Origin of the sequence: Bartonella tribocorum CIP 105476, from assembly GCF_000196435.1 — a bacterium.
In the GTDB taxonomy this organism is placed as follows: domain Bacteria; phylum Pseudomonadota; class Alphaproteobacteria; order Rhizobiales; family Rhizobiaceae; genus Bartonella; species Bartonella tribocorum.
Map to the genome: position 1 here is coordinate 2,468,701 of NC_010161.1, position 57,671 is coordinate 2,526,371.

42 protein-coding genes and 2 pseudogenes (1 of these 44 running past the window's edge) are annotated in these 57,671 nt (G+C 38.8%); 14 read left to right on the forward strand and 30 right to left on the reverse strand.

From position 1 onward, the window contains the following. The 6 genes from sdhA to rimM all read right to left on the reverse strand — a co-directional run. A protein-coding gene (gene sdhA, locus BTR_RS11205; protein ID WP_012232541.1) for a succinate dehydrogenase flavoprotein subunit crosses the window boundary here: on the reverse strand, window positions 1–1,693 show its 5' portion. Its footprint begins 152 nt before the window's first position; the window shows 1,693 of its 1,845 coding nt (coding positions 1–1,693); its start codon is at window positions 1,691–1,693; its stop codon lies beyond the left edge, outside the window. A 6-nt stretch (window positions 1,694–1,699) separates the two neighbouring features. Further along, the gene (gene sdhD, locus BTR_RS11210) at window positions 1,700–2,086 is read right to left on the reverse strand and encodes a succinate dehydrogenase, hydrophobic membrane anchor protein (RefSeq protein WP_012232542.1); all 387 of its coding nucleotides are present in this window, start codon (window positions 2,084–2,086) and stop codon (window positions 1,700–1,702) included. An 18-nt stretch (window positions 2,087–2,104) separates the two neighbouring features. Then, complete coding sequence (sdhC, locus tag BTR_RS11215; protein WP_012232543.1) at window positions 2,105–2,506, reverse strand: succinate dehydrogenase, cytochrome b556 subunit; 402 nt, start codon at window positions 2,504–2,506, stop codon at window positions 2,105–2,107. 477 nt (window positions 2,507–2,983) lie between these two features. Next, window positions 2,984–3,424: a 50S ribosomal protein L19 gene (rplS, locus tag BTR_RS11220; RefSeq protein WP_012232544.1), complete on the reverse strand. Its 441-nt coding sequence runs from the start codon at window positions 3,422–3,424 to the stop codon at window positions 2,984–2,986. Between the two features lie 211 nt (window positions 3,425–3,635). Continuing rightward, complete coding sequence (gene trmD, locus BTR_RS11225; RefSeq protein ID WP_012232545.1) at window positions 3,636–4,334, reverse strand: tRNA (guanosine(37)-N1)-methyltransferase TrmD; 699 nt, start codon at window positions 4,332–4,334, stop codon at window positions 3,636–3,638. Window positions 4,335–4,635: 301 nt separating this feature from the next. Next, window positions 4,636–5,181 carry a ribosome maturation factor RimM gene (gene rimM / locus BTR_RS11230; protein ID WP_012232546.1) on the reverse strand — a complete coding sequence of 182 codons (546 nt, stop codon included), beginning with the start codon at window positions 5,179–5,181 and terminating at the stop codon, window positions 4,636–4,638. A 131-nt stretch (window positions 5,182–5,312) separates the two neighbouring features. Here rimM and BTR_RS11235 point away from each other — a divergent pair, with 131 nt between their 5' ends. Then, complete coding sequence (locus tag BTR_RS11235; protein WP_012232547.1) at window positions 5,313–6,134, forward strand: SapC family protein; 822 nt, start codon at window positions 5,313–5,315, stop codon at window positions 6,132–6,134. Window positions 6,135–6,137: 3 nt separating this feature from the next. Then, window positions 6,138–7,106 (forward strand): tyrosine recombinase XerC, encoded by a 969-nt coding sequence (locus BTR_RS11240; protein ID WP_012232548.1) that lies wholly within the window; start codon window positions 6,138–6,140, stop codon window positions 7,104–7,106. A gap of 561 nt (window positions 7,107–7,667) precedes the next feature. On the opposite strand, the gene BTR_RS11245 is transcribed toward BTR_RS11240, so the two are convergent. After that, entirely contained in the window at window positions 7,668–7,940 is a 273-nt protein-coding gene (locus BTR_RS11245) for a BolA family protein (protein WP_012232549.1), read from the reverse strand. 124 nt (window positions 7,941–8,064) lie between these two features. Here BTR_RS11245 and BTR_RS11250 point away from each other — a divergent pair, with 124 nt between their 5' ends. The 3 genes from BTR_RS11250 (at window position 8,065) to cobT (ending at window position 11,797) form a co-directional block, all read left to right on the forward strand. Next, window positions 8,065–8,685, forward strand: coding sequence for a J domain-containing protein (locus BTR_RS11250; protein ID WP_012232550.1), 621 nt, complete (start codon window positions 8,065–8,067; stop codon window positions 8,683–8,685). A gap of 205 nt (window positions 8,686–8,890) precedes the next feature. Then, window positions 8,891–9,871, forward strand: a complete 981-nt coding sequence (gene cobS / locus BTR_RS11255) for a cobaltochelatase subunit CobS (RefSeq protein ID WP_012232551.1) — start codon at window positions 8,891–8,893, stop codon at window positions 9,869–9,871. Window positions 9,872–9,886: 15 nt separating this feature from the next. Further along, window positions 9,887–11,797 (forward strand): cobaltochelatase subunit CobT, encoded by a 1,911-nt coding sequence (gene cobT / locus BTR_RS11260; protein ID WP_012232552.1) that lies wholly within the window; start codon window positions 9,887–9,889, stop codon window positions 11,795–11,797. Between the two features lie 1,114 nt (window positions 11,798–12,911). Here the strand turns inward: cobT and BTR_RS11265 are convergent. Together BTR_RS11265 and rpmB are read right to left on the reverse strand one after the other, a co-directional pair. Continuing rightward, window positions 12,912–13,595 (reverse strand): VUT family protein, encoded by a 684-nt coding sequence (locus tag BTR_RS11265; RefSeq protein WP_012232553.1) that lies wholly within the window; start codon window positions 13,593–13,595, stop codon window positions 12,912–12,914. Between the two features lie 147 nt (window positions 13,596–13,742). Beyond that, window positions 13,743–14,060 (reverse strand): 50S ribosomal protein L28, encoded by a 318-nt coding sequence (gene rpmB, locus BTR_RS11270; RefSeq protein WP_012232554.1) that lies wholly within the window; start codon window positions 14,058–14,060, stop codon window positions 13,743–13,745. A 279-nt stretch (window positions 14,061–14,339) separates the two neighbouring features. On the opposite strand from rpmB, the gene BTR_RS11275 reads away from it, so the two are divergent. The 3 genes from BTR_RS11275 to BTR_RS12485 all read left to right on the forward strand — a co-directional run bounded on the left by BTR_RS11275 (window position 14,340) and on the right by BTR_RS12485 (window position 18,405). Next, entirely contained in the window at window positions 14,340–15,137 is a 798-nt protein-coding gene (locus tag BTR_RS11275) for an SURF1 family protein (RefSeq protein ID WP_012232555.1), read from the forward strand. A gap of 1,146 nt (window positions 15,138–16,283) precedes the next feature. Continuing rightward, window positions 16,284–17,903, forward strand: coding sequence for a bifunctional phosphoribosylaminoimidazolecarboxamide formyltransferase/IMP cyclohydrolase (gene purH, locus BTR_RS11280; protein WP_012232556.1), 1,620 nt, complete (start codon window positions 16,284–16,286; stop codon window positions 17,901–17,903). A gap of 349 nt (window positions 17,904–18,252) precedes the next feature. Next, on the forward strand, window positions 18,253–18,405 hold the full coding sequence (locus BTR_RS12485) for a DUF1127 domain-containing protein (protein WP_012232557.1): 153 nt from the start codon (window positions 18,253–18,255) through the stop codon (window positions 18,403–18,405). A gap of 1,505 nt (window positions 18,406–19,910) precedes the next feature. Here the strand turns inward: BTR_RS12485 and BTR_RS11285 are convergent. The 4 genes and pseudogenes from BTR_RS11285 to htpX form a co-directional block, all read right to left on the reverse strand. Further along, a pseudogene (locus tag BTR_RS11285) lies at window positions 19,911–20,112 on the reverse strand (Arm DNA-binding domain-containing protein); the annotation flags it as partial. A gap of 355 nt (window positions 20,113–20,467) precedes the next feature. Beyond that, window positions 20,468–22,213, reverse strand: a complete 1,746-nt coding sequence (locus BTR_RS11290; protein ID WP_012232559.1) for a heparinase II/III family protein — start codon at window positions 22,211–22,213, stop codon at window positions 20,468–20,470. A gap of 64 nt (window positions 22,214–22,277) precedes the next feature. After that, window positions 22,278–23,642, reverse strand: coding sequence for an RsmB/NOP family class I SAM-dependent RNA methyltransferase (locus BTR_RS11295; protein WP_012232560.1), 1,365 nt, complete (start codon window positions 23,640–23,642; stop codon window positions 22,278–22,280). A gap of 59 nt (window positions 23,643–23,701) precedes the next feature. Further along, window positions 23,702–24,751, reverse strand: a complete 1,050-nt coding sequence (gene htpX, locus BTR_RS11300) for a zinc metalloprotease HtpX (protein ID WP_012232561.1) — start codon at window positions 24,749–24,751, stop codon at window positions 23,702–23,704. Window positions 24,752–24,834: 83 nt separating this feature from the next. Here htpX and BTR_RS11305 point away from each other — a divergent pair, with 83 nt between their 5' ends. Beyond that, entirely contained in the window at window positions 24,835–25,050 is a 216-nt protein-coding gene (locus BTR_RS11305) for a DUF1674 domain-containing protein (RefSeq protein WP_012232562.1), read from the forward strand. A 148-nt stretch (window positions 25,051–25,198) separates the two neighbouring features. Here the strand turns inward: BTR_RS11305 and rpsP are convergent, their stop codons facing one another. From rpsP to BTR_RS11325, 4 genes are all read right to left on the reverse strand, one after another. Then, window positions 25,199–25,573, reverse strand: coding sequence for a 30S ribosomal protein S16 (gene rpsP / locus BTR_RS11310; protein ID WP_012232563.1), 375 nt, complete (start codon window positions 25,571–25,573; stop codon window positions 25,199–25,201). A gap of 16 nt (window positions 25,574–25,589) precedes the next feature. After that, window positions 25,590–25,919 (reverse strand): chorismate mutase, encoded by a 330-nt coding sequence (locus BTR_RS11315; protein ID WP_038474769.1) that lies wholly within the window; start codon window positions 25,917–25,919, stop codon window positions 25,590–25,592. A gap of 24 nt (window positions 25,920–25,943) precedes the next feature. Next, on the reverse strand, window positions 25,944–27,506 hold the full coding sequence (gene ffh, locus BTR_RS11320; protein WP_012232565.1) for a signal recognition particle protein: 1,563 nt from the start codon (window positions 27,504–27,506) through the stop codon (window positions 25,944–25,946). 251 nt (window positions 27,507–27,757) lie between these two features. After that, window positions 27,758–28,414, reverse strand: coding sequence for a carbonic anhydrase (locus BTR_RS11325; protein WP_012232566.1), 657 nt, complete (start codon window positions 28,412–28,414; stop codon window positions 27,758–27,760). A 283-nt stretch (window positions 28,415–28,697) separates the two neighbouring features. Here BTR_RS11325 and BTR_RS11330 point away from each other — a divergent pair, with 283 nt between their 5' ends. After that, the gene (locus tag BTR_RS11330) at window positions 28,698–33,413 is read left to right on the forward strand and encodes an NAD-glutamate dehydrogenase (RefSeq protein WP_012232567.1); all 4,716 of its coding nucleotides are present in this window, start codon (window positions 28,698–28,700) and stop codon (window positions 33,411–33,413) included. A gap of 1,444 nt (window positions 33,414–34,857) precedes the next feature. Here the strand turns inward: BTR_RS11330 and BTR_RS13880 are convergent. The 5 genes and pseudogenes from BTR_RS13880 to BTR_RS11350 all read right to left on the reverse strand — a co-directional run. Next, window positions 34,858–35,479 (reverse strand): annotated as a pseudogene (locus BTR_RS13880) (integrase); the annotation flags it as partial. Window positions 35,480–35,684: 205 nt separating this feature from the next. After that, the gene (locus BTR_RS11335) at window positions 35,685–36,671 is read right to left on the reverse strand and encodes a DUF2125 domain-containing protein (RefSeq protein WP_012232568.1); all 987 of its coding nucleotides are present in this window, start codon (window positions 36,669–36,671) and stop codon (window positions 35,685–35,687) included. Window positions 36,672–37,607: 936 nt separating this feature from the next. Further along, complete coding sequence (locus tag BTR_RS11340; protein WP_012232569.1) at window positions 37,608–38,354, reverse strand: glutamine amidotransferase; 747 nt, start codon at window positions 38,352–38,354, stop codon at window positions 37,608–37,610. Window positions 38,355–38,513: 159 nt separating this feature from the next. After that, the gene (locus tag BTR_RS11345) at window positions 38,514–40,076 is read right to left on the reverse strand and encodes a heme biosynthesis protein HemY (protein ID WP_012232570.1); all 1,563 of its coding nucleotides are present in this window, start codon (window positions 40,074–40,076) and stop codon (window positions 38,514–38,516) included. A gap of 11 nt (window positions 40,077–40,087) precedes the next feature. After that, window positions 40,088–41,272 (reverse strand): COG4223 family protein, encoded by a 1,185-nt coding sequence (locus tag BTR_RS11350; protein ID WP_012232571.1) that lies wholly within the window; start codon window positions 41,270–41,272, stop codon window positions 40,088–40,090. Between the two features lie 376 nt (window positions 41,273–41,648). On the opposite strand from BTR_RS11350, the gene tsaD reads away from it, so the two are divergent. From tsaD to BTR_RS11370, 3 genes are all read left to right on the forward strand, one after another. After that, complete coding sequence (gene tsaD, locus BTR_RS11355; protein WP_012232572.1) at window positions 41,649–42,743, forward strand: tRNA (adenosine(37)-N6)-threonylcarbamoyltransferase complex transferase subunit TsaD; 1,095 nt, start codon at window positions 41,649–41,651, stop codon at window positions 42,741–42,743. A 678-nt stretch (window positions 42,744–43,421) separates the two neighbouring features. Then, window positions 43,422–43,850 carry an EVE domain-containing protein gene (locus BTR_RS11360; RefSeq protein ID WP_012232573.1) on the forward strand — a complete coding sequence of 143 codons (429 nt, stop codon included), beginning with the start codon at window positions 43,422–43,424 and terminating at the stop codon, window positions 43,848–43,850. Window positions 43,851–44,746: 896 nt separating this feature from the next. Continuing rightward, a complete protein-coding gene (locus BTR_RS11370) occupies window positions 44,747–45,427 on the forward strand; it encodes a response regulator transcription factor (RefSeq protein ID WP_012232574.1) in 681 nt (226 codons plus the stop codon). A 1,277-nt stretch (window positions 45,428–46,704) separates the two neighbouring features. On the opposite strand, the gene BTR_RS11375 is transcribed toward BTR_RS11370, so the two are convergent. The 5 genes from BTR_RS11375 to argH form a co-directional block, all read right to left on the reverse strand. Then, window positions 46,705–47,475 (reverse strand): class I SAM-dependent methyltransferase, encoded by a 771-nt coding sequence (locus BTR_RS11375; RefSeq protein ID WP_012232575.1) that lies wholly within the window; start codon window positions 47,473–47,475, stop codon window positions 46,705–46,707. Between the two features lie 225 nt (window positions 47,476–47,700). Beyond that, window positions 47,701–50,112: a TIGR02302 family protein gene (locus BTR_RS11380; RefSeq protein WP_038474775.1), complete on the reverse strand. Its 2,412-nt coding sequence runs from the start codon at window positions 50,110–50,112 to the stop codon at window positions 47,701–47,703. Window positions 50,113–50,228: 116 nt separating this feature from the next. Continuing rightward, the gene (gene lysA, locus BTR_RS11385) at window positions 50,229–51,503 is read right to left on the reverse strand and encodes a diaminopimelate decarboxylase (RefSeq protein ID WP_012232577.1); all 1,275 of its coding nucleotides are present in this window, start codon (window positions 51,501–51,503) and stop codon (window positions 50,229–50,231) included. A 9-nt stretch (window positions 51,504–51,512) separates the two neighbouring features. After that, a complete protein-coding gene (gene lptM, locus BTR_RS11390) occupies window positions 51,513–51,695 on the reverse strand; it encodes an LPS translocon maturation chaperone LptM (protein ID WP_012232578.1) in 183 nt (60 codons plus the stop codon). Between the two features lie 51 nt (window positions 51,696–51,746). Then, window positions 51,747–53,147 carry an argininosuccinate lyase gene (gene argH / locus BTR_RS11395; protein ID WP_012232579.1) on the reverse strand — a complete coding sequence of 467 codons (1,401 nt, stop codon included), beginning with the start codon at window positions 53,145–53,147 and terminating at the stop codon, window positions 51,747–51,749. Window positions 53,148–53,180: 33 nt separating this feature from the next. On the opposite strand from argH, the gene BTR_RS11400 reads away from it, so the two are divergent. Then, window positions 53,181–53,879 (forward strand): TlpA family protein disulfide reductase, encoded by a 699-nt coding sequence (locus tag BTR_RS11400; RefSeq protein WP_012232580.1) that lies wholly within the window; start codon window positions 53,181–53,183, stop codon window positions 53,877–53,879. A gap of 1 nt (window position 53,880) precedes the next feature. Here the strand turns inward: BTR_RS11400 and BTR_RS11405 are convergent, their stop codons facing one another. The 3 genes from BTR_RS11405 to BTR_RS11415 all read right to left on the reverse strand — a co-directional run bounded on the left by BTR_RS11405 (window position 53,881) and on the right by BTR_RS11415 (window position 57,342). Continuing rightward, complete coding sequence (locus BTR_RS11405) at window positions 53,881–54,357, reverse strand: YaiI/YqxD family protein (protein WP_038474778.1); 477 nt, start codon at window positions 54,355–54,357, stop codon at window positions 53,881–53,883. A gap of 35 nt (window positions 54,358–54,392) precedes the next feature. Continuing rightward, on the reverse strand, window positions 54,393–55,244 hold the full coding sequence (locus tag BTR_RS11410) for a YihY/virulence factor BrkB family protein (protein ID WP_012232582.1): 852 nt from the start codon (window positions 55,242–55,244) through the stop codon (window positions 54,393–54,395). Between the two features lie 1,159 nt (window positions 55,245–56,403). Continuing rightward, the gene (locus BTR_RS11415; RefSeq protein ID WP_012232583.1) at window positions 56,404–57,342 is read right to left on the reverse strand and encodes a prephenate/arogenate dehydrogenase family protein; all 939 of its coding nucleotides are present in this window, start codon (window positions 57,340–57,342) and stop codon (window positions 56,404–56,406) included. Between the last annotated feature and the right edge of the window lie 329 nt (window positions 57,343–57,671).

Sequence of the window (57,671 nt, forward strand, 5' to 3'; positions counted from 1 at the left end):
CATCACGCTCTGGATAATCTTCACGAGCGTGAGCACCACGACTTTCTAAACGTGCTTCAGCAGAATGAACCGTCATGATTGCATTCGCCATGAGATTTTCGAGCTCTAATGTTTCGACCAAATCAGAATTCCATATCAGGGAACGGTCTGTGACTTTAAGATCAGACAATTCCCCCCAGATTTTATTCATCCGTTGACATCCTTGTTTCAAAGAATCTTCTGTCCGGAAGACAGCAGCATCTTCTTGCATCGTGCGTTGCATTTTTTCGCGCAACACGGCTGTTGGCGTTGTTCCTTGAGCAAAGCGTAAACGATCAAAACGCGCCATAATTTCGTCAACAGCTTCTTCATTCAAAGGTGGGATTTCTGCATTCCGATCAATCACTTCACCTGCACGAATGGCAGCAGCACGCCCAAAAACCACAAGATCAATCAATGAATTTGATCCCAAGCGGTTAGCACCATGAACAGAAGCGCATCCCGCTTCACCCACAGCCATCAGTCCTGGTTGAATACGATCAGGCGAATCAGCTGTTGGATTGAGAACTTCTCCGTAGTAGTTGGTAGGAATCCCGCCCATATTATAATGAACCGTTGGCAAGATAGGGATAGGTTCTTTTGTTACATCTACTCCTGCAAAGATCCGTGCTGATTCGGAAATCCCCGGTAAACGCTCGTGCAAGATTGCAGGATCAATATGATTGAGAACCAAATGAATATGATCCTTCTTAGGTCCAACGCCACGCCCTTCACGAATTTCAAGTGTGATACAACGCGAAACCAAATCGCGTGAAGCCAAATCCTTAAAGGAAGGTGCATAGCGCTCCATAAAGCGTTCACCTTCAGAATTGATTAAATACCCCCCCTCACCCCGAGCTCCCTCTGTAATGAGACAACCAGAACCATAAATTCCTGTAGGATGAAATTGCACAAATTCCATATCCTGAAGTGGCAATCCAGCCCGTGCAATCATTCCACCACCATCACCCGTACAGGTATGCGCCGATGTCGCAGAAAAATAAGCACGTCCATAACCACCGGTCGCAAGAACAACCATTTTGGCAGAAAAACGGTGTATTGTACCATCATCAAGATTCCACGCGACAACCCCCGTACAAACCCCATCTGTCATGATGAGATCAAGAGCAAAATATTCAATAAAAAATTGCGCATTATGCTTTAAGCTTTGTCCATAAAGCGTATGCAAAATGGCATGACCTGTACGATCAGCGGCTGCACAAGTCCGTTGAACAGGTGGACCTTCACCAAATTGTGTCGTATGTCCACCAAAAGGACGTTGATAAATTTTGCCTTCTTGCGTTCGTGAAAAAGGAACGCCATAATGTTCTAATTCATACACAGCAGCAGGGGCATTACGCACCAAATATTCCATTGCATCAGTATCCCCCAACCAATCAGAACCTTTCACGGTATCATATAAATGCCACTGCCAATTGTCAGGTCCCATATTTGAAAGCGATGCAGCAATCCCCCCTTGTGCTGCAACCGTATGTGAGCGCGTTGGAAAAACCTTTGTGATACAAGCTGTCTTTAATCCTTGTTCTGCCATACCCAATGTTGCACGTAATCCTGCACCACCTGCGCCAACAACAACAACATCAAATTTATGATCTACAGTATGATAAGGGGCGTTACCTGCTTTAGCGCCCAAAGATGATCTTGTACCCGCCATATTTGTTTAACCCCCTAATGCAATCTTCAAAAGAGAAAAAATAATGACACCGCCTATGAAAAAACAAAATAAAATATTTAATATCAAAAAGAATAACCGGAAACCTTCGCGTGGAATATAATCTTCAATCACCACCTGCATAACAAGTTTCATATGATAAATGACTGAAAGAGTCATCAATCCCATCAAAATAGCAACAATAGGATGTGCAAGTCTTGCACGCACAATAGCATAGTCCTTACCCACAAGAGAAAGAATAAGAACAATCAAAAATATCAAAAGCGGTAGATTGATAAACCCTGTCAAACGCTCTAGCCAAAAATGCTCTGTTCCTTCATGAGCACTCCCACGCCCCCGTACTTTTCCAAGTTCCGTTCGAAAATCTTTTTTCATGTCTCTTTTCACCCCCAGCTAAACAACGGTATATCCAATAATCCAAATCGCAAAAGTAACAATAAGTGAAATAAACACTGTTGCCCAAGCAGTGGCTGTTGCCTTTTCTTTTGCCAAAAGGCAAGGCTTCAGATCCCAAACAATGTGGCGAACACCCCCAACCATGTGATGAACCCCTGCCAAAGTATAAAGAAACAAAATACACAATCCAAACCAAGAACTATAAATTTCGTGAACTGTTCTAAATGTCTCCTCGCCACACGCAATAGCAATTAACCAAACAGCAAAAAAAACCGTGCCAACATAAAGGGCCATACCCGTAATGCGGTGTGCAATAGACATGGCCATAGTAATTGTCCAACGATAAATACTTATATGAGGGGAACGAGGGCGCTCTTTTATCCTAGTTGTCTCTGTCATAAAATATCCTGACCTGGTTTTTGCAACCACAATGAACGAGAAAGTTCGCACAAAACGATTAAATATATTATCTCGTTTTTACTTGTTTGGCATCTCAAGATACCGATATTACAGGTCGGTTGTCTCAAATAACGGATTAAAGGTCACGCATAAAAAAACCGATTACTCCACGGATATAATCCGCAAAACTTGCCTTAATCTAATACACTTTTATCTTCACGTCAAAGGCCTAACATCTTTTCTCAAATATAAACAGACATTTTTTCAAACGATACTTATCCCGTTTGAGTATCTACGATATGTGCAATGATACCCTACACTTCATCCATTATTTAAGAATAAAAAAGAGCCAAAATTTGGATAAATTAAACATTTTTATGTCCCCTCCAAGCCTTTTAGATGACAAAACGAATCGCAAAAAAACACAAGTAAGCGGCATAAAAGCCGCTTTTGCATAAAATTTAACCGATATAATTTTTACTCAGCAACTTGCGTTTCAATATCTGCGCTTACAGGGGTTGTTTCTACTTTCTCAACACCCTTTTCACCCTTTTTTCGATAATCTCTCTTTTCAGCAATACGAGCAGCTTTACCTCTCAAACCACGAAGATAATAGAGTTTTGCCCGACGCACTTTACCACGGCGCACCAGCTCAACAGCTTCAATCAAAGGTGAATAAACAGGAAATACACGCTCCACCCCTTCACCATAAGAAATCTTGCGGACTGTAAAAGTCTCATTCAATCCACCGCCTGAACGGGCAATACAAACCCCTTCATAAGCCTGAACACGTGTCCGCGTACCTTCCGTCACACGCACCATAACACGGACTGTATCTCCTGGTTTAAAGGCTGGAAATTGACGCTTTTCTTCAATTTTTGCACATTGTTCAGCTTCAAGCTGTGCGATAATGTTCATTATTTTTTATCCTTCATGTTCTTTATCGAACAGTCAGAGCGCTCAACTCTTACCCAAAAAGCCTTGTACTACGAATAAGATACTCTTTAGGCTATGCTTACACAGGAGCGAATACACCATTCCTTCATTTTAATTTTGGAACTACAGAAAACCTTTTATTAAAAACTCTCTAAAAAAGAGAGTTATGCCATACACTACCTTATCCTATGAATCAAGTTTTCTGACGATTTTTATCATAACGCGCATAAAGATCAGGGCGGCGTTGACGTGTTAACAATTCGGCTTGGCTTTGACGCCAATCTGCAATCGCCTTGTGATGACCTGAGGTTAACACGGGCGGAATCTCTCGTCCTTCGAAAAGAGAAGGGCGGGTATATTGGGGATGTTCGAGTAAACCATTTTCAAAACTTTCACACTTTGCAGAAGCTTTATTCCCCATCACACCGGGGAGAAGACGTATAATAGCATCTAAGATAACCAGTGCGGCGGTTTCACCCCCTGAAAGAATATAATCACCAATAGAGACTTCTTCTAATTCCCGTGCTTCTATGACTCGCTCATCAACCCCTTCAAAACGTCCACAAACCAATGTTATGCCTGAATCATCAGCCAAACGACGCGCATAAGCTTGATCAAAAGGGCGCCCACGTGGACTCATCAATAATCTTGGCGAATCCTGTGGACAATGATCAAGCGCAGCAGCCAAGACATCTGCCCGCATCACCATACCAGCCCCCCCACCAGCGGGTGTATCATCAACGCTATGGTGTTTATCCAAAGCAAAATCTCTAATCTGCACTGTCTCCAGAGACCAAATTCCGCGTTCTAAAGCGTGCCCTGCTAAAGAATACCCTAAAAAACCAGGAAACATTTCAGGATAAAGAGTTAAAACGCGCGCCTGAAACTTCATTTTTATTTTTCATCCTCATTCTATTCAACAAACTCTTTTAAAGTAAAAATGGTATAAACCAAATCAAATTAACGCTATAGCGTTAATTTGAGTCTTCTTTATCTGTGTCCTATTCAATAGGACCCTTCTCATATTTTCACTTAAAAAAAACTCTAAAAACTCAGGAATGTCTCAATATAAAGTACTATAACATCTGCTCAAAAGTGTATTCTTAATATTTTCATACTTTCCACTTTTTATTGACGAAATTCCTCGGTTCTTTTTTATCTTCACCTTTATTTTTTAGATTCAAGCCATTTCCTTATTGATCATTTTCTTCACCATCTCTAAGGCCAGCAGCCATGGGATCAACAATAAGAAAACCAGAATCCATACAAATTTCTGGTACTGCCACCTTACTAAAAGGAATAAGCATTCTTTTGCCTGTATTCAAACGTATTTCAAGCAAATCACCAGCCCCGAAATTACAAAAACCACACACTTCACCTAAGATTTTTCCCCCATATTCTTGAACACGCAAGCCTATTAAATCAACTTGATAAAACTCATCCTCTCTCAAATCATCAATCAACTGATCACGCATCACATAAAGATGAATCCCTTTTAAAGACTCAGCAGCATTACGATTTTCTACCCCTTTAAAACGGACAATCGCGTTATTTTTTTGTGTGCGAAGAGTTACAATTTCATAAGAACGCCCCATATCATCATAAAGAGTCCCGTAAGACTTGAAACGCTGTGGATCGGCACTTAAAATTTTAACAAAAACATCTCCTCTTATACCATGAGGCATACCAATAATGGCAAGATAGACTTTATTTTTAAGCTTTTCTTTATTATACTTCATGCAAAAACATTATCTCTCAAAAATGGACCCTCAATCTTAATCATTTCTATTCAATCTTGTTGCCATATGAGACAATCTTCTCAAAAGACCTTTCTTGGTAACAAAAACAAATTAATAAAGGAGAAAGTTTTATGGCAAATATTATGCTATTTTACAAAGATATCACGCCAATCAACAAAGTTTCCCATAAAAATCTAAAATTTGCGCCGCCAAGTGATATGTCTTTTGCTAAAGATACGCACTGGGTTCCTTTAGCAAGTACTGAATATTTTCAAGCAGCACTAGACTATCCTATTTTGTTTATGTGCGCCGAAGATGAACAAAAAAAACGGCACTATACATCCGCCGCTCTTGTTGGTCTTTCTAACGACGAAAATGACTATATCGCCTCTGATAAAAGTTGGAAAAACAATACTTATCTTCCGGCTTTTGTCCGTCGCTATCCTTTTGTTTTGGCGCAACTGAGCAATGAAAAAGAACTTTCTGTTTGCTTTGATCAACAGTCAGGGATGTTTAATGAAGTCGCAGGAACAGAACTTTTTAATTCCGATGGCTCTATTTCTCCTTTTATGGAAGAACGTATTCGTTTTCTTGAAAGTTTTAAAATCGCTATGGAGAAAACCTCTGAATTTATTGATGCTCTTGTGGAAATGGATCTTCTCAGTCAAAAATCAATCAATGTGAAAAACGATCAGGGACTCTCAGCGCAATTAGAAAATTTTTGGGTTGTTGACGAAGAGAAATTGAATAAATTATCGGCAAGTCAACTTGCCAAACTTCATAAAAATGGCTTTTTAGGGTTAATTTTTGCCCATTTAATGTCGACGCATAATCTTTTAAAAATCCTCTCTCTTAAAGGTGAAAAGCAACTTATCAATCGTGAAGAGCAACCCGAAAAAAAGAATGATCATTCTAACGATGAACAACCTAAAAAGAAAGAAACCCTCAACTAGATAATGCCTATAAAAAACGACAAGAGAAAAGATGAAAATAGTCCTCTCATTCCAGTAGACCATGCAGTTTTAACGGCAAGGAAAAATTGGTTAGAGTGTCTCGTGAAAACACGTCGTATGTCCGCACAAACAGCGCAAGCCTATGAACGTGATACGCGACAATTTTTATTTTTTCTCTGTCAACACTTAGGCCAAGCCCCAACCCTTAACGATCTTGCTCATTTACGTGTTAGTGATTTACGTGCTTATCTTGCTTATCGACGTACAAACAATGTCAGCGCTCGCTCTTTAAGCCGTGGAGTAGCAGGCATTCGTTCTTTTTTCAAATACCTATCCCGCGAAGGAATTGTCAATGTTCCCGCTGCTCAACTGATCAAAAGCCCCAAACATCCAAAATCACTCCCAAAGCCTTTAGCGATACAATCAGCCCTCCACATCGTTAAACAAGAAAATCAGCTGGAAAACGAACCTTGGATTAACGCGCGTAATGCTGCTGTCCTCATGCTTCTCTATGGCTGTGGAATGCGAATATCAGAAGCCTTAAGCCTCACACCAGAACAATTTTCTGACCCTGAAAAAACAAGTTTATTCATAACAGGAAAAGGAAGAAAAACACGCCTCGTTCCTCTCATCAAAATTGTTTACGAAGCTGTACAAAATTATCTCAAATGCTGCCCATATCCTTTAAGAGATAACCAACCCCTATTTCGCGGTGCGCGAGGGGGGCCCCTACAGCCCGCTATTATTCAGAAAACTGTCCGCAATTTACGTGCAAGCCTTGGTTTACCAGAAACAGCCACCCCCCATACACTACGTCATTCTTTTGCCACCCATCTTTTATCCCGGGGGGGAGATTTGCGAACAATTCAAGAACTTCTTGGGCACGCTAGTCTTTCCACCACACAAACCTATACCCATGTCGATACAGACCATTTGTTAGAAATTTATCAAAAGGCTCATCCTCGTTCTTAAAAACACCTCATCAAAACAATTAAAGTGTTGCAACCTCAAGTTCTAAAGCTCGGACACAAATTGCTCACTCTTCTTGTAAAACAAGGATAAAATCGCTCAATAGATTTCTATGCGCATCATATTGGAAAAACGACAATACTTTGATTTATAATGATGATAGAGCGTTTTTCAATTTAAGTGCGAATCTTGAATATCGCAGGATTCTCTCATTTTAAATCTGTTCCCTGTCGAATTAACCAAAGTCAAAGCAATCAAAACCTTTTGCTTGCACGCATCATAAGCAGGTTTGTCGTAGGAAAAACTGGACAAGAAAGGCATGCCTCTTAAATCATTTTAAGTGCTAAAAGCCGCACAACATCCACGAGCTGGAAAAGTGTTGTGACCGTGCTCGCTTGCTCTTTTATGAAGCGTAAAGAGGAAGTGCTCTATAGAATTTATACACTTTATGGGGGGCTTATCCTTATACCATTCACACACACCGTCGCGAAATAGATGTAACAAGCGTCGAGAAATGTTTTTTTAACAAAAAAAATCGCTCTAAAAAAATTTTTAAGAGAAAAATTAAAACTTCTCAACCTCAAGTGCCAAGGCATGGACACAAGTCGCGAGCTCTTCTTTTAAAACTTGATAAATCGCTCGATGAATTTCTACGCGCGTCATATTGGAAAAAGAAGAAGATAAAATTTTCACGCGAAAATGTGTTTCTCCTTTACCATCAAAAGCATGCTCATTATGAGGATGCCCTTCATGAAGATGACTCTCGTTAATCACTTCAAGTTTTTGGGGATGAAAAGCATCTTGAAGCTTTTTCTTGATTATTGTTTCTACAGACATTTTTCATTCCTTCACAAAATACAAATACAAGAATACACCTTTTTCATAATCAAATAAGTGTGAAAACAAATTTTTCAAAAGTCAATTCTTGTAAAATTAATCAATTTTGCATAAAACCAAGAATATGACAATAACATCTAAATTATTCGATTCAATTCGCATAAGCTCAAATAAAAAACAAAAAGCTGAGCCAGAAGCGCAACAGTGTCAGTGGGAAGGTTGTGAAAAGACAGGGACCCATAAAGCACCAGCAGGTCGAAATCACGAAGGACAATATCTACATTTTTGTATTGAGCACGTGCGTGCCTATAATAAGAATTTTAATTACTTCTCAGGTCTTAGCAATCAAGATATTGCGAAATTCCAAAAGGATGCTCTCACAGGGCATCGCCCAACATGGCCGACAGATCTTAGCAATGGTACATCGAAAAAAACAGCAGCCAATTATGCAAAGATTCGCTCTGGGACAGCAGCCTATCAAAATCGTATGCGCGATCCTTTCACGCTTTTTACTGAGCGGCGTTCAAGCAATAATTTCTCGCGAAAATTAAAGCCCTTAGAAGCAAAAGCTTTTGATACACTAGGACTACAAGCAAACGCTTCAGCAGAAGATATCAAAATGAAATATAAAGAGTTGGTAAAAAAGCACCATCCTGATTCGAATGGTGGTAATCGTGCTTCAGAAGAGCGCTTTCGCGATGTTTTGCATGCTTATAATTTGCTCAAAAAATCTGGTTTGTGCTAAAAAACACGTGTTTATATGAACCCATTCTCATTGAGACCATCACTCTTTACATAAAACATTCTTATCTTCACAAAACATTATAGAATACGTGAAAACGATCTTCCTTCATCTCTAAGGCTCTCGTTATAGAGCATTGCATAAATACTCTAACTCTTGTATCGTTTTCTCATGAAATAAATAGCGTCCTTTCCCTGCCAGAAACATCATGACAAATTTTACCGTTGAAAATACACCCGATCTTACAGTTTGTGCTCGTGATCTATTTCATATTGAAACAGCTATGAAAATCCCTGCTTTTAGCACAAAAAGCCCCCATGTTCCTGATATCGATCCCGATTATCTTTTTGACCCGCAAACAACTTTAGCGATTCTCGCAGGTTTTACTTTTAACCGTCGTGTCATGGTTTCCGGCTATCACGGAACAGGGAAATCAACGCATATTGAACAAGTTGCTGCCCGTCTCAACTGGCCTTGTCTTCGCATTAATCTCGACAGCCATGTAAGTCGTATCGATCTTGTAGGAAAAGACGCTATTGTTTTAAAAGATGGCTTACAAATTACTGAATTTAAAGAGGGCATTTTGCCATGGGCTTATCAAAATAATATTGCTCTTGTTTTCGACGAATATGATGCGGGGCGTCCTGATGTTATGTTTGTCATCCAACGGGTTCTTGAAACCTCTGGAAAACTAAGCTTACTTGATCAAAGCCGTGTTATCTCTCCTCATCCAGCATTTCGTCTTTTTGCAACAGCCAATACCATTGGTCTTGGCGATACAACAGGGCTTTATCATGGTACCCAACAAATCAATCAAGCTCAAATGGACCGCTGGTCTATTATTACGATACTTAATTATTTACCCCATGATAAAGAAGTTGATATTGTGTGTTCAAAGGTCAAATCTTTTCAAACGGCTGAGGGGAAAAAGACAATTTCACAAATGGTTCACGTTGCTGATATGGTCCGTCAAGCTTTTATCAATGGAGATCTTTCAACAGTCATGAGCCCGCGGACTGTCATTACTTGGGCAGAAAATACCACAATTTTTCAAGATGTCGGCTTTGCCTTCCGGTTAACCTTTCTCAATAAATGTGATGAACTTGAACGTGCCGCTGTCGCAGAATTTTATCAACGCGCCTTTGGACAAGAGCTTCCCGAATCACTCATGCAGGGTGTCTCGTCTTAAAGGAATATGTCAATTATGGCGATCAACCCTGACGACAACAGCAAAAATCAAATAAACAATCCTCCCCTCAATACACTTGATAGTGGAGCGTTTAAAAAAGCTCTTTCCACCTGTATGCGTGCCATTGCTGGTACGTCCCACTTAGAAGTTTCCTTTAGTCCTAACAGACCATCTTTGAGCGAAAATTGTGCACGTTTACCAGAATTACCACAACGCGCAACAGATAAAGATATCACGATTACCCGCGGATTAGGTGATTCCATGGCTCTGCGCAAAGCATGGCATGATAACCACATTCACATGCAATTTTCTCCGCCAGAATCAGAATCACGAGCGATCTTTGATGCCCTTGAACAAACACGTGTTGAAGCAATCGGGACTTTAGCCATGGAAGGGATTGCGAAAAACCTTGATGTCATGCTCGCTGATAAATACAAAAGAGCCCATTATGAAAAAATTAGCAACCAAAGCGAAGCCCCTATCCAAGAAGCGATAGCACTTTTATTACGCGAAAAAATAACAAAGAGCGCTGCCCCAAAAGAAGCAGGTCTTGTTTTAGAATTTTGGCGCCAAGAACTCGAACAAAAAGCCGCAGCAGAGCTTAATGAACTCACACATCATATTTACAACCAACAAGCTTTTGCACAAATCGTTTGCCAAATGCTTGCAACACTCAAAATGACAGTGCAACAAGATGAAATTTCCGACAGCGAAAACAATAAAAAATTAAAAAATGCGTGTGAACCTCAAGATCAAGCAGAAGAAGAAAATAAAAACAAAAAACACGCTCAAAGTGAAGAACAAACCAGCACTGAACAAGAAAGTGATGTGCAAGACGAAGGAAAAACACAAGCGACACAAACAAACGACAATGATCAAGCTGACGGCGAGCAAAAAAATGGCCCTTGGCAAGAAAAGCCGAGCAAACCAAAACGTCTTTTTTCCGATTCAGAACAAATGGAAAGACTTGGAGATTATAAAATCTTCACCCGTCAATTTGATGAAATTTTGGAAGCAACGGATTTTTGTTCTGAAAATGAGTTAGATCACTTACGCCGTTGTCTTGATAAGCAAGCCAATCATCTTCAAAACATTGTGGGACGTCTAGCAAACCGTCTCCAGCGCCGCCTTATGGCACAACAAAATCGCAACTGGAAATTTGACCTTGAAGAAGGATATCTTGATACAGCACGGCTTCCACGCCTGATTATTGATCCCATGCAACCCCTTTCTTTTAAAATGGAAAGCAACACCCAATTTCGAGATACGGTTGTTTCACTCCTCATTGATAATTCTGGTTCAATGCGCGGACGTCCCATTAGCGTTGCCGCAAGTTGTGCTGATATTTTGGCGCAAACGCTTGAACGTTGTGGTGTCAAAGTTGAAATTTTAGGTTTTACCACCAAAACTTGGAAAGGAGGAAAATCACGCGAAAAATGGCTTGAGAAACATAAGCCTCATCATCCTGGACGTCTTAATGATTTGTGTCATATCATCTATAAAAGTGCTGACACCCCATGGCGTCGAGCACGGCGCAATCTAGGTTTGATGATGCAAGAAGGATTATTAAAAGAAAATATCGACGGAGAAGCTTTGATTTGGGCGCATCAACGCCTTTTATCACGGCGTGAACAACGTCGTATTCTCATGGTCATTTCAGATGGAGCCCCTGTTGACGATTCAACACTATCGGTCAACTCTAGCAATTATCTAGAAAAACATTTACGCGCAGTAATTCAAGAAATCCAAACACATTCTCCTATCGAACTCATTGCCATTGGAATTGGTCATGACGTCACACGTTATTATCAACGTGCTGTAACAATTATGAATGCCGAAGAACTTGCGGACGCCATAACAAAACAATTAGAAGCACTTTTTAGTGATAAAACACCTCACAACTTCATAAGAAATAAGCATTATTAAATCATCAATACATTGATTTATAATGATATTTCTAGCGTTATTCAACTTGAATAAGAACCCTGAATACCATACGATTCTTTTTATTTCAAATCTGTCCCACATTGAAACAATCCAAATCATTTGCTTGTCCATGACAAGCGATGCTGGAACGCATAATTCTATTTTAAAGAAACATTTTACCTTATTTCCAAGCTTATTTCAAAAAAGCGCCACAGCGCCTATGAATGGAATGATATTGAGTGTAAAATCCTTTCGGTATCACCATCTTTAGGCTCCCTAAAAAAGAAAACCAATACCATCATTATGCTTGCCACTCCCCAATATCTCAAAAAACCTTGGCATTTGAGATAATTTATGAAGAGGCATTTTTGTCTTTTCTTTAATGTTTTTTATCAATACAGGCTTCCTCCACTTATCCTATGCAAGAGAAATACTTTTGACTGAGGCAATATAAGAGAGATTGAAACGAAAAGCCTTTGCAATATTTAAGGCTTTCATTCAATCTATAAAAAATTAATTATCCTTATAAATTAATGTGTTACATAAAATACAATCCAACACAATCATCTTTACCTATGCGAGGAACTCTATTTTCTAGCTCTTAATATTTTAATATAAATCAACGCATTGATAGCAACCAACAACAATTTCTCTTCTATTAAAGCTACTCATAAAAAGGTGTTTGCATCCTTTAAAAGAGTATTTATCCGCAGACCACCCTTTCTTGTGATATACAAAGCATGGCTTTGATTGAATTCAGTCTAAGAAGATTTATAATATGCCCGAATTATTATATTGCGGCTTTCTTATGTTGCAAAATGGTAAATTATCAATAGTAAATTCAATAAGTTAACAACACACAACTGAAATTTCTTTTACATCAATGTGATTTATAAGAAGGTGTGTTTGACCTTTTTCAAATAGTGTTTATTTAGCCATTTTTTATGAAAGCCTAAACAAATAATTTTTATTGCTGCCTCACAAAAAGAGTCTTGAAATGAGTGAAACATAAAGACCTCTCCCTTAAGCCATGAAGCGATAAGCTATCTCAATCAACGATATTATCGCATGCGTAACATAACGGAAATTTAAGTTTTAAAGAAAACAAAGATTATTACTTGTTACAAGCAAAAGAGGAATCATCCTTTGGATGACTTTGATAAGGAGGAAGCTTTACAATGTTAAGAATTGTCCCATAAGGTATCAACATCAACAGGCTCATAATAATTTTTATGGAAAAATCGCCAAAAGCAAGCGAGAGCCAAACTGGCATGCCGATCCCTCCCAAAACAGTACTCTCCACCAGTGAACTATCAGCATACCCTGTTATCCTATCAAGAACGGCAAAAGAACTCGAAAAAGCAAGAGAAAAAAACAACACCGTATCCAACGCCGAACCAACCAACGCTGCTGCCAAAGGGGCTTTCCACCATGTTTTCCGTCGCAAAGGCGTAAAAACAAGAATATCAAGAAGTTGTCCAAATAAAAATGCCAAACTAGAAGCAAGTGCAAGCCGCGGTGTTGCCAATATCCAAGAAACAAAAACACCGGCAAAAAAACCAGCATAAACCACACGCCGCGCAGCAGATGGACCATAAAAACGATTGGTCAAATCATTGATGAGAAAGGCAAATGGATAAGTAAAAGCTCCATAAGTCAAAAGCTCATTCAAACCAAACCAATAGACAGGATATTGAACCAGAATATTAGAAGCAGTGACCGCAAAACACATTGCTAAAACAGAAAAAACAACATACCTTCTCTTTTGCTGTTCTAATAGAAGACCGCTTGAAAACATTTTTTTTAACCTGGGGTATGGAACCAATAAAATAATAGAGCGATTAAAGAGAAAAAAGCCCCAAAAGCGTACTTTTTTAAGACCAAGATTCGTGATTAAAGCATCAATTCATCCAAAATAATGACACGAACAATCACGTTACAACAATCACGCTGCTTGTTCAGCCTTTTTCTCATTTTCTTGCTCAGCTTTTTTCTTAACGATTTGGCGTTTTAACAAACGCGCACGTTGCGACAATTCTTTGTCATCCGCTTTAACCAAAAAGCCATCAAGACCACCACGGTGCTCAACAGAACGCAACGCATTTGCCGAAATGCGCAAGCGATAACTTTGCTGTAACACCTCTGAAATCAACGTCACATTGCAAAGATTTGGTAAAAAACGACGTCGAGTTTTATTATTCGCATGGCTAACATTATTACCATACAAAACCGTTTTCCCTGTCAATTCACATGCACGAGACATAAACTTCACCCTTAAACTCTAAGAAACTTTCAAATCCCTATACCCAAAGGACACAATGAATACAAATAGCACGCACAACGCGGCCTTGAACGGGCATCATTGGGAAGTTTCTTTTTAATAGGGGGTCAACAACAAAAGGTCAAGTCTTTTATCAAACCTTTTTCATCTCTTACTGGCTCAACCTTCATCTTTTTCCAAAATCAAGGCGTGCAAAATGCTTTTTTAAAAGGCATACTGTGTTAAAATAAAAGCCTGTTGTCCTGAAAGGAAGCATAAATCATGAACGAAAAAAAGCCCCCCATGACAAAGCTCCAGGGAAATTCTTGCCGTTTTTCTTCTCTTTTGTTTGGAGCTTTATGTATTTGTTTTTTTCTTCTCTTCAGTGCATTAGGCATATGGCAAGTACAGCGATTAAACTGGAAAACAAATCTTATCACCAGTGCCAATCAGCGCGTTCACTTAGCCCCCATAAAAGCCCCCCAAAAAGATCAATGGGCCGATATTACTTTTGAAAAAAATGAATATCAACCCGTTGTTATCACAGGAAAATTTTTAATAGATAAAAATATTTTGGTCACTGCTGCTGCTCAAAACACTACGGGTTACTGGGTTTTGACTCCTTTACAAACCGCTGACAACACACTGACTTTTATCAACCGTGGCTTTATTCCCATGGACGAACGAAACAATTTTCAACACTCAGAGCAATCCCATACAAATGCCTCATCTCAGCAAGATTCCACCATAAGCACAGAACAAACAACAATTATCGGTTTATTACGCATGAGTGAAAAAAATGGATTTTTCCCACGCAAAAATAATCCTGATAAGAATGTGTGGTATACGCGTGATCTTCCCGCTATGACACAAAAACTTGGGTTATCCACTGTTGCCCCTTATTTTATTGATGCCAGAAAAACATCTCCACAAGCAAGCCTTCCCATCGTTGGTCTTACGATTATCCATTTTCGAAATAATCATCTTGTTTACGCAATCACGTGGTTTATTTTAGCTGCTGGTGTACTGGGCGCTTTTCTTTTTCTGCTAAAGCAAAAAGAACTAAAAAATAACAATTAAAATATCCATCCCAAATATAGTCATTAAACAGTTTGGCCTTTAAAAACATATATCTCACAATAGAGCAGATCTTAACACTGTTATATTGAGAATTTTACACATTACAAAATTTGTTTTTTTAAGAATCATTTTTAAGAATCAATTGTTTGATTTATAATAATAATTCTATCATTTTATACCTTAAAATAAGACCTCAGATATCCGTAAGATTCTTTTACTTCAAATCTTCTGACTAAAAACCAGCAAAATCATTCTCGTGCTCCCCCCCACACACAAGTAAAGAAAACCGCACACAATAAAATGATTAAAAATAAGAAAATTAATTCCTCTTCCATCATAAATGCAAAGTATTGTGAAAGCAAAAGTTATTAAAGCATTGAAAACAGATAAAAAGAATGATCACCCCAACCTGCTACCTTTAAGTATAGACTATGGACCTACAATGGATCTGTTAAACCATTCACGAAGGATTTACACGACACTCTTCACAAGAGCACCATAAAATAGAAGTTGATTCATTGAAAAATGCTTTTTTAAAATAAACGCGGATGAATTTGCATTATTAAGAGCGTTTTATTTTGCATGAAAAGCGTGACCTCATTAAAAATGTCATGCATAAAGATGTAGAGCAATGTGTTCTTTTCACTCTAAAAAACCATTCTATTAAAAGCATTGGTCATAAATACTTTTGAAAAACATAAAAATTTAAAATGGCAGGAAAAATAAGCACGCGTTTCTACCATTACAATTTCATATTCTTGCCGGTTATGTCCCGTTTCAGAGATAACTCAAACGGGTATATGCAATATTCTCGCCTTCATCTCACATAAATAAAGCTAATATAGAAGAGAATGTACAGATGCATTTTATGTTTCAAACCAGCTATGAAATTATGTTTTAAACCAGCTATGAAAATAAGAGGTTGAGTTATAAGCAACAAAAAAAATTTAATGTGTCAATGAGACTTTTATACCTATCACAACACATCAAATGACGGCATTCTACAATATAAGAAAAAAGGTGAGTTATCGTATATTTTAAAAAAGACAGTTTATCCTTTCAGTGTAATTTGCTAAAGGCTTATGCTATAAGCATATAAGCTTGTTTTACTGAAATTTTAACTCTTTCATTTTTAAGGCTTCTGTTATGGGTGTTGTTGCCAAAAATTTTCCCATACCTGATCTTCATCGGGTTCGTCGTATTCTTCTTTCTGTGTCTGATAAAACGGGTGTGGTTGCATTTGCACAAGCCCTTCATGCGACTTACAGTGTTGAATTGATTTCAACAGGAGGAACAGCCAAAACCCTCATAGCTGCTGGTTTGCCCGTAAAAGATGTTTCTGAAGTTACTGGATTTCCTGAAATAATGGATGGGCGTGTCAAAACACTCCATCCTTTGATTCATGGTGCTTTGTTAGGGATAAGAGAAGATCCTAGCCATAGGGAAGCTATGGAAAAGAACAGCATTCATGGAATTGATCTCTTGGTGGTGAATCTTTATCCTTTTGAAGAGACAATCCAATCGGGAGCCGATGGAAAAACAATTCTTGAAAATATTGATATCGGTGGACCAGCGATGATTCGCGCTGCGGCAAAAAATTATGCTTATACCGGTGTTGTAACAGCGATAAATGACTATGATTCGATTCTCGCCGAATTAAAACAGCATAATGGATGTTTAAGCTTATCCATGCGTCATCAGTTAGCAATGCGTGCGTATGCGCATACCGCTGCTTATGACACAGCAATAGCAGCATGGTTTGCACGGGATTTAAAAATTGAAACACCATCATGGCAGAGTTTTTCTGGCCATCTTGAAAGTGTTATGCGCTATGGGGAAAATCCCCATCAACAAGCCGCATTTTATCGCAATAATGAAAAACGTTTTGGCGTTGCAACAGCAAAACTTTTACAAGGCAAAGCGCTTTCTTATAACAATCTGAATGATACAGATGCAGCCTTTGAACTTGTGGCAGAATTTGATCCACAAAAAACCGCTGCTGTTGCTCTTATTAAACATGCCAATCCTTGTGGTGTTGCAGAAGGAGAAAATTTGAAAGACGCTTATTTGAAAGCTCTTATGTGTGATAATGTATCGGCATTTGGTGGAATTGTTGCGTTAAATCAAACCCTTGATGAAGAATGTGCGGAAGAGATTGTTAAAATTTTTACGGAAGTAATTATTGCTCCTGATGCAACAATGGCGGCACGTGAAATTATTGCTAAGAAAAAAAATCTTCGTTTGCTCATTACAGGTGGTATCCCTAATCCACGTTGTGGAGGACTTCTTGCGAAAACACTTGCAGGAGGCATTTTAGTGCAATCACGGGATAACGTAGTGATTGATGATCTTAAATTGCAAGTAGTGACAAAGCGGACACCAACTCAAGATGAAATGCGTGATCTTCAATTTGCTTTTCGTGTCGCAAAACACGTTAAATCAAATGCTATTGTATACGCAAAAAATAGCGCAACAGTTGGTATTGGCGCTGGACAAATGAGCCGTATCGATTCAGCAAAAATTGCGGCAAGTAAAGCCGCAGAAAGTGCAAGGAGAGCAGGCTTAACAGAAACGCTTACAAAAGGATCAGTGGTTGCATCCGATGCATTTTTTCCTTTTGCAGATGGTTTATTAGCAGCAGCTGCAGCAGGTGCAACAGCAGTTATTCAACCAGGAGGTTCCATGCGTGATGAAGAAGTTATCACTGCTGCGGATGAGCAAGGTTTAGCGATGGTTTTTACAGGAATACGGCATTTCCGTCATTAATATAATTTGGGTGATTTCCTCTTCATATAAGACAAATGTTTCAAAGGATTTTTCATAAATCGTATGTCGATTGATAATCATTGAAATGGGAGCAGTTATCCAATCCAGAGAATATACGTGTAATGAAAAAGTTATCATTGCAGAAAATGCACATAATTTAGCCATTGTTTTAGGAATAAGATATTACCGTTATGAATAGCTTTAAAAGTTGCCTTTTTACATTGAGATATCTGTTAAAAGGTCTTTTTCTGTATGTAGATGCATACCTGTTATGACATTATAGCACAACTTTTTTTAGTGATATGCTCTATCTTAAACTAAAGAGTGTAACAGAGTTTGAGTACAGGATATGAATATTCTACGTTCTTATAGTAATTGGCGTCGTTATCGTCGAACCGTTAATGCGTTAAGCCGTCTTTCAACCTATGAACTCAATGATCTTGGCATCTGTCGAGGGGATATTGATTCAGTTGCACGGCGCTATTCACGTAAATCTTCCTAAAAGTTGTTTAAAGAATCTTTGAGGGTTGGAAGAAGCGCTTCGCTATAAAGAAAAAAACAGTTTGAGGCTGGTTGTTATCGCTTCATTGTTAGTATGATAAGACAAAGTAGAAGGGGTTTTTCCCTGAAACTTTGTTGCAATGTTGTCTCTTGAATTCTCAATATTTCTGCGATGAACAATTTTTGATTCATCAAGCGTGTCCATTATTTTGTATTTTGCGTATTGAATGAGAGACTCGCCTGTAGATTGTCTTAGGTCTTTTAAAACCACGTCTCTTGCTCATGACAAGCGAAGAGAATGTGCTTGGAATGAAACATACAAAAAAGGACTAAAAATGCCTATAATGAACCGTCTCAAGCGCCAAGGGATGCCACAACGTTGGAAACTAGCAAAGAGTGCGTGATGATTCCGGCTTGTTACGCTATAAGCAGCAATAATGTGATCAAAACAAAGATTAAGCGCGCTTAATGCTTGCCTCTATCCGTTTTTATATGCGAGATAGGAGAAGGAATACTTCTAAAATGGAAAACAACTTATTTTAGCAAAAATATGAAATCTCAAAGATAAAAAACTATTCACATCTTTACCGTCATTTTTTCATTCAGTTTTACAACTTTCAAAAACATCTATACCTTTTAAAAAATGAGGTGCACTCCCTCACCTTTTTTCTCTCTTCAATAAAATCATACCCCTCACGCAAAACAGAAAATCCAAAATTAAAACGTCATCATATTTCATACGCTTTTGTTTTTAAAAAATATCTCTCAATGCGCATCATACCCCTCTCATGGCAACACTTATGAAGAAAATCCTCTGAACATTCTCTCCTTTAAGCTTAAATAAAGGCATAAATCAAAATATCATACCATTATCCTTCAATGTTGTAACAACTCTTGGCGCTTGAAAGTGTCCAGAAAAACTATTTTTATCCCTTTCTTACAGCAAGTTTACACACCACCCCTCGTTAGAGCGTACAAATTATATGCGTTAATTCACCTGAACAAATTCGCAGCGAGAAAATCTTACCATTTTCGAAATTTTCATTTAAGTTTCAAATAATAAATGATATAAATCAATATGTTAAATTCTTAAAAGTATAAAAAATAAAGCATGATCCATATTGTTTTAAATAATACTCTTCTAGAGGCTTTTGAAAGTCATAAAACCAAATCCAAATAAAGAGAAAAAGGGCAGGTGTAATAACCCTACACCATTTGCCAAGAATTTTGCATTATGCTCTATAGTTTTACGTTATACTCTATACGAGCACCATTGTGAAATGAGGATAATTAAAAAAAATTTTAACAAGAGCATAAATTTGCAAGAAAAAATTTTATTATCTTAAACGTACAGCTCCATCAGAGCGGAATATTGATTATAGCAGCACACTCCAGAACTTTTTAAAGATAAGCAACCATTTAATTTTCTCTCCACCCCCTTAAAGAATGAAAATTCTTAGCCAATACCGATCTGTAAATAAGAATCCGTCAACAACGCCGTTTTACTAATTCACGAGCTTGTTTTAAAGAGACATGTCTTAAGGCACCCAATCCCATTTCACGACAGCGCCCGTGAATGGTATAACGGTAAAGCCATTGAGCATCTCCATCTTTACACTTATGGAGTAACAAGCCAGCACCATCATTATATTTGCCAGCCCTAAAATGTTGCGACAGCTCTTGCATTAAGCCGATTCATAAGAGCCATTTTTTAATCCTTTTTTATACAGTTTTTACCCACACGCCAGCCCCGCTTGTGACGTACAAACGAATGGTTTTGATTGATTCAAGATAAACAGATTTAAAATGAGAGAATCTTACGGTATTAGGGGTTCTAATTCAATATGAACAACGCTAAATTATCATTATAAATCAATATCTTGCATGATAGAGAAAACCCCTCTTAGCATTACCTCATGAGATTCTATAGGCAAACTTTGCCTCAAAATATCCATCCCATACGCTTACAAAAATACTTCCATGTAAAAATTTACATGGTCCTTAAGTAGGATATTAGCACAATAAACGATGATGTTTTAAGACGTGAAAATAAAACGTTATGACTATAGGTTGGAGCAATGTTCTGATTTTTTATCAAACGCTTTGCGGATAAAACGCCAGCGAACTTTTTCCTGAAATGCAGGGCGAAAATATAAAACGATCTGCTGTGTCCTTTGCGGACCTGTTAATTCCGCAAAATCAATTGAATCTTCAAGACAAATATCCGCATCAGGCGATATAAAATACCATACTTTCTCGTCCTCTACGTGTCCGTCCTTTACCGCTAAACACACACGCTCACCATCATAGTTAACCTCAACTTGTGGATGAAGATGAAACCGAACCGCAACATGATCTTGTTCACTTTGCACCCTCTTATGTCTCTTTCCCCCTTTATCGGGCATAAAAAAGCGATCAAAGCCTTCGATCATATCTCCACTTGTCGCCAAAATAAGACCACGCTCATGAATAAGATTAAAGGGTCGCACATAACCATTATGGCTCGCAATAAAACCTGTTTTTCCTGAATCCTCTATACGGTGCACTTGAACTTCCCTGGGTCCATCAAACAAAAAGGAAGCGCTATTTTTCTTTTTTTTATAAAAAGTACCCACCGAACAATCATTAAGCGTCGCTGTTGAATGGGCCGCAGTAACACGCCCTAAATGTCGATAATCTTGCCGCCCATCAGGGTTAACACCGGTATTGATAATGAAACGGTGTCCTTGTGAGGACATTTCAAAAGATAAACACCCTGAACAAGCCTGCTGTGCAACAGAACGTGGTGGAAATTTTCCTGTATCTGCAAGCACTGTTGTTTGATTGGCTTTTAAGCGCTGAAACCCTGAATAACGAGCATAACTAAAAGGATGCCCTCCTGTTTCATCAAGCTCCAAAAGTTTCAATAAGCGTTCCGACACGAGGGGACCAACCCCATTAAAATGCGCCAATGTTTGATCTTCATGAATAAAGAACCGTAAAGCTGGCAACATACGCTCAACAGAATCAATCAAAATACGGGGTGCTGTTTCATTGCTCCGCATAAAAAGATAACGTAAAGATAATAAGTCTGACAACAAATTAAATAAGATAATAGGACTACGGGAAATATGTCCACCATCAACCAAAATCTGACGTGAGAGCTCTTCTATAAGGATGGTCTGTACCTTTTTTTTCACGTCTGCAGAAACAGGCAACGCAAGAGAGGCGAACGTCAAAGCCGTTGCTGCTTGTAAACGTTTATCATCATGATCCATACTGCAAATTGTTACGCGCAAGTAACGAAATTGCAAACCAAGTGCCCGTAAAAAGCGTTTTTCAAACCGTTCACTTGCCCCTTCTAACAACATTTTTGAGTGACAAATCCACGAAATCAAACGCCGTGCCACAACAGGAGCACTCCAAGCAAGCCCCTTTACCTTCTTGCCAGCATGGTCAAGCCAATCTTCTAAAAGCGCGCGCGCATGCGCCGTAGCTAAATCACTTTCTGCTGCATCCATATGGCGCAACCAATGAAAATCATGCAGAGCCGCTTCCCATTCCAGCGTTGGTGGAGCCAATGAAAATGGTGAAACAGCACCAGAATGAACAATATGACCAGCAAAAGCAAAACGACCATGATAAAATTCATGCGCCATCATCGGATCAGCCATATGCAAATCAACGGGATGCGCTAAAATTTTATGAGGACGAAACCCTGAAAAACGCCAACGAAACAAGGGTCCAACCCATAAACGCCGCATAACATGCTGTAGCGTATCGATACAGGCTGCCACTTTCACCTGAGGAGCTTTTACTGCAACCGCCAAAATTCCATCTCCATCTATGCTGAATCAGATACAATTTCGACCATTTGTGTAAATGAAACGTTAATTAAGCAATTTTTCGTAAGCGCGCGGCAAAAAAACCATCCATTCCTAAAGGCGCAGTTTTCTCAGCATCAAAATTTTTATGACAAAAATCCGCCGGCGTCGTGCGCACCATCCCCTCAGAAAGCAAATGTGCCAATGCTCCCATTTCCTCTGGATAAATAGGATCTAGAACAATATCATTGCGTATCGATAAAATTTTCTCAATAAGATCTTCACCTTCTTCTCTTGCCAACGAACAATTGGAAAAAACAATCCGCCCTCCCTTTTTGACCAAAGCAATTGCTGCGACAAGCAAATCATATTGCAACGCCGCTAACTTGATGACATCATCCCTCGATTTCGTCCATAAAATATCTGGATGACGACGGATCGTTCCTGTAGAAGAACAAGGAGCATCAAGAAGAACCGCATCAAACAGCTGTGTGGGATGAAAATTTCTCACGTCCCCCTGCCAAATGTGAACGGAAAAATAGAGCCGTTCCATATTTTCTTTCAAACGCTTTACACGATTAGCAGAAAGCTCAATGGCTGTCACCTCTGCCCCTTGCAAAGCCAATTGTGCTGTTTTCCCCCCAGGGCTCGCACAAAGATCAGCAACGCGTTTCCCCCGAAGTTCTCCCAATAAGCAAGCAGGCAACGCTGCGGCAAAATCTTGAACCCACCAAGCCCCTTCACGATAGCCTGGTAAATCAGAAACAGAACACTCCAAACGATTCAATCGAACAGAACCATTAGGCAACACCACACCACCAAGTCTCTCAGCCCATCCAATACTATCAGATTTCACAGTCAAATCGAGAGGGGGTTCCACACTTTGAAGTTCTATAATCTGTTGTGCCTTTTCTATTCCATAAGCGGATACTAAAAGCTGGGAAAACCATGCTGGAACACCTTCAATGGTCGGAACTTGTTGGCGTAAAGGCGCCGCCTCCCGTGCGACATTGCGCAAAAGAGCATTCACCACCCCTGAAAAACGACGCATACGCGGATCAAATTTTGCCACACGCACAGCTAAATCAATAGCCGCGTGATCAGGAATATCAAGATAAAGAATTTGCGCCACACTGATATGTAGAAGATGCTGAAGTGAAAGTGCTTGTGAAGGTAAAGGGCGCTCTAAAAAGCATGAGAGAGCCGCCGTAATCTGCCCTCGATGACGCAATGACGTTGTCAAAATAGCCCGACACAACAAACGATCTCGTTGTGAAAGTTTTAAATATTGTGGGTGTCCGTGTTCATTATCCGTTAAACCAGAAAGAGGTGTATACCTATCAACCACCGCCCCTAAAAGGCGCACACACACCTGCCGAACAGCTAATCCTGGAACATCTTTTTCAGAAACATGCCCCGCTTTTTTGTGTTTCAAAACAACACCTTTATATCACTGTTTTCTCAAGAGCTCCGCCTAAAAATCTCCTCAAAATTCTATGAACGAGATTTTTTTGAATTATCATAACGAAGCCAAGAAGGACGTTTTGTAACCCGCTGAAAAGTGCTGTTTTCTTGCTCTCCGGGTACATAAGCCTGACCACCGCGAAAATCTCCATAATTCATTTCATCATTGCTTTTTTTATTCATACCGCCTTCTTCATTCCATCCCCCACTTTCGGCAAGAGCCCCTTTCATCTCTTCTGCTTGCCGATAAAGAGCAGCAATACGATTTGCCGTTGCCGGATGAGTCGAAAAAAGACTATCTGCTCCCTCACCGCTCAAAGGATTGATAATAAATAGATGTGCTGTTGCTGGATTATGCTCTGCTTCTTCGTTATAAACGCCATGCCCCCCATCAGCAATTTTACGCAATGCCGAAGCCAACCATAAAGGATTACCACATATTTCAGCTCCCCTCCGATCCGCAGCATATTCACGCGTACGGCTAATGGCCATTTGCACAAGCATTGCGGCAAAAGGTGCCACGAGCAGTGCAATAAATCCTCCAATTGCCCCAGCTCCATGAGAATCTTCCGAAGAGCTGCGCTGTCCCCCCATAAAAAAAGCAAAATTGCCAAGCATTGAAATTGCCCCTGCAATCGTTGCTGTTAAAGTCATGGTTAAGGTATCACGATGCTCAATATGTGCAAGCTCATGCGCCATAACACCAGCAACTTCCTCTGCACTTAACCGTTCCAACAACCCAGTACTCGCGGCAACAGCAGCATTTTGCGGATTACGTCCCGTTGCAAAAGCATTTGGCTGTGCATTATCAATGACATAAACTTTTGGTTGAGGAAGAGAAGCTTTTTTAGCTAAATCGCTTACAATTTTATAATAAACAGGTGAGGAATGCCGATCAACTTCACGCGCCCCGTACATACGTAAGACAATTTTATCTGAATTCCAATAAGAAAAAAAGTTTAAACCACTTGCCATCAAAAGAGCTATGACCATACCACTGCCCCCTCCAACAAGATAACCAACCCCCATAAAGAGAGCCGTCATAAAAGCCAAAAGCATGGCTGTACGCATTATATTCATTACTCAAAAAACTCCATGATAAAAGTCTACCAATACTATATGATGGGGTTTTCTTTCTGCTTCTTCAATGGAATAGGTGTAAAATGAATAAAAAAGATGAAAAAATAAGTAAAAAAAATACAACTGTCATTAAACAACCATCCCTTTCTCCCGCAGCACAACGCGCCCTTAAAGAAGCTGAAGAAAGACGAAAAGACGCAACAACAAAAGAACAGCCATTGGAAAACGGTGGACGCGGCGGAAAAGATCCATCCCGCTATGGAGACTGGGAAATTAAAGGCCGCGCCATCGACTTTTAAAGCTATAGATTTCCAAAATTGAATCTAAAAAAACCAACACGGTTTTAATAAACATCCTCTTAAAGAAGATCCGTTTTTGATCAGCAAAAACGGATAACATTTATTCGTCTAGAATCTTTAAAGAGGTGTGATTAAACAATTACGTTTCTTATTCTGAAGCAGAATCTGCTTCAGCCGCAGCTGCTGCATCCTCTGCCGCTTGCTTTGCTGCGGCTATACGTTCTTGTGCTTTTTTACCTGGCTCACCTTTATGGGGATTATTGCGGGCTGGACGCTTTTTTAAGCCAGCCGCATCTAAAAACCGTAAAACGCGATCTGTTGGTTGAGCCCCTTGTCCAAGCCAATACTGGATACGTTCTTCATTCAGTTTTACCCTCGGTCCATCTTTAGGCAACATTGGATCCCATGCACCAACACGTTCAAGAAATCGCCCATCGCGCGGACTACGAACATCTGCAACGACGATATGATAGTAAGGACGTTTCTTTGAACCTCCACGGGACAAACGAATTTTCAATGCCATATTTTATCTCCTATTGTCAGCTCTGGCTTTCGTTTAAATTGACTTTTTTTATTTTTTGCTCTTCAGCAATAATTTCATGATGACGCACAACTTCTTTAACAATAAACTTTAAAAATCTTTCAGCAAAATCAGGATCAAGATGACTATCCATAGCCAATTGCCGCAAACGCGCTATCTGATGTTGCTCACGCAGAGGATCGACTTTAGGCAAATCATAACGTGCTTTTAAGCGCCCAATAGCTTTCGTACAACGAAAACGCTCTGCTAAAATATGAACCAAAGTTGCATCAAAATTATCAATAGATGCTCGTAAATGCGCCAATTCGTTTAATACTGTTTCCTGCATCATATTCCTTTCCCTCTGTGCATCTTATTTTTTCTTAAGATGCTGAGGAAGTTTTCCCCTATCGGCAATGCCATTAGAAAGACCAGGAAATGTAGGATCGCGTCCGGGAAGTCCAGGCAAAAGCTTCCCTCCATTATCATTTTTAATCTGCTTTTGAAGCGTTGAGAATTGCTTAAGATCCAATCCCGATAAATCAGGCATAGCCGGAGAATCTGCACCTCCCATTCCTCCAAATCCCATTTTAGAGCCAAGACCTCCTAACATTTTTCCCATCAAACCACTTTTGCCTTTACCACCCATAGCTTTCATCATATCAGCCATTTGGCGATACATCTTCAAAAGTTTATTAATATCAGCGGCCGTTGTTCCAGATCCCTTAGCAATTCGTTGTTTGCGGCTATGTTTTAAAAGCTCTGGATTCATACGCTCTTGCGGCGTCATGGACGAAATAATAGCCAATTGACGATTAAACAAACGGTCATCAAGACCAGCTGCCGCAATCTGCTCTTTGACCTTGCCTAATCCTGGCAACATGCCCATAATGCCGCCCATTCCACCCAGTTTTTTCATTTTCTGCAACTGTTCTGCAAGATCATTCAGATCAAATTTTCCGCTCTGCAGCTTTTTTGCAAAAGCAGCAGCTTTTTCATGATCCATTGTTTCAGCAGCTTTTTCAACCAAAGAAACAATATCCCCCATTCCGAGAATACGATCAGCAATCCGACTGGGATGAAACTCTTCCAAGTCTTCTATTTTTTCACCGGTTCCGATTGCTTTAATCGGCTTACCTGTAACAGCACGCATAGAAAGAGCAGCGCCCCCACGCCCATCACTATCCATGCGTGTTAAAATAATCCCTGTAATCCCTACACGCTCATCAAAAGAACGCGCGAGATGAACGGCATCTTGCCCCGTCAAACTATCAGCAACCAACATAATCTCATGAGGAAGAGAACACGCTTTAATTTCAGCTAATTCAAGCATCAAAGCTTCATCAATATGATTACGTCCTGCAGTATCAAGAAGAAGCACATCATAACCGCCCAATTTAGCAGCCTGCACGGCACGTGATGCAATATCAACGGGTAGCTGTCCCGCAATAATAGGCAAACTTGCAAGTTTCGCTTGTTCTCCCAATTGGCGCAATTGCTCCTGTGCAGCAGGACGACGTGTATCTAAAGACGCCATGAGAACTTTTTTATTGTGCTTATCAGTGAAACGTTTTGCAAGCTTTGCTGTTGTGGTTGTTTTTCCGGAGCCTTGCAAACCAATCATCATGATAACAACGGGCGCTGGTGCATTCAAATCACTCAGAACGCTTTCATTTCCAAGAATACGAACCAATTCGTCATGAACAATTTTAACCACCATTTGGCCTGGTTTAATTGATTTAACAATCTCAGTCCCAACAGCTTTTTCACGAACCCTATCGGTAAAAGAACGGACAACATCAAGAGCAACATCAGCTTCCAACAAAGCGCGCCGAATTTCACGCAGCGCCTCTGCAACATCCTGATCCGACAAAGCACCACGCCCCGTCAAATGAGACAGGATAGAACCAAGTCGCTCTTGCAAGGATTCAAACATTATTTACCTCATTGTTGCATAACAAAGTTACATAACGAACAAACCAAAATAGCACCCGAGAACGCATCGCGCCGTCGAATGTTGACCTCTGAGATCTCTTCATACCCTTGCATTGGGGTCTCAGTCGGTGGCTCCAAGTTGATTTTGTCACTGAAAGCTTGCTCCTTCAAACAATAAAACCCCAGCTTTGTCAAGTTTTATCATAAAATGTCTTTTTATACGAAGAAATAAAAACAGCAAATACTACAATACTACCCTTCAAAACTTTCAACTTCAACACGCATAAAACAACCTGTTTCCTGTTCCACATTCCATAATTTCCCGCTAGAGATATCAAACCAAACCCCATGCAATGTTAAAATACCTTGATCTTTGCGAAACTTTATCCACGGAAACGTCTCTAAATTTCTCAACGAATGGCGAATAGAAAGCTGCTCTAAAGCCGTCTGTTTTTCTGGCCAAGATAGTGATTTATTATTCAAAACGATTTCTGCGGCTGGCGCTAAAAGACTAATCCATTGGCCAATAAAATCATTTGACGGTAACGATTTACATGTCTCCTTAAGAGCCGTACGAACACCTCCACAATGAGCATGACCAAAAACAACAATATGTTTTACCTCAAGCAATTGCACTGCATATTCAAGAGCCGCTGATGTTGCATGATATTTGTTATCAGGAGAAAAAGGAGGAATCACATTTGCCACGTTGCGTAAGGTGAAAATTTCCCCAGGCTTAGCATCAAAAATCATTTCTGGGACTGCACGCGAATCACAGCAAGCAATAATCAAAACTTCAGGTTTTTGCCCCTCAATCGCCAATTGCTGATAATGTTCTGTTTTATATGAAAAATGATTATTGATAAAATTTTGGTAACCACTTAAAAGTCTTTCTGGTAAACGGGTCATTCTCTCTTTTACTTCTCATTCTCTCTTTACTTTCATTTCATATAATTTGAAAAACAAACTATTAATATATAAAAATACTAAAAAGTCCCTTTCATTGATGTAAAATATTTCTTTTAAAGTGCAAATTATTACTAAAAAATAATAAAAACACTGTCATTATTTCCCAATAAAGAGCTATTTTCTTTAGGAAGAAAGTGTTACAGTGTAAAAAAATATAATGGTCCGCTCTTAAATATGAAAACAAAATAAGAAAAGACTCAAAGAGCAAAAAGGGAGAGTGAATGTGTTGCAACAAAAAACAATAGAAACAAAAAACACACCAGATAAAATAGAAAAAGTGCTTTTTGCTCAAACTGATAAAGAAGATATTGCTTATTACGAAAACAAAGAACTTCAAAAAGCCGCAGCCGTCGCAGTAAAAGCTTTCAATCTCCATCAGGCAGGAAAAAATACCATCTGCTTTGAACAAAATTTGACCCGCAATAACAGGACTATAACTGTTATCACGCTTGTCAATGATAACAAACCCTTTCTTCTTGATTCTATTTTAAATGTCTTCAATCAACATAAAAACCATATTTATTTGATTGCACACCCCATTCTTGATTGTGCTTCTGGAAAACGCATCAGTCTGATGCAAATTCACATCGAGTCGTTAAACGAACAACAAATACAAAAACTTGAAAATGAACTCACCTTAGTTCTTGAGCAGGTTAATGCTGCTGTACAAGACTGGAAACCGATGCTTGAAGAAGTTGAAAAGCATATTCATGCCTATCAAACAAGCCTTCCCTCACACTACAAACAAGAAGGCGAAAAGGCTATTGAATTTCTTCACTGGCTTACAGACGATAATTTCATCTTCCTTGGCATGCGCACTTACAACTTCATCAAAGATCAGAAACCTATAAAATCCTTTACAGCGAGTAACATTGAACTTGGTATACTCGCGGATGCTTCTATTCATATTGTTGATGATGAAAGTATGAAAGAACCTCCTCAGGAAGTCTTATCCTTTATGGAAAGTGATAACCTATTTATTGTAACAAAAGCGAATAGCCGCTCCAAAATTCACCGTTCTGTTTGGCTCGATTATATTGGTCTTAAAATCTTTGATAAAGAAGGCCAACTCTGCGGAGAATTACGTATCGTAGGGCTTTTTACCTCTTCAGCTTATACACGCTCTATCTTGCAAATTCCTTTCTTGAAAGAAAAAGCCCAAACCATCATTCAACGCCTTGGATACAATCGTGCAGACTATTCAGGAAAAGCACTCATCAGTGTTTTAGAAACCTATCCAAGAGATGAAATGTTTCGTACGGATGTTGATACATTAACAGAAAATGCCAAACTTATCCTGCAACTCGACGAACGTCCGCGTTTGCGGGTGCTTGTCCACACTGATTCTTTTGGGCGCTTTGTTTCTATCCTTGTCTATGTACCACGTGATCAATACAGAAGCAGCCTCCGTGAAGAAGTCGGCGAACATTTTGTTGAGCTTTATAAAGGCGACTTTTTTGAATCCTATCCGCTATTTTTGGAAAGCGCCCTTATCCGTGTCTATTATATTATCCATCGCAAAGGTAGCGAAACTGTTCCGCTTCATGAGCGCGCCACACTTGAACAACATGTCCGTTCAATCGCACAAAGTTGGGAAGATAGTGTTCAAACCATTGCTCTGATCCACAAAACAACAGAACCACAAACCCACCTAGCTCGTGAATTTCCCAACAGTTATCGTGATTTATTCTCAGCGGAAGATGCCATTAAAGATGCCGGACATATTTTAAGCCTTCATGATAAAAAACCTCTTTTCGTGACCTTTTATCACGCACACAACAAAGAAAAAGAAAAACAGAATATTTCTCTTCGGCTCTTTCACCGCCATGAAGCCCTTGCTCTTTCCAAACGTGTACCACTGCTTGAAAATATGGGGTTTCGCGTTATTGCGGAACAAACGCTTGAATTACCAGATGGCAACGGACAATCCGTATATCTTCATGATATGCAACTAGAGAGTACTTTCCAACTCTGTATTGATTTTGAAAAAGACGGTCAAAAGCTTGCCGAAACCTTTGAAGCCATTTGGGCACAAAATGCTGATAATGACGCCTTTAATGCCCTCACCCAAACTGCTGAGCTTGATTGGCATGAAATTGTTATTTTGCGCCATTACGGGCGTTATCTCCAACAAGCTGGAATTCCTTATTCGCAAGACCGCGTCGCCCAAACTTTAAATGCTTATCCTGACATTACCAAAGAGCTTTATACTTTATTTCATTTCAAATTTCATCAAAGTCATCCAGAAAAAGAGCGGAAAAAAAACCAACAGGTTATTCAAAAGCGTATCGAAGAAAAATTACGGAAAGTATCTGGTTTAGATGATGATCTCATCTTACGCCGTTATTGTAACCTTATCGATGCGAGTTTACGAACAAATGCCTTTACACCCCTTAGCGATGGCAGTCCACGGCGTATTTTAGCCACCAAATTAAATCCGCGCCAAATTGAAGGTTTGCCTGAACCGCGTCCTTATCGAGAAATTTTTGTTTATGGACCAGAAGTTGAAGGGGTCCACTTGCGTTTTGGACCTATCGCTCGTGGCGGAATTCGTTGGTCTGACCGCGCATTAGATTATCGCACCGAAGTGCTCAGCTTAGTCAAAGCCCAACAAGTTAAAAATGCCGTTATTGTTCCTGCGGGTGCAAAAGGTGGATTCTATCCCCATCGCCTTCCTCAAACAAATGACCGTGCTCTCATCATAGAAGCAGCACGACAAGCTTATACGGACTTTATCACGGCTTTGCTCTCCATCACAGACAATCTGGTTAACGGCAAAATAAGTGCGCCCCACAATGTCATCTGTCATGATGATCCTGACCCCTATTTTGTTGTCGCAGCAGACAAAGGGACAGCAACCTTTTCTGATACAGCCAACGCTATCAGCCAAGCAAACCATTTTTGGCTCGATGATGCTTTCGCCTCTGGTGGCTCAGCAGGCTACGACCATAAAGCCATTGGTATTACAGCCAAAGGTGCATGGGAAGCCGTCAAAAGACATTTTCGAGAATCATTTAATCACGATATTCAAACAACGCCCTTCACCTGTGTGGGTGTTGGTGATATGTCTGGTGATGTCTTTGGCAATGGAATGCTCCTTTCCAAACAAACAAAATTAATTGCTGCTTTTGATCACCGCGATATCTTTATTGATCCAAATCCAAACATAGAAGAAAGCTATGCAGAGCGTATGCGTCTCTTCAAACTGCCTCGCTCAAGTTGGCAGGATTACGACCAAAGTAAATTATCAAAGGGCGGTGGTATCTTCTCACGAAAAGAAAAAACCATTACGCTCTCACCTGAAGCAGCACGCGCTATTGGTTTCGAAAAACAAACAGGAACCCCTTTTGAAATTATCTCTGCTCTTCTCAAAGCTCCTGTTGATCTTTTATGGTTTGGGGGCATTGGTACTTACATCCGCGCCACAACAGAAAGTGATGCCCAAGTAGGCGATCGTGCCAATGATGCAATACGCATTACCGGAGAACAAGTGCGTGCAAAAATTATTGGCGAAGGCGCTAATCTTGGTGTTACACAACGTGGACGAATTGAATATGTCTCAAATGGTGGTCGCTGCAATACGGATGCCATTGACAATTCTGCCGGTGTGAATTGTTCTGATATTGAGGTCAATCTCAAAATTGTCCTTGCATCAGCCCTTCGGGCTAAAACACTCACCCGTGAAGAACGCAATAAACTCTTGAAAAAAATGACTCCTCAAGTCGAACAACTCGTCTTGCGCAACAATTATCTACAACCCCTTGCTCTTTCTTTAGCAGAAAGTCAAAGTACTGCTGATTTACCCTATCAAATACGCTTTATGCACGATTTGGAACAAAAAAAACTTCTAGATCGTAGAGTTGAAATACTCCCTGATGAGCAAGTTTTACGGCAAAGAATAACCCAAGGCAAAGGTCTTATCCGTCCAGAACTTGCTGTTATTTTTGCCTATGCTAAATTAACGCTCAAAGAAGAAATTGCCAATAGCCCCATTGTTGATGATCACTATTTCAATGCAGCCTTGCTGAATTATTTTCCAACCCAAATTCAAGAAAATTTTGAGAAGGAAGTCATTAACCATCAATTGCGTCGTAATATTATTGCAACGCTGATTGCTAATGATATTGTCAATCGTGGCGGTCCTACTTTTGTTAATCAACTACGCGATGCAACAGAACAAAAGGCTGAAAATATTATTCGCGTTTTCATTGCCATTCGTGATGGTTTTGAAATTCCTCAATTATCTGATCAAATTGATAAGCTTGATAACAAAATACCCGGTCTTGTCCAAAACAAATTCTACGCAGCAATGACCCCAATGCTCTTTGAAACAACCAATTGGGGTTTGCACAACATGGATCTCTCACGTCCATTAGAAGAAATTGTAAAAATAATAAAACAAGCCCGTAATATTATTGAAAAAGAGCTTATGCATTCTGACGATAACGATATTAAGAAAAAAATTGAAGAAAAAGCTCGATACTACAGTGAAGAAGGAACACCAAAAGCATTAGCGAAACAATTAGCTCTTTTGGAAGCTGCTCCAACCATCTGTGATATTTCTTTAATTGCAAAAAAAAGCAACAGCGATCTTATTAAAACCGCAGGAATCTATTTTTCACTTGCGCAGATCATTCGTATAAACCGAATTAACGAAGCGAGAAGAACAATTCCTATCCTCGATTACTATGATAGTATGGCTTTAAACCAAGCCAAAGAAAATGTTTCCGAAAGCTTACGGCAAATTGTTATAAAAATCCTCAAAAATTATGGGAAAAAAGAGAATCCTTTTGCCACTTGGAAAGAAACAAAAGAAGATCATATTCACAATATCACAAACCGCATTAGCGCTCTTATTGAAAATGATCTCAATATTTCTCGTTTTACTTTTGCAGCAGGATTGATTTCTCAACTTCAAAATACTGGCTTTCAAACTTAAAATAAGTATAAAATGACTCAGTTAAAAACGCCTATTCTATCCTACCACAGCGAGCCAGCAAGGATAGAGTGGGAGTTTTCATTTTAAGGATAGAGCAGCACCAAAAATAAAACTCCTGCTCCTTATCACAATAGAATTGCTCGTAAACAATTTCAAAAAGACAACAGAATTGATTTCTCAACGTAAAAACATCAATTTTCAGATTTAAACGCAGAAAAAAAACGGCTAAGCTTTTATCCCTGTTTTATCCATCCATAACCAATATCAATGTAATCTGACAATAGGTTTTATACCAAATGAGATTAGGGAGTGATAGGTATCACCTGTTTTTGTGACCATTTTTTATCAGTCAATGTGCGTTTTGTAAAAATGGATTTTGACATCTGAATATCGAAAAAATGTAAAAAATAGAAAAAACTGAAATTTTGTCACAAAAAGGATGACAGGCTTTGAAAGCTCTTTAAAGACCTTTTGAGACCCCCTTAAAAATCATTTAGAAATAAAATGAATTGGTACAAAACTTAAGTCAAAATATACAAAATCTGCTGGCAAACTATAATCAACAAGGAAAGAACGGAGATGCTATCCCGCATTTTTAAGCAAAGCAACCCCTAAAATAACGCTTAAAGATTATTAAGCTTGCGCAGACAATAAACGCTGCACAGTTTCAAGAATTCCTATGGATTGAACCAAAAAAATTAAAATTCTGCTATTCAATATCCTTCATCATAAAAATATAATGCCTTGATTTACAATCATAACTTTATCATTTTGCATATTGAAAGAGAATCACAGTATTCTAAGTTTCTCTCATTTCAAGTCTGTTTATATTGAATCAATTAAAATCCTCCCCCCTTGCATGTTGGAAATGGGAAAGCCATGTGGATTACTTATCAAGGAAGAACTAAAAACAACTCTTATGAACTATTTCAATGGTTTAAGGGCTTATCACAATATTAGGGTTAGCAAAATGTTTGATGGTGCTGGCTTACTCCTTCAAGCGTAAAGATAATGGTGCTCAATGGACATTATACCATTCACACACAGGCGCTGGCACAAAATGGACTTGGGTGCACTTTAAGAGATGTCTCTTTAAAACAAGCCCGTGAATATGCAACGCAGTATATTTTGTGTGGGGTGCTTTGTTGTACGTGGAGGGCATGCCCCCATTAAAGAACAGAAAAAACAAAAACGTATGTATCATCCATTATTTAAAATACATAGCTGTAAATAGTTTTAAAAACGTACAATTAAATTAAAAAATGACCATAAAAATGGGCGTTGATTTCCCCCTTTATGACTTCATATTCTCCTCCAATTAGGCTGTTTACCTATCAGAAGATTACCCACACAGATATAGGCAATATGCTCGCTCTATCATAAAAAAAGCCCACTAATACGCAACCCACCACCTATGTGAAACCAATCCATCTTTTTTTAAAAGTCGACTTTTTCCTAAGAGGGTGCGTGCTTTTCTATTGCTTGCAAATCAACATTCAATCCTTATGCAGAAGCATATTTGAGATAAATATTAAAAACGGTTCAGTGTTTTACGAGCTATCTCAACTTTTATACGCTAAATTGGAGGGGGAATATTACGTATCTCTGTTTGGCTAATCTCTGAAACAGCGAGACAACCTAATTTAGATAGAATGTGAAATTTTAAAGCTATAACCTATTCCCACTCTTACCCTCATTTTTTAATTCAACTTTACAGGTTTCAAAAGCCTCTAGAGCAATGTCTTTTAAAATAATGGGGATTTCTTATTCCCTCACGCTTTTGTTTATCACGTTTTTTTGAGAGGGTCACGACTTTCACGTAAAACAAATCGCCCCAAACAAAATATACTGCGTTGCATATTTACGGGCTTGTTTTAAAGAGACATCTCTTAAAGTGCACCCAAGTCCATTTTGTGCCAACGCCTGTGAATGGTATAATGTCCATTAAGCAACCACCATCTTTACGCTTATAAAGGAGTGCGCCGGCACCATCACACCATTGTTATTTGCCAACCCCTAATGTTGCCGATAACCCTTGAACCATTGAGACGATTCATAAGAGGTATTTTTAGTTCTTTCTTGACGAATAATCCGCATGGCTTTTCCATTTGTGACGCGCAAGGGAGTGGTTTTGGTTGATTCAAGATAAGCAGACTTGAAACGAGAAAATTTTATGATATTCAAGATTCTCATTCAACATGCAAAACAGTGAACACTTTTTATCAATCCATATCTTGCCATACAGACGCTCTTGCCAATTTCTTCTCAAACCTAAAGTGGATCAAGACGACCAAGCTCTAAAAATCCCAGTTTTACCCAGCCATGGCTAACAGTCAAGGAAAGAACGGGAGCGCCATCTGCATTTTTAGGAAGTGTACTCAAAATAAAAAATAACGCTTGAAAATTATCCGCTTCTTCAGGAAACAAGTGTTGCAAAGTCTCAAGAAATTTCATGTGCTGTATACAGACGAGTTCAAATTTTGCTGTCAAATATCCTTCATCATCAAAAGAAAAAGGTCCACTGACATGCATCCCACCACCTGTATGAAAAGCCAATTCACCATGTTTTAAAATGCCACTTTTTCCATAGAGATGCTGTCTCCAATTTTTTCCTTCATTTTCAGATAAAAGAGAAACATCATTTAAAATCCATTTCAAATTGCCATCAATTTTTGGAACTTCAACAAAAGAAGATATAAAAATTGGAGAAACATCAAAACCGTCAAAAGTCATATTTCCTGAAAAATGATTCTTTTCACGTTTAAGATCAAGACGCAAAAATTCTGCCGTTATTTTTTGAGAGACATCTTTTGGCTCTAACTTCTGAACAGCCACATCAGGAGTATCTTGCAAAGATGTCTGATCTTCAACACTTTGTTGTGTTGTCTTTTTATCTGCCGTTTGTGATCCCACTGCTTCTTGAAGCTTTTGATCCTCAAACGAAGAGGAAAGAGGAGAAAATTCAAGCCCTTCAGCGATAAACTTCAATGTCTGACCTGTTTTCCAATAAGGCTCTGTTTCAATCACCAAATTGCGCCAACGAGATACTATGGAAGTTTTATCAGAAAACATGATTGATGCAGGAGAATCAATATTAAACTCGACTACATGAGGAGCATAAATTGGTGCACCAGCCGTCAAACGCCCCGTCGATAAAGAAACCCCATATAAAGGCCAGGAAAATTGAAACTTGTCACAAACAACACCGATACGTAAAGGATAACCATTCTTACGCACATTCTCACACACCGCCGCCATATTACCGGAAGATGCTTTTGCGGATATATCAGAAACATAGTTCTCTATTTTACGTGAAAAAAAAACCAGAAAGCACTATAAATAAGGACCAAAGCAAGACAAAACAGCCCACAAAATAAATAGCGCAAAGAAAAACTTTTTTGTGATGATGGTACTTGAGAGGATGTAGACAACTTTAAAACTTTCTTTATCTTTTGATTTTCACCCCACCCTAAAAAGGATAAAGATTTTTAACATTCAACAATCTATGAACAATCTAGCTTCTTAATCTATAGGGTTTTATTTTCTGACCACTTCATGGTGTCCACAATTCACCACCCTAAAATACAACATCTCATCAACTCAAGAAGCAAGATTTTCTTAAAGAAGGACCTTTAACAAAAAACACCTTATATGTAAAGGCTTACATGAGTATTCTCTCTTTAACTTTAAACAACACTATTTTACTGTACAACAAAATGACAATGGCAAAGTTTTGATTTATAATGATAAATCCCTGTTTTGCATATTAAATGGGAGTCTCAAATATCGTAAGATTTTCTCATTTCAAACCCAGTTTATGTTGAATCAATCAAAACCATTTGCTTGCACGTCAAAAGCGGAGCGAACCATATGGATAAAATTGTACAAGAAAGGAAAAAATGCCTCTTATGAACCCCATCTCAATGGCTGAAGGAATGTCGCAATATTGGGGGCTAAATAGTAATAGTGTGTGATGGTGCCGGCTTACTCCTTCACAAGCGTAAAGATGGCGATGCTCTATAGATTTTATATTATCCATGGGAGCTTTATCGTTATACTATTCATAGTCAGCGCCGTAAAATGTGCTTGGGTGCGCTTTGAGAGATGTCTCTTTAAAACAAGCCCGTAATGATACAATAAAATGACGTTCTGTTTTACGTGAAGGTCATGATCCATTTAAGAATAAGTGCACACTCACACAAGTGCGGTCGGCGTACAGAAGATCTGTCGTAATGCACCTTCAAACCATTGGCTTAAAGCTCGATCATAGATTAAACGCCCTTTTAAATGTGCACAAGCAGGTTGAGCGCCTTTTTCGGTCAATTTATGTGCCGAACGCACCAACAAACGCCGCATCATAGCGCGTGTAAATTCAGCATGAAATTGCAAACCCCATGCATTGTTTCCATAACGGAACGCTTGCGTAGGATATGTATTCCCTGTTGCCAAAAGCATTGCCTCTTTTGGTAAATCATAAATACCCTCATCATGAAAATGATAGACCATTTCTGGCCAATTCATCAATTCCTTCCCTTGTGGGGTTACTTCTAGCGGATACCAGCCCACTTCAACAGTCCCATCACTTCTTGTACCAACGCGTGCCCCTAAATTTCGCGCTAACATTTGTGCTCCCAGACAAATACCCAAAAAAGGCTTATTTTCCTTTAGCGATAAAGAAATCCAATCAATTTCCTCAGCAATATAAGCTTCGCTGTCATTCACACTCATCGGTCCCCCTAAAATAACAACACCGGCATAATGCTCTAATGTATCAGGGAGTTTTTGTCCAAAAATGGGACGATAAACATCAAGAACAAAACCATTTTGTTGTAAAAATTTTCCCAGACGACCAGTATAGGTAGACCGCCGATGAATAACGACAGCAATCCTTGCTTTGCTATTTTTTTGCTTTTTATCAAGACATCTCTGATTTAAAAACATTTTCTAACCAATCACCTCTGCAACCAAGCAAAACTTCATTTTTTTAATTATATCAAGCATAAGAGAATAATTTTATCGGACAAGATTAACAATAAGTTTTTTTCTTCTACATTCATTGTTTCTTCTGAGAAAACACTCAAATTATCCTATTGATGCAATTTAAAATAAACGAAATTTTTTCCTTGATAAAGACGTTCCTTCTTCTTCTGTTTTAACCCCTGGATCATCAACGTTTAAATGAATTTGGCTGAATGTTTTCGCATCTTGTTCTTTTATATCTTGTTTCTCCACCTGCGCATTATGCAAAAAAGAATCGTCTATAGGCGTTAATTTTTCAAGCTTCTTATCCTCAACACCCTCACTTTCTTCCACAACGTCCTCTTTATCTTGCTTTTTTGGCACAATATTGACTGCCTCTAATGTAAGAGAAGGTAGACGGGGAGGCGCTTTCCATTCAAAACAGCCCAAACGTCCACTGATTGGAGAAACAGCTGACCAAGAAGAAAAAATGGACCCCTCACACATCCATACAGGATCACGTTCAGCACGAAGTGCTAAGGAAAGCCATTGACGTACAGCCCCTTGATTGTTTCCCTGTGCCTCTTCAATATCTGCCAATAATAAATAAACACTTTCCCGTGGATGATACTGCAATGCTTTTTGTGCCTGCTCTCTTGCTAGTATCGTTTCACCAGCATCCAAAGCAGCTTTGGAAATAAGGAAAGCCGACTCAAATACATCTTTATTATAAGAAGCAAGTGTCTTAGCCCTTTTCAATCGTCCAATAGCTCCTTCTTCTCTTTCAATATAAAGTGTCCCCAAATCAGGATGAGGTTCCTTCTGCCAAGCCGCTATAATCATTTTGTCCGCTTTACGCGTTTCATTTAATTTATAAAGAATATCAGCCGCTATAATTGTTATTGGAACAAAATCAGGCGCCAATTTATGGGCTTTCAAAATGGCTTCACGTGCTTGTACAGGATGTGTCTCAAACAGGTGAAGTGCCTGCCCACTTAACAATAAAACCTGGATATGCTGCCGCTCTGGAGTCGAACGAACAGAACGCGGGAGAGCTTTTTGCGCTCTTTCAAAAACAGTAAGTGCCTTATCCCATTTACCCTCAGCACCCAACCGATCAAGCACCGCCTGATGCGCCCATAAAAGTGCCGGCGATAAAGTCAGTGCCTCTTCTGCATATTGTTGTGCTGCCTCATAAGCCTTACTCTTCATCGCTTCACGAAATAAACCGTAAAGTCCCACTAGCTTTGTTGGATCTTCCTTTCTCATCTCCTCATAAAGGCTGATGGCACGAACAGAGTTATTTTGTAATGACAAAATTTGTGCTTTTAAGAATTTTACCAACGGTTCTTGTTTTCCTGCAAGATATTTAGCAACCCGTGCCTCCATTTTTTGTGCAACCATACTATCACCAGCAAAAGTTGCAAGAATCCCCTTTGAAAGAGCTTCATAACCGCGCTTTCGTTGGCGTTTATAAAAATAATTGGAAAGAGCACTCGGTATGGAAAAAAAGAAAGACAATAACCACCATAAAAGCACCAGCGTTACAAAAAGCAACGTAAGCACACTTAACACTGTAAGCAATGAAGCAGAAAATCTGAAGTGCAAAAATGTAAGAACAAAAACACCATTGTGATTAGCAACCCACACGAAAGCTAATCCAAGGATACAAACAACAAAAGTATAAATAAAAACACGTATCATCTGGAGCCTATTTACATCTTTGTTGCCTTAAAAGACCCTTGTTGCACCGACAACAACAATTGCTGCAGCAACTGTTGAATAGCAATGTGTCTTTCAAGCTTCTGAACAAAATCCTTTGAAACATCTTTTGCACTTTGGGGCAATGACTGCCATTCGCTCAAAGCCTTTTCATAATCACCAGCTTGAATAGCAACTTCCATGCGCGCTGCAATAGCCCCCAGCGTCATCCCTTCAACATTTCCAATCGGTCGTGAAACAACGAGCCCTTTTATCCACGCTAAAATTCGGTCAAAAAAACCAGCATCTGGCGCAGCAATATTTTGCGTACCAACAATTGCATCGGCAACATGAGAAAAATCAACTGAAAGTTGTACCGAACTTGGAAGACCTACAGTAGCTGTTTTTTGCAATACATCAAGTCCATCAATCGAGGGGGATAATTGCTGTAACAGCTTTAATTCATTGTTATAAGATCCACCCCGCTCTACAGCATTTTTTAACGAACTGATCGCTGTAAAAAGTGCCGTATTTATTTCTTTTTTCTCACTATTTTTAACAATAATTTCTTCCTGGAATGCTTCCAACTGTTTTTTTAACGAAGCAAGATCATTTGCATTGCTCTGCCCGACGGACAAAGCCGCTTCTATCTCTTTTGACTCGCCAACAAGTGTTTGTACAGCCTCTTCAAGAGCTTTTACTTTTTCTTCTAAAATCGCAAAAGCTTTTCTGCTTTCTTCTTGCGATAGTTCATCATTTTTCATTGTTTTAAACTGTTGTGATGAAAAAGAAGAAAATTCTGTTTTTAATGCATCGATTTCTTGAAACACTCGCTCCAATTGTTCTCTTATTTCGTCACCTTGGCTTTTTGCAGCTTCAGCGACTTGCAAAACCTTTTCCCCACCAACAGAATTTTCCACAAAAGGAGAAGAAAACAAACCCACCCATTGAAGCCCCACAAAAATTCCCAAAGCAATGAGTCCCCCTAAAATCCCTGAAAGGGACAACAAAAGCCAAGCCGTACGAGAAGTACTTTTATCCTGACCTTGCATATTCTGTTTTTCTCGTGCATGAGATTCTACAGAATTGTGTGTTTTTTCCTCTGAATCATGGGAAACAGCTTCATGTTCAATAGCTGGCTTCTTACGGCGCGTACCAGCATAATGTGATTTAACTTTTGGTTTTGAAGAATCGACCATCTCTGTCACTTTTTGTGCACACTTTTTTTAATGATAAAATAATAAAATGAAAAAAGTTTTAAAAATGAGGCTTTTCTCAAATATCTTTGTTTGCTTTACACTCTTTTTACAAAGAGTATAACTTTATAGAAATTTTCTAAATCGCATTTTTCTCAGTAATATTTACAATGATAAACTTTAATAGACAAGTTTTTAAAAACACATCTTAATTTTATACTCAAGAATACAGCTTCATTTTTTAATCAACAATGCCATAAAATTCAAAGAAAATCATTCTCTCATAGAAAACTCAATTCTTAAAGAGAAATACTTTGCATCTTTTTCTGTTCATGGTACGCACGCAGGAAAGAAGCTTCAAAATAAGGTTTTGTTTAAAATGCGTCTGTTGGGAATAGAAACAAGTTGTGATGAAACAGCAGCGGCTGTCATTGAATACAACAATGAATCAAGCAGCCGAATTCTTTCCAATATTGTTTGGAGTCAAATTGATCATCATGCACCTTACGGCGGTGTTGTTCCTGAAATTGCTGCTCGTGCCCATGTTGAAATTCTTGATCATTTAATTCTGCAAGCCCTCACAGAAGCAAACACAAAATTAAAAGATATTGATGGCATTGCAGCCACCAGTGGCCCCGGTTTGATAGGGGGGCTATTGGTAGGCGTTATGAGCGCAAAAGCACTCTCTCTTGCCACTGGAAAACCATTTATTGCCGTCAATCACTTAGAGGGACATGCTTTAACAGCTGTGTTAACACACAATGTCAAGTTTCCTTATTTGTTACTTTTAGTTTCAGGGGGGCATACACAAACAATCCTTGTTCATGGAGTAGGCAACTATCAGCGTTTAGGTACCACCATTGATGATGCATTAGGAGAAGCCTTTGATAAAACTGCCAAACTTTTAGGTCTTCCTTATCCTGGTGGACCAGCACTTGAAAAAGCAGCTTTATTGGGTGATAAAAATCGTATCCCTCTTCCACGACCTTTAAAAGGTGAAAAACGATTAGATTTTTCTTTTTCAGGACTCAAAACGGCCGTTCGACAAGCCGCAACAGCCATAGCGCCTCTTACAGAAAATGATGTTGCTGACATTGCAGCAAGTTTTCAAGCCGCCGTGACCGATACAGTGCGTGATCGTGTTCACTTGGCTCTACAACACTTTACCCACCAATATCCTCTCTCTCATGATCAAGAAAAGCATTCTCCTGCTTTAGTTGTTGCGGGCGGCGTTGCCGCAAACCAAGCACTTCGCTCTACATTGCAAGAACTTGCCCATCAACATGGTTTTGAATTTATAGCCCCTCCTCTTTCCTTGTGTACCGATAATGCAGCAATGATTGCTTTTGCCGGTGCACAAAAGCTCGCACAAGGAGAAACAAGCTCTCTTGATATTGCTCCTCGCTCACGCTGGCCATTAGATGAAAAAGCCATACCCTTGATTGGAATGGGACGCCGTGGAACAAAAGCATAAGAAAATTGATTTCCCTCACCTTTCAAAGAACGAAGATTTTCACTCAATCCTGTCTGTAAACAATCCAGATCATTATTGAATCAATTTCCCACCTGCAAACAATTTTATCTGCTTATCATTTCACACGATTCACTGAACAAAAATCGCGATACGCAAACTTAAATATCGGCCACATATTCTAAAAGAACTTCATTTTTCAAGGGAAAACGACCTTATATCACCACACTTCAAATAACAGTATTTTATGGCATCATAAGACGAACCCTACCCCATCAAAGCATAATATGAAACCATCTTTTGACATCTTCACTTTTGATCATCTATTTGTTTCACGGCCATTGTAGTAACTTTTCAGAATTAATTTTCTTTCTAAGTTTTTTCCAATGTAATGCGCCTCTCATGACTGTGGTCCAAATTATAGCCGAAAAGATGATAAAGCCTCCATGGCTCAGCAAGTCTATGCTTCGATACATTGATGTATTTTTCTGCTAAAAGATAAGAAAAATACAATATTATCAATTGAATCATATTCCTCTATTATAAATTATTTTGAAACAAAAAATAGATAATGCCCGTTCTTTACGCCACTTTGAAAATCATCATTGATGATGTTACAAAGATGCTTATAAAAAAAATTGACATGATGAATACATAACAGTCTATGAAAAAGGTGAACGTATGGCTTATTGGCTTTTTAAATCTGAACCTCATAAATGGTCATGGGAGATGCAAAAGAAAAAAGGAGCGGGTGGCGAACAATGGGATGGTGTCCGCAATTATCAAGCCCGTAATAATATGCGCGCCATGAAATATGGCGATAAGGGTTTTTTTTATCACTCAAATAAAGGTTTAGAAATTGTAGGCATTGTCGAAATATGTGCTGAAGCACACCCTGATTCTACAAGCTCTGATCCACGTTGGGAATGTGTGGATATCCGTGCACTTTGTGACATGCCAACACCTGTTTCATTAAAACAAATTAAAGCTAATCCCAAACTGGCCAATATGGTGCTCGTCAATGCCAGCCGCTTATCAGTACAACCCGTGACAGAAGATGAATGGAAAGAAGTCTGTTTGATGGGTAACCTTAAGAAAGAAATGCTTTGATCTTAAAACAATAGTCTTTTATTCATTAACGCATAGGAAAAATCCCTCATAACGCAGAAGAACAAGCACAACGCATCCCTCAGCGTGTTCTCACGCTAATATATTTTTCCTTGTTATTTTTTATTCTACACTCTTTTTCAATACAATTTCCCCCAAAAATTGCACAAACACTCTGTTCATGATACATCTTTTCAGCATGGCTCAAGGGAAGGCTTACTCAGCGATTATAATGAACAACACCACGAGCACGACACCGATCATTTCGCATACAAATGCGATGAAAAAACAAACCTGAACGTAGATAAAAAAACAATAAAAATGACCGTGAGATTCTCCTCAACAGTGCCTATATGCTAAGTGTTGCACAGTTCTCTTCACACTAAAAAACGCATCATTTTGATTTATAAAGAGTGTTTATTGTTTTGCATGTTGTATGAGAGCGCCCTCATACAGTAGATTTCTCTCATTCCAAATCTGTTCCATATTGCATCAATCAAAATCATGTCCTTTGCACGTTAAAAACAGAAAAGCCTGCGTGGATCAAAAACATGCCTCTTATAAAAATTCTCAAATACAAGAGTATAGCAACATTTTAGAACAGACCCAAGTATATGATGGTATTGGCTTGTTGCTCTATAATATAAGCGTAAAGATGGTAATGGATAATGGAAAAAACACACCCCAGAGTATAAAACAACGCTTCCAATCAATGTATAAATATTCTGCGCACAACGTTCCATCTTCTTTTTAGCAAGCAACCACAAAAATCATAAAAGTTCAGTTTTTAGAGACTCTCTTTTTTAATTTTCCTCTTTTAATTTTTCTTGCATGAAAGCTCATTTTTCATGAAACTACTCTTTACCAATCCGTGCATTAACATGCCTATAAGGAAAAACATGAACAACTATACTCTTTTAATTGTTGAAGATGATGATCTGCGCCCCATTTTGGTAGAACAATTGCAAATGCATCAAGAATTTGAAATTTTCCAAACAAAAACAGCTGAAGGGGGAATGAAAATAGTCCAAGAAGAAAATATTGATCTTGCTATTTTGGGACTTGAACTTCCTGATCTTGATGGTCGCAAAGCCGTTAAACAATTACGCACCCAAGGATTTCGTGCTCCCATTATCATGATAACGAATAATGATACAGACTGCGATACCATTTTAGATCTTGAAACAGGCGCCAATGATTATGTGACAAAACCCTTTCGCTTTGCGGTGTTATTAGCGCGAATTCGAGCACAGTTGCGCCAATATGAACAAAATGAAGATGCAACCTTGCATATTGGTCCCTATACTTTTACACTAAGACACAAACTCCTTCTTGATAAATGCAACAATAAAATCTATCTCACAGAAAAAGAAGCAGCAATTCTCAAATGCCTCTATTATGCTAATGATAAAATTGTCAGCCGTGAAACATTGTTAGAACAAGTTTGGGGTTATAATGAAAACGTTATCACCCATACTCTAGAAACCCATATCTATCGTTTACGACAAAAAATCGAAAATGATCCCTCCAATGCACAAATTCTTATGACAGATCAAAATGGTTACCGTTTAAATCTCTAATTTGATATGGATCGTTTCAAAAATTTAATATCTTCAATCTTTCTTTGTATCAAAACAAAAACGAGATGAAAGGGACGCTGACATGCAATTTGGGTGCTCCCGTATAGAACTTTCCTTATCAGCACTCTTATGACACAATACAAAAAAATATCATGAAAATATTCCAACACGAAAACCCGCAACAGAACTGTTTTTTACGATATACTCGGCAACTGCTGCTTCATATTTTTTTGCTCTCGTTAAAATTTTAAATATATTTCGCATACAAATAATTGTACTATTTTTTAGCAACATTCTTTATCGTAACCATCTTCTTTAGCACATTGATATTGATGATTATTTTTTAAAGATACCGCTTCACGCATTGCTTTATTTCACATTTACTCGCCTAAATTGAGAGGTATTTTTATATTTTTCCTCCCTCCTTTACTTATCTCCTCTTAAAAGACAGGATAATGAATTATATGATATGTTTATCCCAACAATAAAGAAAACCATTGAGCCCCCACCATCTTTATGCTTAAGAAAAGAGTAAGCCAGCACCATCACACACTTGGGCCTGCTCTAAAATGTTGCGACAACCCTACAGCCCTTGGGAGAAGTCCATAAGAAGCATGTCCTTTCTTGTCCAATTTTTAACTACATGACACCCGCTTGTAATGTACAAGCAAATGATTTTATTCGATTCAATATAAGAGAATCTTACGATATTCAGGAAGCTAATTCAAGTTGAACAATAAAAATTATCATTACAAATCAATATATTATCTTATACAACAAAACCCCATTAAAAAACATAGCGTATTTTCAAAAATAACCTTCTCATAAGTGAAAAATGATTTAATATTATAAACAGAACTTTTATCTTATCCAAAGTGCCTTAAAGTCCTATACACCGTAGAGATAAGGCAGCTATTTTTATAAAACCTTTTGACTTTTCATTATAAGGCTATAGAAAACCATTGAAAGAATATTCTTTCCTTTAAAGAAACATTTCATCTTTCTGCAAAATCTATTTCACGGTATTTGTTCATAAACCATAATGCAAAAATCCCATCGGGCACCAACCATTTTTACACTTACGAAGAGCCCAGCATTTTTCTCACCTAGAATATTTGCTACAATTCATTAAAGATGATTCGCTATATTGACACTTAAGATTTTATATTCACTTAGCTAGTTCCACGTATAATGTGCAAATAAATATTTTTGATTGTAAATACGAAAGTTTGAAAGAAGCCTCATAAATTTGCGGTTCTTATGCCAAGGCAAAATGATTAATGATCTTTATAAATTAAAATATTTCTTGTCTGTGGAGATAAAGCAGGAATAAAAATACGTCGCGACTGACGACGCTGTACGAGCACCCCCTGATAAACACGTTTTTGTGCCTGACAGATTAAGAGCCCACCAAAATAAGGAAAAAGATGGTGTGCAAACGGCTCATAAAAAAATGAGAACAATCGCGAAACATAACCTGTAGAGGGCATATAATGGACAATTTCTTCTATTGGCTCAGAAACAAAATTTGTTTTTTCAAACAAACGAGCAATCTGTTGCCGAGTATAGGGTTCGCCATAACCAAAGGGCGTAGTCGTATTGCGCGCCCAAAAGCCAGAGCGATTAGGAACAATAACAATCAAGTGCCCATTGGGGGCTAAAACCCGCCATATTTCATTCAACGTTTCAAATGAATTCTCTGTATATTCTAATGCATGGACCAATAAAATACAATCAACTGATGCATCAGGAAGCGGCAAATCTTCTTCAAAAACAAGCGCTGTAGCAACTTGCTCAACGCAAGGCCAAGACGAAGCACCTTGTCTAGCTGGCATAAAAGCAAAACATTGTTGGGTACGTTCACGTAATGCAGAAAGATAAGGAAGGGTATACCCCAACCCCATAACCCGTTTATCCGTAAGATTAGGCCACCACAAATTCAATTGGTCACACAGTGTCTTTTGAACACGCAGTCCAAGTGCAGAAGCATAAAAATCTTTCAGTGTGACGATATCCAACTCAGCATACCACGTAGAAACAAATTTCAAATATTACAGGTTTTCATATACTAAACCTATATGGACTTCTACTCTTTCTCCGCAATAGCGAACATTTTAATATTTCACATTTTAAACTTAAATGATCAAAAAAAGCAGCGCAACAGGATGATTATTGCGTTACAAGCGCTTTAATTATTTTCTTTTGAGGTGAACTCCATAGAGGTTTCTCACATGCGGTTTCTGACATCAATTAAGAAAAAAACCAACAATTGGTTAATTAAAATGAAGCAACCTTTCGAGATAGTTTTTTTCTACTTCTGGAATATGTTCCTTACCAAGGCGTTTACGAATTTCATCCAAAATTTGTCGCGTACGCATTTGATCACTTTCTTGTGGGAGTACCTCGCCTTCTTGTCCTTCATCTGTTTTTGAAGAAAGTGGACGTCCTAACGGATCTTTCGGACCAGAATCAGCATTTTGATCATTTCCTGTTTCTTTGAGAGCTTCACGCATTTTTTTCAAAACACTTTGGGCACCTTGCCGCAAAGCTTCCAAAGCATCAGACTGATTTTGTATCGATGCTCGATGATTTCCATGATCAAGAGCATTTTCTGCAGAATTCATTTTTTCTTCCGCCTTTTTCAAGGCATCACCTGTTTCAAATCCTTGTTCTGATAATTCTTTTTCTAATGTTGATAATTCAGACTGCAATTCAATTTGGCGTTTTTTTAAGGATTCTTTTTGTTTTTCCGGTATATGTTCCCCACGTTTTTGTCCCATCTCTAACTGATGTGTTTCATTGAGAATTTCTTGCTGACGACGCATTAAATCTCCAAGTTGGTCCATCTTTTCTTTCATTTGTGCAGATTGACTTTTTTCTCTCTCATTTTGATTGCCTTTTTGCACCTGCAAATGATCAAGCGTCTGTTCAATTTCTGCCAAGAGTTGTTCCGCTGCTAGAGAAGAGCCGGTTTTAGCCATTTCCTCAATGAGATTCAGCTTTTCTTGTAATGTATCTTCAGAAAGATTAGGACTTTTTAAGCTTTTAGAATTTTTAGAAACTTGACTATCTGGTGCTTTTTCAGCCAAAGCTTGAATATACGCATCCATAGCTTGACGTAAATCTGCCATAAGCCGTTCGATTTCTGCTGCTGGAGCACCATATCGTAGTGCATCCCGTAAAGCAGCTTGTGCTTGTTTTAAATTTTTCTGCACAGATTCAAGCTGATTGCCTTCAATACCTAAAGCAATCTGCCATAAATAATCCACAACATCGCGCAAATCTTCTTCTGTTTGTGCCAAAGAAAGCCTTGTCCACGCACTTTGTAAAACGAGAAAATGCGCTGTATTTTGAAGTCCCTTTTCTGGACGCACCAGCAAAGCAGAAAGCATATCCAATACACGCTCTTTCGCAGACACATCAAGAGCAAGTAAACGACGCAATTCACTCACAGCACGCGCAACAGGATTTGAAAAAATACGCTGCGGTAATATCATAATAAAAGTTTTGCTACGCCCTTTCTGCCCTGCACCATCTTCTGCCACCAAAGTAATTTTAACCTGCGAACCCGCCCATGGATGCGCTGATACATCATATACCGTCCGCATTTTACCCTTTCCACCCCGTGGAAGAAGAAGCTTGATTTCTGGTGCCTTATAAAGAGAAGAAGCATTTTTATTCTGAAAGAGAGGCTCTATTTCAACAAAAGCGTTCGTCACACCATAATCATCATCCAATTCATACCGCAGCTCTAACGACCCTGTTAAAATCCGCCCTGGTTTTTCCAGCCAATCAATTGTTGGAAAAGCGTCTTTAATCATCTGCAAATGCCACTGCTGTTTTTTACGACGTGATGATACAAACAAATCCATTGAACACTCTAAATGGGTTTCAAAATGAACGATTGAATTTTCATTTTTCTCTGAAAACGAAACTTTCTGCCCATCTTCTACAGTTTTTGCTTTGACTGTAACACCAGCCCCATTAACAACACGCACCACCACATTACTCCCTTCAGGAATTTCTAGTTGTGTCTTCTCATCTTTTGTCAAATAAATCGGTGCAACACCGGTATAAGCAGGGGGTGTAACCCAAGCATCAATCCGCATAAATTTTTCATCAACAACAGGACGAAAATCAAAAGCATCAGCTAAACGGCCCCCTCGTGAACCAAAAGAAAAGCTAAAAGCACACACAAAAAGGAGAACACACAAAGCTCTCAAAGCCAAAGGATCATAAGCCGCACTATTCAGCGAGATAAATCCAGTTTTTAAATGAACTAATTGCTTCGCCATTCGGCGTTGATGTTCACGCCAAATAACAGCACTAAAATCTTCCTCATTTTCAAAACATACATGATCTGTCTGAATATTCAAAGGCTGGTGTTTAAGACCATTAACCCGTTCAAGACGATGATCCACGTCCCGCATTGTAGGAAACCGAAAACCAATAAGAAAAAATAAACTCGCTCCAGCACAAACAAGCAACACCCCAAGTAAGAGCCAATGGGACCAATAGCCTAAAACGCCAAAAATCCCCAACCAGCTAAGCGAACAAAAGAGACTAAGAACAAGGAGAAGTGGCAACAACCGTATCCATACCCGTTCAAATAAAAGGATCCCCCACGTCAAAATGCGTACACACAAAAGCTTCATTGCAAAGCTCTTGATGTTTTTATTTTTTATAAACAAGCATTTTTCCCCTTTTACCGTGATGTATTAAGATCATAAAACCCATACAAGACAATTTCCAGAAAATAAATTGTTTCATCAAAGTTTAGTAAAAATAAGACCAAACACATTTAAGAATGCTCAACCCAATCAGGAATATGATCACATTCCATCAATTGCGCATAATCAAGACGTGGACGAATAACCGCATAACGCGTATCTTGAACGAGAACTTCAGGGATCAAAAGTCGACTATTATAAGTACTCGCCATCACAGCACCATAAGCCCCCGCTTGCGTAATTGCCAAAAGATCACCAGGTGCCAAAATCGGTAAACAACGATCTAATGCTAAATAATCACCAGTCTCACAAACGGAACCCACAATATCAGCACGAATAAGGGGGGCGTCTTTTGCTGCTTGTTTCACAAGGACAACATTCTGCCAAGCATCATAAAGTGTTGGACGCATCAGATCATTCATCGCCGCATCTACAATAACAAAATTCCGCCCTTGTCCCTTTTTTAAATAGAGAACAGAGGTTACCAACACACCAGCTTGCCCCACGATGCTCCGTCCCGGCTCCACAACAATATCAATCCCTAAAGGAGCAATATGTTTCTTTACCAGCGCGGCATAATCAAAAGGGGAAGGTAAAGTATGTTGTTCACAACCATAGGCAATACCAAGCCCGCCGCCAATATCTATATGCGTTATTGCACAACCATCGCTCCACAATTGACGCACACAATCTGCAATAAGAAGAAAAGCCTCTTCAAACGGCTTTAAATCACAAATTTGACTGCCAATATGCATATCGATACCGCAAACCTGCAATCCAGGTAAAGAGGCAGCTTTTTTATAAGCCTCTCTTGCCAAAAACAATGGAATACCAAACTTATTTTCAGATTTTCCTGTTGTAATTTTCTTATGAGTCTTTGCATCAACATCTGGATTAATGCGCAATGAAACACGTGCTGTTTTTGATAATGCAACAGCACGTTGCGACAACTGTTCAAGCTCCGGTTCTGATTCAACATTAAAACAATAAATATTCTGAGAAAGAGCAAAATCTATCTCTCTCACAGTTTTACCAACACCAGAATAAACAATACGATGCGCCGGAATACCAACAGCAAGGGCTCGCCGTAATTCTCCTTCTGAAACCACATCAGCTCCCGCCCCATTTGCCGCTAAAAGCCGTAAAATTGCTTGATTAGAATTAGCTTTAACCGCATAAGCAATCAGAGTAGGCATTCCTTGAAATGCCTTTTGATAATCCTTAAAACGTGTGACTAATGCATTAGCTGAATAACAATAAAAAGGAGTTCCCACCTCCTGCGCAAGATCAGTAAGTGAACAACCTTCAGCATGAAGCATGCCTTGATGGTAGGGAAAAAAATTCACACTTTCCTCCTACTTTATCAAACGATCAAGAATAAAAGGTTGATCATCTTCACTTTTAGCAGCAGATGTTCCCTGCATAGACTTTTCCACACTTGTAAGAGGAGGTGCCTCCAATGACCCTTTACGCCCACAGCCAACGACACCTAAGCCCCCCAAAAGGACAATCATCAACCCTTTTATTATAATTTTCATCTGTCCTCTTTCTTCATCTTGATTTCTTTTTTACCTTTAAAATACAATCACTCAAGCGCTCACAAGACGCTTTTTCCAATATGCGATTTGCCGAAGAACTTCTGAAGAGGCTGTTCCCCCAAAGCTTTTACGACTTTCAACAGATTTTTCAACGGTCAAAACATCAAAAAGTGTCGCATTGATATCAGGACAAATTGCTTGAAGTTCATCTAATGATAAATCCTGAAGGCGACACTGTTTTTTTTCTGCCAATGCCATAGCTTGCCCTGTCATATGATGCGCTTCACGAAAAGGAATTCCTAGTTCGCGAACAAGCCAATCGGCAAAATCCGTCGCTGTTGCATACCCTAAATCCGCTGCTTGTTTCATGGCTTTTTTATTCACTTCCAAATCAGCAATCATCCCTGTCATGGCTGCTAATGATAACTCCAAACTCAAAGCCCCATCAAACACATATTCTTTATCTTCTTGCATATCCTTTGAATAAGCAAGCGGTAATCCTTTCATCACCGTTAACAATCCCATAAGTGCCCCATTCAATCGACCTGTTTTCGCTCGTACTAACTCTGCCGCATCAGGATTTCTCTTTTGGGGCATAATAGATGAACCTGTTGAAAAAGCATCGGATAAATAAATAAAACGAAACTGCTCACTTGACCAAAGAATGATTTCTTCTGCTAAACGCGAAAGATGCATGGCACAAAGAGCACCAGCGCTTAAAAACTCCAATGCAAAATCACGATCAGAAACACTATCAATTGAATTGCGCGTAGGTTCCCGAAAACCTAGCGCTTGTGCTGTCATAAAGCGATCAATCGGAAAACTTGTTCCTGCCAAAGCCGCAGCACCTAAAGGCGACTCATTCATTCGCTCACTAGCATCACGCATCCGCGATAAATCTCGACCAAACATTTCAACATAAGCCATCATATAATGGCCCAATGTTACGGGTTGCGCTAATTGTAAATGTGTAAAACCTGGCATATAGGTCTTGACATGTTGTTCTGCAAGAATAAGCAGTTGCTTTATCAATTGTTTTAAAGCTTGTGCTATTTTCTGCAATGTCTCACGCACCCACAACCGAAAATCAACAGCCACTTGATCATTGCGTGAACGCGCCGTATGCAAACGCCCAGCAACAGGACCAATCAACGCACTCAATCGCGCTTCAATATTCATATGAATATCTTCAAGATTTCGTGAAAAAACAAAGTCTCCCTCTTCAATTTCTTGTAAAATAATTTTTAAACCATGAGAAATTTTTTCATAATCAGACTGTAAAATAATCTTTGTTTGCGCTAACATCGCAGCGTGAGAGAGCGAACCTTCAATATCTTGCCGATAGAGTTTTTGATCAACATCAATTGAGGCGTTAATTTCTTCCATAACTGCAGCAGGTCCTGCGATAAACCGCCCACCCCACATTTGGTTCTTTAACGTCTCATCTGTCATAGTTTAAAAGCACCGATAAAAAGGATAAAAGCCATGATTCCTCAAAGTTTTAATAACTCAAAGAAAAAAAACAAAAAGTGGAAGATTTTCATAACATCCTTTTTTGTTGCCATTATCTTAGTTGGTATCAGTTTATACGCAATAAAAAATCATCATGACAAGAGTGCCTATTTTTCTACTAACTTTATTTCAAAAGAAAATACCGAAAAAATACAAGACAAAAAAATGATGACGCTCCAAAAAGCCGCAACAGGCTTTTTTGCTCACATGCGATTTATTGATACACCCTTAGATATGAACTCTCTCTCTTTTAAGGATATTCAAGGAAAAGACCATACACTCGCGGAATTTAACGGAAAGTCGATACTACTCAATCTATGGGCTATCTGGTGCGTACCCTGCCGCACAGAAATGCCTGAACTGGCACAATTAAAACGCGAACTAGGTGGAAAAAACTTCGATGTCATAGCGATTAATATCGATAAAGCCGCCTCTCCTGAAAAAATTCAACAATTTTTGCAAAATATTCATGCTGATAATTTAATCTACTATCGCGATGAAACCATGAATATCTTCAACGACATGAGAAAACAAGGACTTGCTTTAGGACTCCCCGTCACACTTCTCATTGATAAAAATGGTTATCTCATTGCTTCCTATAATGGGGCAGCACCATGGGCCAATAACGATGCCAAAGCACTTATAAAAGCTGTCATAAAAGAAGCGCAATAACCTAATAACCGCGCCTTTTTAAACGTTGGATTGTCAAATCCAATGCTGACAAAAAAGCAGAACGATCTTTACCACAAAAAGGGCGTGGTCCTCCTGTGACATGCCCTTGCTCTCGCAAATCTTCCATCAAATTGCGCATGACTAAAGCTTGACCAATTGAATTAGCATCAAAAATACGCCCCGTTGGCGAAAGACAAAGCCCCCCAGACCTTACAACCCGTGCTGCTAAAGGGATATCACTGGTAATAACGATACTCGCCTCATGGACATGTTCTACAATCCAATCATCAGCACTATCAAACCCACCAGAAACAACGATTCTTTCAATGAGTTCTTCGTGGGGAACAGAAAGAAAACGGTTCGCGACAATAAATGTCTTAAGCTGATAACGATTCATAACACGATAAATCTCAGCTTTGACAGGGCAGGCATCTGCATCAACCAATAAAGTAATAGCTGGTCTTATTCCTTGCCCCATCTTTTGGTTTTCATACGATCTAAAGGCTTTTGCATTCATCGAGGAGATTGCCCATAATTGCGATAAAACATTATTGCAGCGTTTATTTCACCTCCCAAAATAAAAATTGCGCTTAATATGTAAAGAAAAATAATGGCAACCATAATAGATGCTAACCCTGCATAGGTCGAAATATAGTCAAACATTGTTAAATATTGTGCAAAAGCAAGAGAAGCCATAAACCATACAAACATTGTCACCACGATTCCTGGTAAAATATCTATAAATTTCCGCTGCCCTGCTGGAAGCCATTTATGAACAATCAAAAGACTGATAAACAAAATAACGACTGCAATTGTATAACGCCATAAACGAATGACCCCAATATATTCAGTCATAAAAAAAGGATGATTTTGCATAATTTTAATCAGCAAAGGTGCTAAAATCAATAAAAAGCTCATCACCACAAGACCAAAAGCTCCAAGGATCACAAAAAACAAACTTTGAAAACGACAAAAAAACCAACTCCGTCGATCAGTCACACGGTAAGCTTTATTCAAGGCCGTACGCAAAGCTTCTATTCCATTAGAAGCAAAATAAGCCGTTCCAATGATAGAAAGCGTCAACACACCTCCTTGATGAAGAGTTAAAACATTGACAATTTCCTGAGATAAAGGTTCTGCAATGACATCAGGCAATAACTGCACCAGCGCTTTAATTTTTTGCGGTGTATAAGTAAAAGCCCCAAGAAAACGAGCAAAAAATGTTCCAAAAATAAAAAAAGGAAAAAATGCCAAAAGACCAGATAGTGCAACATGGCTTGCAAAAGCACTTCCACTATCACGCCAATAATGACTTATTGCATCACCAAAAATACGATAGCTATACCAAAAGATATTTTTCAACAAACCTCAATACTTTCTGGTAATATCCTTTTTTCAGTTATCTCACGTTTTATAAAAACCATCGAGACTTAAAAAACAAACCCTTCTTAGTATAAAGGGCAGCAATTCATGTGGTCAAGCCTCCTCCTATCCAAAAACTGAAAAGCCAACAAATTTTACCAACCAAATGTATTCTGTTTGAAGCGTTTCACATGAGAGCCACCCTCCATTAAAGAACGCAAAAGAATAAAATCGTGAAGCAAAGATATTTCCATGAATGTTTTATCACATTTTAACGCTTAAACTAAAAGAAAATAGACAGAAATGAGCTCTACCTTTACGTCTTTTACATTTACATTGTTCTCAGATAGATTTGTTTTCCCGCTTCAAAAGATCAATCAAACAGAGAAAATATTCCCACCCCAAACTGGCATACAAAAGCTAAAAAATAAACACACTGAATTATCTTAATATTTTTCTCAAACATGTTGCTGCATGTGGTTTGAATATTCATTTACAATTGACAGCAATCGTAGAAACTTTATGAAGAAAACCATATCATAAAATGAAAAATGTACCAGCTACCGATTGGAGAATACCCCCCTGCTTTTATAAAACACTTTGCAAAACAACACCCATAATAGACTCAGATTTGCATTGATTTACAGGCACTCATACAAACCTTTCTCCCTGAAAAACCCTTCGCAAATCCCTTAGGTTATATTTGCGAAAATCGAATTGACGAGAATATAATTCTCGGCTCAATAATGTAAAGAGTAATACTATAGAGGAGTTTTATAGATCTTTACCATTAGCAGTACGAAAGATTATTGAACAAAGCCTTTATCTTTCAAAAAAATGCTTTCATTCTTTTTACAGTCGTGATCCATTTAATAAAGAATTGCATCTCCATTGATATGAAATAAATTGAACTTGAAGCACATTTCTTTTCGCTCTCATTTATGCGTATTTTTTAACCAAAACAACGAGGTCCCCTCGTGAGGGTACAAAAACTATTTTATAGCACAGGATGGGAGATAAAGGTAAGCAGGCACCACTTATCGTCGTGCAAACGATTAAGAACAGCGCCGTACCTTTACCATAACGCACAATTTAAAAGAACAGATATCTGAAGGGGCATGATAAGAATAAGTAAAACAACAGCGAAAAATTCAAAAATCTTTTATTTTACATCCCCTCTTTGAGAAACGCTATGACGCCCAAAATCAGGAGCATCAATTTCCTGTCCCGCCGCAATGATATTACGGCGCACAGCACGCGTACGCGTAAAAAAATTAAACAGTGTTTCACCATCACCCAAACGAATTGCCTGTTCTAAAAAAGCAAGCCCTTCACTAAAACGACCCAACATTTCTAAAATAGCCTCTTTATTATGCAAACAAATATCGCGCCACATAACAGGATCAGAAGATGCCAAACGTGTAAAATCACGAAAACCAGAAGCGGAATAAGCAATCACTTCTGAATTTGTTACTTTTTCTAAATCACTCGCTGTCCCAACAATATTATAGGCAATCAAATGCGGCAAATGCGAAACAATTGCCAAAACAAGATCATGATGCTTAGGCTCCATTTTTTCGACACGTGCCCCACAAGCTTCCCAAAATGCTGTCAATCGTGCTACAGCCGTCGCATCACTCTCCGCAAAAGGCGTTAAAATACACCAGCGATTGATAAACAAATCAGCAAAACCAGCATCCGGACCTGAATATTCCGTTCCAGCAATAGGATGCCCCGGAATAAAATGAACCGTTTTGGGCAATAAAGGCGCCATTTCTGTAATAACCAATTCCTTTGTAGAACCAACATCACTCACAATCGCCCCTGGCTTTAAATGATCATGAATGTTTTTCGCCACCTCTGCACTCGCTCCAACAGGAACAGAGATAATAACGAGATCAGCACCTTCAACAGCCTCTGCATTATCCGTTGTATAAAAATCTCCAAGTTCCAATTCACGCGCTCTTTCCAGTGTTTCTTGACGACGCGTTGCAATAGAAATCTGAGCGGAAAGATTTTTCTTCTTTATCACTCTTGCCAAAGAAGATCCAATCAGACCGATTCCAATGAGTGCTATTCTTTCAAATTGAATATGGGACATCTCTTACCTTTAAAGATTTTTTGCAAATGGCAACAAAAACAATTTTAAAAATCATCATTTTCCTGTTTGTTCGTTCAAGAGTTATGCGCAAAATATTAAAAAACGACAACTTGGTAATAAAGAATAACGCAGTTTATCAATCCTCACCTGTACAAACAAACAACAGATCATTTTTACCTAGAAAATGCAAAAAATACATGACAAAAAATGTAACACCAAGCTTCTAAATTCTCACTTCATTGCTTAATCGCATACAACACATTGATCCATAAAGATAATTACAATATTTTATATTGAAAGAAATCCCTTAAATACTGAAGAATTATTTC

What these genes read in the sequence shown, in the direction of transcription:
- sdhD (WP_012232542.1), bottom strand. Translation starts at nt 2,086, where the DNA reads ATGAAAAAAGATTTTCGAACGGAACTTGGAAAAGTACGGGGGCGTGGG.
- rimM (WP_012232546.1), bottom strand. Translation starts at nt 5,181, where the DNA reads ATGAAGTATAATAAAGAAAAGCTTAAAAATAAAGTCTATCTTGCCATT.
- argH (WP_012232579.1), bottom strand. Translation starts at nt 53,147, where the DNA reads ATGACAGATGAGACGTTAAAGAACCAAATGTGGGGTGGGCGGTTTATC.
- BTR_RS11235 (WP_012232547.1), top strand. Translation starts at nt 5,313, where the DNA reads ATGGCAAATATTATGCTATTTTACAAAGATATCACGCCAATCAACAAA.
- BTR_RS11305 (WP_012232562.1), top strand. Translation starts at nt 24,835, where the DNA reads ATGAATAAAAAAGATGAAAAAATAAGTAAAAAAAATACAACTGTCATT.
- rpsP (WP_012232563.1), bottom strand. Translation starts at nt 25,573, where the DNA reads ATGGCATTGAAAATTCGTTTGTCCCGTGGAGGTTCAAAGAAACGTCCT.
- BTR_RS11275 (WP_012232555.1), top strand. Translation starts at nt 14,340, where the DNA reads ATGAACGAAAAAAAGCCCCCCATGACAAAGCTCCAGGGAAATTCTTGC.
- BTR_RS11315 (WP_038474769.1), bottom strand. Translation starts at nt 25,919, where the DNA reads ATGCAGGAAACAGTATTAAACGAATTGGCGCATTTACGAGCATCTATT.
- BTR_RS11405 (WP_038474778.1), bottom strand. Translation starts at nt 54,357, where the DNA reads ATGGGGCAAGGAATAAGACCAGCTATTACTTTATTGGTTGATGCAGAT.
- rpmB (WP_012232554.1), bottom strand. Translation starts at nt 14,060, where the DNA reads ATGTCTCGTGCATGTGAATTGACAGGGAAAACGGTTTTGTATGGTAAT.
- rplS (WP_012232544.1), bottom strand. Translation starts at nt 3,424, where the DNA reads ATGAACATTATCGCACAGCTTGAAGCTGAACAATGTGCAAAAATTGAA.
- BTR_RS11335 (WP_012232568.1), bottom strand. Translation starts at nt 36,671, where the DNA reads ATGGCGGCGGTGTGTGAGAATGTGCGTAAGAATGGTTATCCTTTACGT.
- BTR_RS11250 (WP_012232550.1), top strand. Translation starts at nt 8,065, where the DNA reads ATGACAATAACATCTAAATTATTCGATTCAATTCGCATAAGCTCAAAT.
- BTR_RS12485 (WP_012232557.1), top strand. Translation starts at nt 18,253, where the DNA reads ATGAATATTCTACGTTCTTATAGTAATTGGCGTCGTTATCGTCGAACC.
- BTR_RS11240 (WP_012232548.1), top strand. Translation starts at nt 6,138, where the DNA reads ATGCCTATAAAAAACGACAAGAGAAAAGATGAAAATAGTCCTCTCATT.
- htpX (WP_012232561.1), bottom strand. Translation starts at nt 24,751, where the DNA reads ATGAATATAATGCGTACAGCCATGCTTTTGGCTTTTATGACGGCTCTC.
- BTR_RS11245 (WP_012232549.1), bottom strand. Translation starts at nt 7,940, where the DNA reads ATGTCTGTAGAAACAATAATCAAGAAAAAGCTTCAAGATGCTTTTCAT.
- BTR_RS11400 (WP_012232580.1), top strand. Translation starts at nt 53,181, where the DNA reads ATGATTCCTCAAAGTTTTAATAACTCAAAGAAAAAAAACAAAAAGTGG.
- BTR_RS11265 (WP_012232553.1), bottom strand. Translation starts at nt 13,595, where the DNA reads ATGTTTTCAAGCGGTCTTCTATTAGAACAGCAAAAGAGAAGGTATGTT.
- BTR_RS11360 (WP_012232573.1), top strand. Translation starts at nt 43,422, where the DNA reads ATGGCTTATTGGCTTTTTAAATCTGAACCTCATAAATGGTCATGGGAG.
- BTR_RS11415 (WP_012232583.1), bottom strand. Translation starts at nt 57,342, where the DNA reads ATGTCCCATATTCAATTTGAAAGAATAGCACTCATTGGAATCGGTCTG.
- cobS (WP_012232551.1), top strand. Translation starts at nt 8,891, where the DNA reads ATGACAAATTTTACCGTTGAAAATACACCCGATCTTACAGTTTGTGCT.
- BTR_RS11350 (WP_012232571.1), bottom strand. Translation starts at nt 41,272, where the DNA reads ATGGTCGATTCTTCAAAACCAAAAGTTAAATCACATTATGCTGGTACG.
- purH (WP_012232556.1), top strand. Translation starts at nt 16,284, where the DNA reads ATGGGTGTTGTTGCCAAAAATTTTCCCATACCTGATCTTCATCGGGTT.
- BTR_RS11340 (WP_012232569.1), bottom strand. Translation starts at nt 38,354, where the DNA reads ATGTTTTTAAATCAGAGATGTCTTGATAAAAAGCAAAAAAATAGCAAA.
- sdhC (WP_012232543.1), bottom strand. Translation starts at nt 2,506, where the DNA reads ATGACAGAGACAACTAGGATAAAAGAGCGCCCTCGTTCCCCTCATATA.
- cobT (WP_012232552.1), top strand. Translation starts at nt 9,887, where the DNA reads ATGGCGATCAACCCTGACGACAACAGCAAAAATCAAATAAACAATCCT.
- BTR_RS11370 (WP_012232574.1), top strand. Translation starts at nt 44,747, where the DNA reads ATGAACAACTATACTCTTTTAATTGTTGAAGATGATGATCTGCGCCCC.
- BTR_RS11345 (WP_012232570.1), bottom strand. Translation starts at nt 40,076, where the DNA reads ATGATACGTGTTTTTATTTATACTTTTGTTGTTTGTATCCTTGGATTA.
- ffh (WP_012232565.1), bottom strand. Translation starts at nt 27,506, where the DNA reads ATGTTTGAATCCTTGCAAGAGCGACTTGGTTCTATCCTGTCTCATTTG.
- trmD (WP_012232545.1), bottom strand. Translation starts at nt 4,334, where the DNA reads ATGAAGTTTCAGGCGCGCGTTTTAACTCTTTATCCTGAAATGTTTCCT.
- tsaD (WP_012232572.1), top strand. Translation starts at nt 41,649, where the DNA reads ATGCGTCTGTTGGGAATAGAAACAAGTTGTGATGAAACAGCAGCGGCT.
- BTR_RS11325 (WP_012232566.1), bottom strand. Translation starts at nt 28,414, where the DNA reads ATGACCCGTTTACCAGAAAGACTTTTAAGTGGTTACCAAAATTTTATC.
- lptM (WP_012232578.1), bottom strand. Translation starts at nt 51,695, where the DNA reads ATGAAAATTATAATAAAAGGGTTGATGATTGTCCTTTTGGGGGGCTTA.